The organism is Micromonospora sp. NPDC023814, assembly GCF_040639595.1.
Classification (GTDB): domain Bacteria; phylum Actinomycetota; class Actinomycetes; order Mycobacteriales; family Micromonosporaceae; genus Micromonospora.
The window spans coordinates 1-45,930 of sequence record NZ_JBFAAF010000061.1 but is presented as its reverse complement, the minus strand read 5'-3'; the positions used below and the strand labels follow the sequence as shown (position 1 = coordinate 45,930).

Below are 45,930 nucleotides of genomic sequence, written 5' to 3'. Positions count from 1 at the left end.
CGATGGCGCCGCCGGTGAAGGCGAGGCCGGCAGCGGTCAGGGCGGCCTTACGGATCAGATCGGTACGCATGATGAAGCACCTTTCGATCGGGGGTGTGCGGCGCGCACGGGGGGACGGCGTGCCGCGAGAGGGGGATGTCAGAACGGATCGCTCCGGCGGCGGGGCCTGCTCGGGCGTCCGGGGTGTCTCAACGACCCGGGCCGGCAGTGCATTCCACCGGTCGTTCGGGCCGTCGCGGCGCGGGGGAGTGCCGCGGGTATGCCATGTTCAACGACCCCGTCCGGCCGACGATTCCGCCGCCGGGGTGGCGCCGGCCACGGGACGGGCCGCACGCGATGGCGACATCCGGGGCATATCGGGCGGCATGAACCGGACATGCGGCACACGTGGCGCAGGTCGTCGGCGTCGCCGAATGGTCGTCGACAGCCGCCCGACAGGACGCGGGGCGCAGTCGGGGCCGCCGCCCGTCAGGACATCGGGGCGCAGCCGGGGCCGCCGCGCCGGCGGGCCCGCCACCATTGCGGTTGGCGGGCCCGCCGGGGGGGTGCGACGTCAGGCGGACGGGGCGGGCGCCCCTTCGGGGCCGGGCTGGGCGGGGATCACCGCCGGAGACGCGGCCGGAGCCGGCTGCTCCGCCGGCCAGGGCACCTCCGGGTCGGGGTGGAAGGCGATGCCGGCGGTGGACCAGCGCGGGCCGTGCCCGGCCAGCCGGTCGCGGAACCCGGCCCAGTCGTGCGCCGTCCGCGGGGACCAGCCCAGCTCGGCGATCGCGGGCAGCCTGGGGAAGAACATGAACTCGACCTCGGCCCGCGAGGTGACCGACTCGGTCCACAGCGGCGCCTCCACCCCGAGCACCGCGTCGGCGGGGACGCCGGCCACGTGGGCGGCGGGGTCCCAGTCGTACGCCCGGCGGACGTCGATCAGGCCCGCCCAGTCGTGCCCGATGGGGGTGTCGGGGGCGTACTTCATGTCGAGGTAGGCGTGGTTGCCGGGGGAGAGGATCAGCCGGGCGCCCCGGCGGACGGCGTCCGCGGTGACCGGGTCCTCGCCCGTCGTCCCCCACCACTGGAGCACCCGCCCGTCGGCGTGCCCGGCGGGCGCGATCTGGTGCCAGCCGACCACCGTCTTGCCGGTGTCGGCGACGATCCGCTGGACGCGCTCGACGAAGGCGGCGTACGCGTCGGGGAGTACCTTGAACGCCTCGTCGCCGCCGATGTGCAGCCACGGCCCGGGGGTGAGCGCGGCGATCTCGCCGAGCACGTCGGTGACGAACTCGTACGTCCGCTCGCTGGCCGGGTCGACGTAGCTGAAGCCGACCTCGGTGCCGGTGTACGGCGGCGGCGCGACCCGGTCCGGCGCCAGTTCCCCGTACGCGGTCAGCGCCGCGTGGGTGTGCCCCGGCAGGTCGATCTCCGGCACCACGGTGATGTGCCGCTGCGCCGCGTAGGCCACGATCCGGCGGTAGTCGTCGCGCGTGTAGTGCCCGCCGGGGCCGTCGCCCACCTCGAACGCCCCGCCGACCGTCGCCAGCCGGGGCCACGAGTCGACCGCGATCCGCCAGCCCTGGTCGTCGGTGAGGTGCAGGTGCAGGTGGTTGAGCTTGTAGCGGGCCAGGTGGTCGATCACCCGGAGCACGTCCGGCACGCCGAAGAAGTGCCGGGCCACGTCGAGCATCGCCCCCCGGTAGGCGAACCGGGGGCGGTCGGTGATCGAACCGCCCGGCAGCGCCCAGCGCTCGGCGACCGGCGTGGGGCTCTCGATCGCCGCCGGCAGGAGCTGCCGCAGCGTCTGCGCGCCGAAGAAGAGCCCGGCCGGGGTGGCGGCCTCGATGCGTACCCCGTCGGGGGTCACGTCGAGCCGGTAGCCCTCCGCGCCGAGGTCGGCGGCGTCGACCAGCGTCAGCGCGATGCCGCCGGCCGGCTCCGGCCGGGTGGCGTCGGCGACCGGCAGCGGGTAGCCGGTGGCCGGCCGGAGCAGGGCGGCGAGCTGCTCGCCGACGGCCCGGACGGCGTCGTCGGCGCTCACCCGGACGGCCGATTCGGCGGTGAGGACGAAGTCGGCGGCCGGGTCGGGCGCGACCAGCTCGGGGGCGGGCACCACGTCGCCCAGCCGGACCGGGGTGGGCGGGGCGAGCAGGTCGCCGGCGGCCCGGGCCGCCGCCCGGGCCAGCTCGGCGGCGGCGGGCGCGTGGGCCGGCAGGTCGAGGTGCCCGGGCGCCCGGTCGTCCGGCCCGATGGCGGACGGGTCGAGCGGCTCCGAGGCGGTGGGAACGGATGGCACGGCGATGGCTCCCGGGGGTGTATTCGCGGCTGTTATGGCAAAGGTGAGGTTCACCGAAATGCGTGCCGTCAAGAGTACGAGGGGGAGGCCGAAGTTGCGTGATCGTGCGCATGGAAGCGTTCCCAAAAACCGGTACGAACGCGGATAGTCGTGATGGCTGTGCCTATTGTCACCGAACGGCCCCGGGCCACGCGATGTTCGCTTAGCCTTCGCCCACCAGCCGGCATGGCATCGGGATTACCGGTGGTCCGCCCCGGGGTATGGAGCAACTGAACCTTCGTTAAGTGTCGGACCGGCGCGCGTGGGAGGCTCTGGTGGCAGCGCAAGAGACGGTGGAACACAAGTACGTCTACGACTTCGCCGAGGGCAACAAGGACCTGAAGGACCTGCTCGGCGGCAAGGGGGCCAACCTGGCCGAGATGACCAACCTCGGCCTGCCGGTCCCGCCGGGCTTCACCATCACCACCGAGGCCTGCAAGGCGTACCTCGCCACCGGTGAGGAGCCCGACGGGCTGGCCGACCAGATCGCCGCGCACCTGGCGTCGCTGGAGCAGGCGATGGGCAAGCGCCTCGGCGACCCGCGGGACCCGCTGCTCGTCTCCGTCCGCTCCGGGGCCAAGTTCTCCATGCCGGGCATGATGGAGACCGTCCTCAACGTCGGCCTCAACGACCGCAGCGTGGTCGGGCTGAGCGCCCAGGCGGACGGGAACGACCGCTTCGCCTGGGACTCGTACCGACGCCTGATCCAGATGTTCGGCAAGACCGTCTGCGAGGTGCCGGGCGAGGAGTTCGAGCACGCGCTGGACGACGCCAAGCGTGCCAAGGGCACCCAGAACGACCTCGACCTCGACGCGGACGACCTGCGCGGGCTGGTCGACGCGTACAAGAGGATCTTCCTCAAGCACACCGGCCGGGAGTTCCCGCAGGAGCCGCGCGAGCAGCTCGACCTGGCCATCCGCGCGGTCTTCGAGTCGTGGAACGCCGAGCGCGCGGTGGTCTACCGGCGGCAGGAGCGGATCCCGGCCGACCTCGGCACCGCGGTCAACGTGGTGGCCATGGTCTTCGGCAACCTCGGCTCGGACTCCGGCACCGGCGTCGCGTTCACCCGCGACCCCGCCAGCGGCGCGCAGGGCATCTACGGCGACTACCTGGCCAACGCCCAGGGCGAGGACGTGGTCGCCGGCATCCGCAACACCGTGCCGTTGCAGGAGCTGGAGAAGCTCGACAAGAAGTCCTACGACGAGCTGCTCAGCTACATGGCCCGGCTGGAGGGCCACTACAAGGACCTCTGCGACATCGAGTTCACCATCGAGCGCGGCAAGCTCTGGATGCTCCAGACCCGGGTCGGCAAGCGCACCGCCGCGGCTGCCTTCGTCATCGCCGGACAACTGGTCGACGAGGGCCTGATCGACCTCGACGAGGCGCTGCACCGGGTCAACGGCGCGCAGCTCGCCCAGCTGATGTTCCCGCGCTTCCAGCTCGACCACGAGTTCCAGCCGGTCGCCAAGGGCATCGGCGCCTCCCCGGGCGCGGCGGTGGGCAAGGTCGTCTTCACCTCCGCCCGCGCGGTCGAGTTGGCCGCCGAGGGAGCGGACGTGATCCTGGTCCGCCGGGAGACCAACCCGGACGACCTGAACGGCATGATCGCCGCCAAGGGCATCCTCACCTCGCGGGGCGGCAAGACCAGCCACGCCGCCGTGGTGGCCCGGGGCATGGGCAAGACCTGCGTCTCCGGCGCGGACGAGCTGGACATCAACATCCCGCAGCGGAAGTTCACGGTCGCCGGGCAGACCGTCACCGAGGGCGACGTCGTCTCCATCGACGGCACCACCGGCAAGGTCTACCTCGGCGAGGTGCCGGTCATGCCGTCGGAGGTCGTGCAGTACTTCGAGGGCAGCCTCGACCCGGAGCACATCGACAACGCCCTGGTCCGGGCCGTACACCGGATCATGTCGCACGCCGACGCCAAGCGGCGGCTGACCGTCCGCACGAACGCCGACACCGGCGCGGACGCCGCCCGGGCCCGGCGGTTCGGCGCGGAGGGCATCGGCCTCTGCCGGACCGAGCACATGTTCCTCGGCGACCGTCGTGAGCTGGTCGAGCGGCTGATCCTGGCCCGCACCGACGACGAGCGGGACGAGGCGCTCGCCGCGCTGCTGCCGTTGCAGCGGGACGACTTCGTGGAGATCTTCCGGGAGATGGACGGACTGCCGGTCACCGTCCGGCTGATCGACCCGCCGCTGCACGAGTTCCTGCCGCCGCTGGAACAGCTCGCGGTCAACGTCGCGGTCGCCCAGGAGCGCGGCGAGGACGTGGCCAAGGAGGAAGCGCTGCTCGCCGCCGTCCGGCGGATGCACGAGGAGAACCCGATGCTGGGCCTGCGTGGGGTCCGCCTCGGCCTGGTCATCCCCGGACTCTTCGCGATGCAGGTCCGGGCGATCGTCGAGGCGGCGGTCGCGTGTGCCCAGCGTGGCGGCGACCCCCGGCCGGAGATCATGGTCCCGCTGGTCGGCGCGGTGCAGGAGCTGGAGACGGTACGCGCCGAGGCGGAGAAGATCATCGAGGAGGTGACCCGGGAGAAGGCGGTCGACGTGCTGATCGGCACCATGATCGAGGTGCCGCGGGCGGCGCTGACCGCCGGGCAGATCGCCGAGGCGGCGCAGTTCTTCTCCTTCGGCACCAACGACCTGACCCAGATGGCGTGGGGCTTCTCCCGGGACGACGTGGAGGGCGCGTTCTTCTGGCGCTACCTGGAGCTGGGCATCTTCGGTATCTCCCCGTTCGAGTCGATCGACCGGGACGGCGTGGGCCGGCTGGTCCGGATCGCGGCGGAGGAGGGCCGGGCGGCCCGGCCGGAGCTGAAGCTCGGCGTCTGCGGCGAGCACGGCGGCGACCCCGACTCGGTGCACTTCTTCCACGAGGTGGGCCTGGACTATGTGTCCTGCTCGCCCTTCCGGGTGCCCGTCGCCCGGCTCGAGGCCGGCCGCGCCGCGGTGGAGACGGACGGCTCCGACAGCCGCTGAGGTCGGGAGTTCGGCAGATCGGCGGCGGGCCCGGGGGAGCGGGTCCGCCGCCGCTGCCGGGCGGGTGCGACCGCATCGTCGGTCGACTCCCGCGTGGCTCAGATCGGTGGGCGGCGCCAGGTGTGGTGGACGGCGCGCCGGGGCAGGGCACCCCCGGAGGTGCGGGGCGCGAGCGGGGCGTGCGCCTCCGGCACCGGCGTCACCCCGACCGGCCGGCGGGTGTCCAGCACCGAGCCGGTGCGCCGGGCCACCGCCCGGGCGTCGGCGTGCAGCGCCTCCAGGTCGGCGGCACCGTCGGCGACCAGCGTCAGCAGGGCGTTGCGCCCGGCCGGGTAGGTGACCACCGCGCCGGACGCGGTGCGGAGCACCGATTCCCGGAACTCCCCCTGCCGCACGGTGTCGGCCACCCGGTGGCCGAGGCCGAAACTCGCCGCCGCGAGCGCCGCCAGGTGTGTGGCGTCCGTCGCCGGCAGGTCGCTGGAGATCAGCAGGCCGTCGGTGCCGGCCAGCACCGTGCCCGCCACCTCGGGGCGGCGTCGGCGCAGCCCCTGCAACTCCGTTCCCATCATCGTGTCCGCGTCCACGGGTGTCACTCCCACCGTCGGGCCCTCAGTCTGGTCACGTTCCGCTCCGGGAACGCTACCGCCGGCCATGCCGGACCGAGGTCCCGTAACGGTCGGCGATCGGCCGACAACTCTCGTCTGAACGGAGGTTGCGGGCCCGTCCGGCGCGCGCCAGCGGCGAGCCGTTCCGGCCGTCCGGGCGTAACCTGATCGGCATGAGCAGCGCCTGGGAGAGCCTGACCGTCGACGCCCGGGACCCGGCCCGGCTCGCCCGCTGGTGGGCCGAGGCACTGGGCTACCAGGTGGTGGCCGAGCAGCCGGACGGGGTGGAGATCCGCCGGTCCGCCGACCGGCTGCCGGGCATCACCTTCGTGCCCGTCGCCAACGACAAGGAGACCAAGAACCGGCTGCACATCGACCTGCGCCCCGACGACCAGGAGGCCGAGGTCGAGCGGCTGGTCGACATGGGCGCCCGGCACGTCGACATCGGCCAGGGCGACGTCGAATGGACCGTGCTCGCCGACCCGGAGGGCAACGAGTTCTGCGTGCTGCGGCAGCGTGCGGACTGAGCGTCCGGGGCCGGACGACCCGGACACGGCCCGCTGGGTCGGCGAGCCGCCGAAGGACACCGGGTACGGGCGGTCGGCGTACGAGCGCGACCGGGCCCGGGTGCTGCACTCGGCGGCGTTCCGGCGGCTCGCCGCGAAGACCCAGGTGCACACGGCCGGCACCGACGACTTCCTGCGTACCCGGCTGACCCACTCGCTGGAGGTCGCGCAGATCGCCCGGGAGATGGGCGCCCGGCTGGGCTGCGACCCGGACGTGGTGGACACCGCCGGGCTCGCCCACGACCTGGGGCACCCGCCGTTCGGGCACAACGGCGAGGACGCGCTGGACGTGCTGGCCGCCGGCTGCGGCGGCTTCGAGGGCAACGCGCAGACGCTGCGGGTGCTGACCCGGCTGGAGGCGAAGGTGGTCGCCCCGGACGGCACGTCCGCCGGCCTGAACCTCACCCGCGCCTCGCTCGACGCGGTCAGCAAGTACCCGTGGCCGCGTCGCTCGGACCAGCGCAAGTTCGGTGTGTACGACGACGACCTGCCAGTATTCGCCTGGCTGCGTGCCGGCGGCCCGGGCGACGACCGGCGCTGCCTGGAGGCGCAGGTGATGGACTGGGCCGACGACGTCGCGTACTCGGTGCACGACGTCGAGGACGGCATCCACGGCGGGTACGTGACGCTGCGCCCGCTGCTGGACGAGGCCGACGAGCGGGCCGCGCTCTGCGCCGACGTCGCGGCCACCTACTCCGGCGAGTCCCCGGCCGACCTCGACGAGGTGCTGCGGGAGCTGCTCGACGACCCGGTGCTCGCCCCGCTGGCCGGCTACGACGGCAGCCACCGCGCGCTGGCCGCGCTCAAGGCGACCACCAGCGTGCTGACCGGCCGGTTCGTCTCGACCGTCGTGGCGGCCACCGAGGAGCGGTACGGTCCCGGCCCCCACCGCCGGTACGCGGCCGATCTGGTGGTGCCCCGGCGGATCCGGGCGCGGTGCGCGCTGCTCAAGGGCATCGCCCTGCGGTACGTGATGCGCCGCCCCGGCGCCGAGGGCCGCTACCGGCGGCAGCGGGAGGTGCTGGCCGACCTGGTGCACGCCCTGGCCGGCCGGGCGCCGGACGCGCTGGACCCGGTCTTCGCGCCGCTCTGGCGGGCCGCGCCGGACGACGCCGCCCGGCTCCGGGTGGTGATCGACCAGGTGGCCTCGCTCACCGACCCGGCGGCGGTGGCCTGGCACGCGCGGCTGGTGCCCGGCTCCGGGCGCGCCCGGCCCGCAGCCGGTGGAGGGCCGGTAATGGGCGACCCGGATTACTTAGGTTAGCCTAACCAGCATGACGGAACGCCCGAAGAAGGTCACGTCCGCCCGGGTACTGCGCACCGAGCGGCCCACCCCCCACCTGATCCGGCTCGTGCTCGGCGGGGAGGAGTTGACCGGCCTGCCGGTGGGCGAGTTCACCGACCACTACATCAAGATCGTGTTCCCGGTGCCGGGGGTCGACCACCCGAGCCCGATGGACCTCGCCGCGATCCGCCGTGACCTGCCCCGGGAGCAGTGGCCCCGGCTGCGGGCGTACACGGTGCGGGCCTGGGACGCGCTGGCCGGGGAGCTGACCGTCGACGTCGTGCACCACGGCGACGAGGGGCTCGCCGGGCCGTGGGCGGCCGCGCTGCGCCCCGGCGACCCGGTGCACTTCGTCGGCCCCGGCGGCGCGTACGCCCCGAGCCCGGACGCCGACTGGCACCTGCTGGTCGGCGACGAGAGCGCGCTGCCGGCGATCGCCGCCGCCCTGGAGCGGCTGCCGGCAGGCGCCCCGGCCGTCGCGTTCGTCGAGGTCGCCGACCCGGCCGAGGAGCAGCGGCTGGCCAGCCCGGGCGCGGTGCGCCTGACCTGGCTGCACCGGGGCGGGCGCCCGGTCGGGGAGGCCCTGGTCGCGGCGGTCCGCGACCTGGAGTTCCCGCCCGGCGAGGTGCACGCCTTCGTCCACGGCGAGGCGACCTTCGTGAAGGAGCTGCGCCGCCTGCTCCGCGCGGAGCGTGGCGTCCCCCGCGACCGGCTCTCCATCTCCGGCTACTGGCGCCGGGGCATGGACGACGAGGGCTGGCGCGCCAGCAAGCCCGACTGGAACCGCCAGGTCGAGGCCGAGGAGTCCGCCGCCGTCCCCGCCTGAGTGGCCCTCCCGGGCACCCCGGGAGCGGGCGTTCGCCCGATATCGCCGTGTGTCGTCCCCGTGCCCAGCAGGATGGGCGGGGGGTGACCATGAGCGAGCAGGTGCGGGACCGGCCGCAGGCCGTGGGCCGGGTCGACCCGGTGGTGCTGGCGCTCAGCGTCGGCGGCGTGCTGGCCGTGGTGGCCTGGGGCGTGCTGGGCCGGAGGTCCCTGGCCGGCTTCGGCGAGTCCGGCCTGGGCTGGGCGATCAGCACCTTCGGCTGGTTCTTCGTGGTGGCCGCCGATGCCTTCCTGGTGCTCTCGGTGGTCATCGCCGCGACGAAGTTCGGCCGGATCCGGCTCGGCGCCGACGAGGACGAACCGGAGTTCAGCACCCTCGCCTGGGTCTCGATGATGTTCAGCACCGGCATGGGGATCGGCCTGGTCTTCTACGCCGTCGCCGAGCCGATCGAGCACTACGCCGCGCCGCCCCCGGCCAGCGGCGTCGCGCCGAACACCGGGGCGGCCGGGGCGGTGGCGATGCAGTACACGCTCTTCCACTGGACGCTGCACCCGTGGGCGATCTACGCGGTGGTGGCGCTCGCGCTGGCGTACTCGACGTTCCGCAAGGGGCGGGAGAACCGCATCTCGGCGGCCTTCCAGCCGCTGCTCGGCGCGCGGGTGGACGGCCCGGTGGGCCGGGCGATCGACCTGCTGGCCGTCTTCGCCACCGTCTTCGGCTCGGCCACCAGCCTCGGCCTCGGCGCCCTCCAGGTCGCCGCCGGGCTGGACCTGGTCACCCCCGTGCCGGACAGCACGGCCGTCGAGCTGGTGGTGATCGCCGCTCTCACCCTGGCCTTCGTCGTCTCCGCCTTCTCCGGCCTGCACAAGGGCATCAAGTGGCTGTCCACCACCAACGTGGTGCTCGCCGTCGCGCTGATGGTCTTCGTGTTCGTGGCCGGCCCGACCATCTACGCGCTGGAGGTGCTGCCCGCGTCGGTCGGCGACTACCTCAGCAACCTGATCACCATGTCCACCCGTACCGGCGCGTTCTCCGACCCGGCCTGGCTGGGCTCCTGGACGATCTTCTACTGGGCGTGGTGGATCTCCTGGGCCCCGTTCGTCGGCATCTTCATCGCCCGGATCTCCCGGGGCCGCACCGTCCGGCAGTTCGTCGTCGGCGTGCTGCTGGTGCCCAGCGGGGCCAGCGTGGTCTGGTTCGCGGTGATGGGCGGCAGCGCCCTGCGGGTGCAGGCCACCGGCACCCGGGACCTGGTCGCCGACGTCGGCGCGGGCACCGAGCGGGCGCTCTTCGGCCTGCTCGAGGCCCTGCCCCTGGCGGGCCTGACCACCCTGCTGGCGATGGTGCTGGTCGCGCTCTTCTTCGTCACCGGCGCCGACTCCGCCGCGCTGGTGCTCGGCTCGCTGACCTCCCGGGGCGCGCTGCGCCCGCACCGCGCGCTGGTCGTGGTCTGGGGCGTGCTGATCGGCGCGGTGGCCGCGGTGCTGCTGCTGGTCGGCGGGCTGGACGCGCTGCAACAGGCGACCATCCTGGTCGCGCTGCCGTTCGTGGTGGTCATGCTCGGCCTGGCCGTCGCGCTGGTCCGGGACATGGCCGGAGACCCGGCGGTCAACCCGCCGCCCCGGGCCCGCCGCTACGGCCTGGCCGCGGCGATCCGCGCCGCCCGGTCGTACGAGGAGGAGGACCCGCCGCCGGTGCGGCGCTACCTGCGGCGCCGGCCGCGGTGACCGGCGCGGCCCGCCCGGGGTGAGCGGTCGCGCCGGCGGAACCGCCGAGGTGGCGGCGTTGGTCGCCACACCCGGTGTCCCCCGCCGGCGCGACGCCGGTCGGGCAGGGCAGGATGTACGGCGAGGGGGTGGCGGACATGGCTGGGCGGATCCGGGACGAGGACATCGCGCTGGTCCGGGAGCGCAGCTCGATCGCCGACGTCATCTCGGAGACGGTGACCCTGAAGTCGGCCGGCGGCGGCAACCTCAAGGGGCTGTGCCCGTTCCACGACGAGAAGAGCCCCTCGTTCAACGTCTCGCCCGCCCGCAACGTCTGGTACTGCTTCGGCTGCGGCGCCGGCGGCGACGCGATCAAGTTCCTGATGGACGCCGAGCACCTCAGCTTCGTCGAGTCGGTGGAGCGGCTCGCCGCCCGGGCCGGGATCCAGCTGCGCTACGTCGAGGGCGACTCCGCCGCGCCGCGGCCGCGCCCGCAGCAGGGGCAGCGGCAGCGCCTCGTCGCCGCGCACGCCGCCGCCGTGGAGTTCTACCGCGCCCAGCTCACCACGGCCGGCGCGCGCCCGGCCCGGGAGTTCCTGGCCCGGCGCGGCTTCGACCGGGCCGCCGCCGAGCGCTACGGCTGCGGGTTCGCCCCGGACGCCTGGGACCTGCTCACCAAGCACCTGCGCCAGCAGGGCTTCACCCACGACGAACTGGTCACCGGCGGGCTGTCCCGGCCGTCGCGCTCCGGCACGCTGATCGACCGGTTCCGGCGGCGGCTGATGTGGCCGATCCGCGACATCACCGGCGACGTCATCGGCTTCGGCGCCCGGAAGCTCTTCGAGGACGACGACGGCCCGAAGTACCTCAACACCCCCGAGACGCCGATCTACAAGAAGTCGCACGTCCTCTACGGCATCGACCAGGCCAAGCGGGAGATCGCCAAGCAGGGCAAGGTGGTCGTGGTCGAGGGCTACACCGACGTGATGGCCTGTCACCTGGCGGACGTCCCGACGGCGGTGGCGACCTGCGGCACGGCGTTCGGCGCGGACCACATCGGCGTGCTGCGCCGGGTGCTCTTCGACAGCGACGAGCGAGCCGGCGAGGTCATCTTCACCTTCGACGGGGACGCCGCCGGCCAGAAGGCCGCGCTGCGGGCCTTCGAGGACGACCAGCGTTTCGTCGGGCGCACCTTCATCGCGGTCAGCCCCGACAACATGGACCCGTGCGACCTGCGCCTGGCCAAGGGCGACATGGCGGTCCGCGACCTGGTCGCCCGCCGCGAGCCGCTGGTCGACTTCGCGCTGCGGCACGTCATCAGCCGGTACGACCTCGACACCGTCGACGGCCGGGTGGAGGCGATGCGCCGGGCCGCGCCGCTGGTGGCCAAGATCAAGGACCGGGAGAAGCGCCCGGAGTACGTCCGCAAGCTCGCCGGCGACCTCGGCATGGAGATCGAGCCGGTGCAGCGGGCCGTGCTGGCCGCCGCGTCCGCCCCGCCCGGTCGGGACACCCCGCCGCCGGCCCGCCCCGCCCCGGCCGAGCCGGTCGTCGACAACCCGCAGTCGATGGTCGAGCGGGAGGCGCTGAAGCTCGCGCTCCAGGAGCCGGTGCTGGCCGGGCCGATGTTCGACGCGGTCGAGGCGTCGGAGTACCGCCACCCCGTGCACGTGGCGGTGCGGGCGGCCGTCGCGGCCGTCGGCGGGGCCGCCACGGCGACCGGCGGCGCGGTCTGGATCGAGTCCGTCCGCGACGCCTGCGAGGACCTCGCGGCCCGGGCGCTCGTCGGCGAGCTGGCCGTGGAGCCGCTGCGCATCGACGGCGACCCCGACCCGCGCTACGTCTCGGTCACGATCGCCCGGTTGCAGTGGGGCTCGGTGACCGGCCGGATCAGGGACCTGAAGTCCCGGATCCAGCGGATCAACCCGGTCAACAACAAGGACGAGTACTTCGCCGCCTTCGGCGAGCTGCTCTCGCTTGAGCAGCACGCCCGGGCATTGCGCGAGCAGGCCGCGGGAGGACTGTAGATGGGACTGTTCCGCCGCAGGCCGAAGCTGCCGACGGCCGCCCGGCCGCCGCTGGCCCCCGACGAGCGGGTGCTCGCCTGGGCCGCGGCCGGCAACGGCGAGGGCGACGGCGTGGTGGTGGCCAGCAACCTCGGGCTCTGGCTGCCCGGCCGGGCGCACCGACTGGGCTGGCACGACATCCTCAAGGCGGTCTGGTCCGGCCGGGAACTCACCGTCACGCCGGCCGAGCGGGTCGCCGAACGCGACGGCTACCTGGTGGTGGCGGACTGCCCCGCCGAGACCTACCTGCTGCTCGACCCGGGTGAGCTGCCGCACCAGGTGCGGGAGCGGGTCACCCGCTCGGTGGCGTACACCCGGCACCACCCGGTGCCCGGCGGCGCGGGCCGGGTCGCCGCGCGGCGGGCGCCGGGCGTGGACGGCCTCACCTGGACGGTCCGCCTCGACCCCGGCACCCCGGCGGACGACCCCGACGTGCTCGCCGAGACCGACCGCCTCGTCGCCGCCGCCCGCGCCGCCACCACCCCGGCGGACGCCTGACGCGCCCGGCCATGCCCGGCCGGCCGGCGTCGGTCAGCCGGCCCGGTAGAAGCGGGCCGCCCCGGGGTGCAGCGGGATCGGGTCGGTGCCGGCGGCGCTCTGCCGGGTGAAGTTGCCGCCCTCCGGGTGCACGCCGACCAGGTCGGCCTGGTAGGTGAAGAGCAGCCGGGTCAGGTCGTACGCCAACTGGTCGGGCATGTCGGCGCCGACCAGGATCACGTTCGCCACCGTGACGGTCGGCGTGGCGCTCGTCGTGCCGTAGACCTCCTTCGGCAGCTCGGCGGTGGTGTAGACCGAGCCGTGCCGGGCGCCGAGCGGCTCGATGAGGTCGGCGATCGGCAGCAGCGCGAACGTCCCCGGGGCGCTGGAGAGCAGGTCGGCGATGCCCGGCGTGGGCAGGCCGCCGGAGAAGAACATCGCGTCGAGCGTGCCGGCCCGCATCCGCTTGACCGTCTCCGGCAGGGACAGCGCGGCCCGGCGGACGTCCCGGTCCGGGTCGAGGCCGGCCGCCGCCAGCAGGCGCCCGGCGATGATGTCGGTGCCGGACTTCGGGGAGCCGGTGGACACCCGCTTGCCGCGCAGCCCCGACAGGGCGGTGATCTTCGCGTCGGCCCGGACGATCACGTGGGTGTAGTTGCTGTAGACCCGGGCCAGCGCCCGGACGGGCTGGGGCTGGCCCTCGAAGGCCCCACGCCCCTGCACCGCGTCCGCGGCCGTGTCGGCGAGGCTGAACGCGATCTCCATGTCGCCGCTGGCCAGCCGGTTGATGTTCTCCACCGACGCCCCGGTCGGCTCGGCCCGGGCCTCGTAGCCGGGCAGGTGGCGGCTGATCACGTCGGCGTAGCCGCCGCCGAGCTGGTAGTAGACGCCGGTGGTGTTGCCGGTGGCGAGGAAGATGCGACCGCCGTGCCAGGGCTGCGGCCCGGCCTCGGACGTGCCGCAGCCGGCGGCGAGCAGGGCCGCCAGCAGGGCCGCCAGCAGCCGTCGGGGCCGTCCGGTCACGCCCGGACCGCCGGCTCCAGCGCCTCCGCCACCCGCTGGACCAGCATGGCGGTCTCGTAGCCGATCTGGCCCAGGTCGCAGCCGGGCGCGGCCAGCACCCCGACGAGCGCGCGCTCGCCCACCGCCATCACCAGCAACACCCCGCCGTCCATGTCGACGATCTGCTGGCGTACCCGGCCGGCGGACATCAGCCGCGCGGCGCCGACCGTCAGGCTGGCCAGGCCGCTGATCACGGCGGCGAGCTGGTCCACCTGGTCCGGCGCGAGATCGGGGGAGGCCGCCAGCCGCAGCCCGTCGCCGGAGACGGCGAGGGCGTGCGACACGTCCGGCACCTGCTCGGCGAAGTTGGCCAGCAGCCAGTCGAGGCCGGCGCTCGCGGATGGGGTCATGGGGTTCTCCTGGGGGGTGTCGTCTGCTGGGTACGTCGCGTCGCGGCGGCGACGCCCTCGGCGAGCGCGGACAGCCGGGAGCGCACCAGCTCGGGGTCGAGCAGGTCGTCCTTCGGCGGCGGCGCGGGGGCGTCGTGCAGCGCGGCCGGGAGTTGGCCGCCCCGGGTGCGGCGGGGCAGCCCGACCCCGGTGGTGGAGGCCGGCGCCGGGCCGGGCGGGGGCGGCGCGGGGACGGAGACCGGCGGGGGCGGCGCGGTGGCGGGGCCCGCCGGCCGCGCCTTGAGCACCGGGAGCGCGACCGTCGGCGCGCGGTGGATGCCGGCCATGTCGGGCAGGGCGGCCGGGTCGCCCGGCTCGCCCGGCCGGGCGCCGGTCGACACGGACGGGACGGCCTGGGTGGACGGTGGTCGGAACCAGGGGGCCGCGGCGGCGGGCTCCGGCGTACGCCGTTGCGGGGCGGGCCGCGGGGCGACCGACTCGACCCGGGTCAGCGCCGACTCCGGGATGTCCACCTGCGCGACGGTGCCCGCGCCGGTGGCGTACAGGTGCACCCGCACGCCGTGCCGGGCCGCCAGGTGGGACACCACGTGCAGGCCCATGCTGCCGGCGGCGGCGCTGGAGAGCATCGCGGGGACGCGCAGCCGCTCGTTGATCGCGGCGAGCCGGCCGTCGCTGATCCCGATGCCCTGGTCGTGCACGCGCAGCGTGAGCCCGTCGACGGTGCGCCGGCCGTCGACGTGCACCGGCGCGTCCGGCGGCGAGTAGACGGTGGCGTTCTCCAGCAGCTCGGCGAGGAGGTGGACCAGGTTGCCGACGGCGTCGCCGTGCACCGCGGCGGTGGGCACGTCGACCTCCACCCGGGGATACTCCTCGATCTCCGAGGCGGCCGCCCGGATCACGTCGGCCAGCAGGTGGGCGCCCTCGTGCGCGCGGCCGGGCTCGCCGCCGGCGAGGACCAGCAGGTTCTCCCCGTTGCGCCGCATCCGGGCGGCGAGGTGGTCCAGCGCGAAGAGCCGGGCCAGGGCGTCGGGGTCGGTCTCCTCGCGTTCGAACTCGTCGAGCAGGCGCAGCTGCCGGGTGATCAGGGTACGGATCCGCCGGGCCAGCGCCTCGGCCATCCGGGTCACGTCCATCCGCAGCTCGGCCTGCTCGCCGGCGAGCCGCAGCGCGGCCCGGTTCACCGTGTCGAACGCCTGGGCCACCTGGGCGACCTCGTCCCGGCCCTGCCGGATGCCGGCCGTGAGCCGGGTGGCCGCCCCCTCGGTCTGCGTACCGTCGCCGGCCGCGATCGCGGTGATCCGCTCCGGCAGCTCGCGGTGGGCCATGGTGAGCGCCGCGACCCGCAGCCGGCGCAGCCGGCGGCTGGTGCGTACGGCGAGCAGCGCGGCGGCGGTCAGCGACGCCAGCGCGACGGCGGTGGTCGCGCCGCCGGTGACCAGGGCCCGCCGCCGGGCGTCCCGGGCCAGGCCGGCGGCCTGGCGGTCGAGTTCCTCGGACAGCTCCCGGCCGAGCAGGTTGTACCGGCGGATGGCGCCGCTCTGGGCCACGTACCAGGCGTCGCCGTCGGTCCGCAGCCCGCCCGGTTCGGTCTCCGCGTTGAGCGCGCTGTCCCGCATCCGCCGCGCCGTGGAGACGTCGGTGCCGGTCACCAGCCGGGCGTACGCGTCCGCCGACCGCCCGCCGGCGATCCGGGAGAACTCGGCCTGGCGCTGCTCCTGCGCGCCGCGCAACTGGCCGAGGCGGACCAGTTCCCCGTCCGCCAGCGCGCCCCGCACGAAGACGGTGCGGAGCAGGTCGCGTTCCAGCGCGGCGAGGTGTTCCTGGGCGGCCACCGCCGCCACCTCCCGGGCCCCGTTGGCCAGGTCCCGGTCGCGGACCTGGGCCGGCAGCGCGTCGGCGACGGCGAGCAGCGACTCGACCAGCGCCAGGTAGGTCGGGTCGGCGGTGGTGGCGTTGAGCGCGGCCTGGCGGGCCGGGGCGAGCTGGCCGAGCTGCGCGTCGGCGCCGTCGAGCACCTGGCCGAGGTCCGGGGCGGCCCGGCGGGCGTCCCGGCTGGCGCCGCGGTAACGCTCCACGGAGGTGTCGACCCGCCGCCGCTGCGCCTCGACGAGGGGACGGCCGGTCGAGCCGCCCCGCTGGCGCAGGGCCGCCGTCTCGCCGAGTTCCCGCTCCAGCTCGTGCACCAGGCGCACGGTGGCCGTCGCGGTGCCGGCGAGCACCCGGGCGCGGTCCGCGTCGGCGGAGGCGTCCAGCGCGGTGGCGGTCTGGGTGGCCCCCAGCACCACCAGACCGACCGTGGCCACCAGGATCGGCGCGAGCAGCTGGGTGCGTACCGACCACAGCCGGTCGGTGTGGTCGGTGGGCCGGTGCCGGCGCACACCGGCGGGGTCGGGAAGCGACACTCGGGCCTTCCGGGGTGGGTCGGGGGGTACCGGGCCCGGGCGGGACGCCCGGACCCGGCACCGACGGGTCAGCTCGCGCCGAGGTCCTGCAACGCCTTGGCCGCGCCGCGGTGCAGCGGCACGGGGTCGGTCTTGCGGGCGGTGTCGAGGCTGATGCCCTTGGCCGCCGGGTTGGCCTGGGCCAGCGCGTCCTTCCTGTCGAACACCGTCCGGGTGATCGCGCAGGCCACGTTCGCGTTGAGGTCCTTGCGGACCAGCAGCACGTTCGGCACCACGATGGTCGGGGTGTCCGCCGACGTCTTGTAGACGTCCGCCTTGATGGTCCCCGCCTGGTACGCCGGGTTGAGTTCGGCCATCTTGGGCAGCAGCGGGCTGATGTCGAGGAACTTCACCTTGTCGCCGGCCGTGGTGAACAGGTCGGTCACGCCGCCCGTGGGCACCCCGCCCGACCAGAAGAAGCCGTCGATGCTGCCGTCCTTGACGCCCTCGACGGTCTTGGTCAGGTCGAGCCGCTGCGCCTGGATGTCCTTGGCCGGGTCGAGGCCGGCGGCCTCCAGCAGGCGGTTGGCGATGACCTCGGTGCCGGACTTGGGGGAGCCCGTCGAGATCTTCTTGCCCTTCATGTCGGCGACGGAGGCGATCCCCGCGTCGGCCCGGACGACGACCTGCGTGTAGTTGTCGTAGATCCGGGCGAGCGCCTCGACCGGCTGCGGGGCGGTGAAGCTGCCCTTGCCCTGCACCGCGTTGACCGCCGTGTCGAACAGCGAGAAGGCGACGTCGTACTGGCCGCCGACGAGCTGCTCGACGTTCTGCACCGACGCGCCGGTCTCGGCGGCGGTGCCGCTCAGCTTGCCGTCGGTCGCCCCGGAGAGCTGGCCGGCGAGGGCGTTGCCGACCACGTAGTAGACGCCGGTGGCGTTGCCGGTGGCGATGCCGACGCGGGTGCTCTCGGTGACCTTGCAGGTGATCTCGCTGGCGGCGTCGTCCTTGGTGGCGCCGTCCTGACGCCCCCCGCAACCGGCGGCGCCCGCCGCGACGAGCGCCAGCGTGCCCACCCCCGCGGCGATCCGCACGTTGATCCGTCTCACTGTTTCTCCTCCCCATGGGTGACCGTTGCACCTGCTGACGGCACGCCGGTCGGGCCGGCGGTGCCGCGTCTGACGAGCACACCCGCCACCATGACGGCAGCCAGGGCGGCGCCGACGGCGACGGGTACGGGTTCGAGCCAGAGCAGCGTCAGCCCGGCGAGCGCGCCGAGGATCCGCTCCGGCGTGCCGGCCGGGCCGACGCCGGGCAGCCAGCCGCCCGCCGCCACCGCCAGCACGGCGACGCTGAGGGCGGCCACCGCCCCCGCCACGGCGATCCGCTGCGCGCCCCCGATGCCGAGCAGCCCGAGGCCCGTCGGCGTGACCACGAAGGCGAGCGGGATGAGGTAGGCCGGCAGGGCGTACCGCAGGGTCTGCCACATGGTCGGCACCAGCCGGCCGCCGGTCACGGCGGCGGCGGCCACGGCGGCGAGCGCGGTCGGCGGGGAGGCCTCGGACAGGACCGCGAAGTAGAAGACGAACATCGCCGCGGCCGGCGCGGTGACGCCCAGGTCCAGCAGGGCCGGACCGATGATCACCCAGCCGATCACGAAGGACGCGGTGACCGGCACGGCCAGCCCGAGCAGGGTGAGGGCGACGGCGGCGAGCAGCGCGGTGAGCGCCAGCACCACGGCCGGATCCGAGCTGACGGCCTTGGCCCCGCTGACCAGCAGCGCCGCGGCCTGCGGACCGAGGCCGGTCTTGGTGGTGGTGGCGGTGATGATGCCCGCCGCGGCGCAGACCGCGCTCACCGCGAGCACCCCGCGCACGCCGGCGCTCAGCGCGGCCAGCAGCCGGGCCGGGGTGAGCCGGTGCCGCCGGTCCAGGAAGGACAGCACCGCGGCCAGGACGGTGGCCACCACGACGGCCCGGGTCGCGGAGAAGCCGACGGCCAGCAGCACGACGATCGCGAGCAGCGACAGGAAGTGGTAGCCGAACCGGCCCAGCAGCCGCCACGGGGAGGCGGTGTCGAGCACCACCGGGCGCACCCCCGAGCGCCGGGCGTCGATCTCGACCGCGAGCAGGATGCCGAGGTAGTACAGCACCGTCGGGACGGTGGCCCAGCCGAGCACCTGGAGGTACGACACGCCCAGGTACTCGGCGATGATGAAGGCCGCCGCGCCGAGGGTGGGCGGGGACAGGATCGCCCCGACGCCGGCCGCGGCGAGCATGCCGCCCGCGCGCTCCGGCGGGTAGCCGGCCCGGCGCAGGACGGGCCAGGTGACCGCGCCGATGCTGACCGTCGTCGCCGCGCCCGAGCCGGAGACGGTGCCGAGCAGGAAGCCCGAGGCGACGGCCGTGCGGCCGGCCGCCGTCCGGGAGCGCCGGAAGGCGGCGGCGGACAGCTCCACGAAGAACCGCCCGGCTCCGGAGAGGTCCAGCACCGCCCCGTAGATGGTGAACAACACGATGTACGTCGCCGCGACGTCGAGCGGGGTGCCGTAGAAGCCGCTGTCGGAGTTGTAGAAGGCGTCGACGAGCTGCCCGAAGTCGAGGCCGGCGTGGGCCACCGGCCAGGACTGGGGCAGCAGCCCGCCGTAGTAGCCGTAGCCGAGGAAGACCAGGCAGACGGCCGGCAGGATCCACCCGGTGGTGCGCCGGCACGCCTCCAGCAGCAGGAGCAGCAGCGTGGTGCCCATGGCCACGTCGACCCCGACCAGCAGGCCCTGCCGGTCGAGGAAGGCGTCGTATCCGCCGCCGCCGTCGCCGAGGGGGACCGGCAGCACCGGGTAGAGGCAGCTCACCAGCGCCGCGGCGGCCAGCACCCAGTCGACCACGGTCGGGCCCCCGCCCTCGTCGCGGTCGTCGGTGCCGGGCCGGCTCTCCCCGCCCGCTCGTCGGGCCCCGCGCCGCAGCCGCTCGGGCAGCCGCAGGTTCGCCGGGTACGCCAGGAAGACGACCGGCAGGACTCCGGCCAGGAAGATGACGAGGTAGAACTTGCTGCCCTGCGAAAGCGGGCTGAACACCTGCCAGAGGGCGAGCAGCGCGATCGCGAGCGTGGTGCCGGTGACCAGGACGCCGACCGGCCCGGAGAGGACCCGTCCGGGCTTCTCGTCCTCGAACTGGGCGGCGAGGTCGCGCGGATCGGCGCCGGCGGAATCCGTCTTGTCGGGCGGTTCCGGCGGCAGCGGCATCGGGTCCTCGTCCACGGTGGATCCCGGGCCCACGGAAGGTGGCTGTGGGGCGGGATCGCCGGAAGAACGTACTGGTGACACGAGGGGGCACGATACGCGAATTGCGTACCTTAGGGAATATTGCCGATCATGATTGCGGTCGGTAATGGCGGCGAGTGAACAATTACGCAGAGATGCTGCGGTTGTGGTCGTCTTTTGATCGGAATGTGAACCGAAGCTGGCGACAATGCGGAATGTCCGGCGGCGATTGAATCCATCTTGTCCACTATGGTCCCGACAACGCCCTCCGGTTCCTCCGCCCCGTCCACCAGCCGGCGCGGGCACGCCCGCCCCGGCGGCACCGCGACGGAGAGTAGTGTCGTCGCTCTCCGTGCGCCCGGTCGGCCGATCAGGCCGCCGACGGGTCCCCTACCTGGCCACCGCCCCTGTCGGGCCGACCGGGGCGGCGGGGACGCGCCCCGGTCGGCCCACGGCGCGTCCCGGTGGTGGGGTCGGGCTCCCGCCCCGACAAACCGGTGGGACGTTGTCGGACCGGGCGGTTAGGGTCGGGCGGTGACCACGCCTCAGCCACTCATCCGGGCGCGGGGGCTGGTGAAGCGGTTCGGCGACTTCACCGCCGTCGACGGCATCGACGTCGAGGTGCGCGCCGGTGAGGCCTTCGGCTTCCTCGGGCCCAACGGCGCCGGCAAGTCCTCCACCATGCGGATGATCGGGTGCATCTCCCCGCCCAGCGGCGGCGAGCTGCGCATCCTCGACATGGATCCCGTCCGCGACGGCCCGGCCATCCGGGCCCGGCTCGGCGTCTGCCCCCAGCTCGACAACCTCGACCCGGAGCTGACCGTCCGGGAAAACCTCACGACCTACGCGCGCTACTTCGGCATCCCCCGCCGGGTGGCCCGGGCGCGCTCCGCCGAGCTGCTCGACTTCGTCCAGCTCACCGAGCGGGCCGACAGCAAGGTCGAGCCGCTCTCCGGGGGCATGAAGCGGCGGTTGACCATCGCCCGCGCGCTGGTCAACGAGCCCGAGATCGTGCTGCTGGACGAGCCGACGACCGGCCTCGACCCGCAGGCCCGGCACCTGGTGTGGGAGCGGCTGTTCCGGCTCAAGCAGCAGGGCGTCACGCTGGTGCTCACCACGCACTACATGGACGAGGCGGAGCAGCTCTGCGACCGCCTGGTCGTGATGGACGGCGGCCGGATCGTCGCCGAGGGCTCGCCCCGCGCGCTGATCGAGCGGCACTCCACCCGGGAGGTGGTGGAGCTGCGGTTCGCCGCCGAGTCGCAGGAGGCGTTCGCCGGCAAGCTCGACGGCCTGGGGGAGCGGGTCGAGGTGCTGCCCGACCGGATCCTGCTCTACGTCCCCGACGGCGACGCGGCCGTGGCCGAGGTCGGCGCGCTGGGCCTGCACCCCGCCAACGTGCTGGTCCGGCGCAGCAGCCTGGAAGACGTCTTCCTCCACCTCACCGGCCGGACCCTGGTCGACTGAGTCGCGCACGTCCACCGGCTGCGCGGGGCCGTCAGCGTCCTGCGACTCGTTCCGTAGCATCGGCGGGCCGGCGGCACGCTGCCCGCCGGAGACGAGCACGGGGGTCACATGTCGAGGTTGGAGTTCCAGTCCCGCCACCAGGCCGGGCTGGGCGCGCTCTACCTGGGGGTCTTCGCCACCATCTGGTTCAGCGTGCCGGCCGCCGACCAACCGTTGCGGACCCTGCTCGTCGTCGCCAGCGGCGCGGCGCTGCTCACCGCGGTGGCCGGAGCGGTCGTGGTGGCCCGGAGCCGGAGGGCGGCCGCCGCCGCCCGGGACCGCGCCGCCGACCGCCGTTACCTGCTGATCGTCGTCGCCGAGTTCGCCGCCGCCGGGCTGGGCGCCGCCGTACTCGGTCTCGCCGGCTGGTCGGAGTTCATTCCGGTGCTGGTCTGCGCCGTGGTGGGGTTGCACTTCTTCCCCCTCGTGCCGGTGCTGCGCGACCCGCTGCTGCGGCCCCTCGGCGTCGCCATGTGCGCCGTCGCGCTGGCCGGGCTGGTCACCGCGCTCACCTCGGGGGTGGCGGCGGGCCTGGTCGTCGGCACCGGCGCCGGGCTGCTGCTGCTCGGCTCCGCGGTGCTGTCGCTGCTGCGGGCGGTCCGCGGCTGAGCGGCCCGCGCCCGGCCTTGCGGTGCCACCCGAGCTGAGCCGATCGGCCGTGCTGGTCATCGCGCCCTCGCCCAGCTCAGGAAGCGGTCGGCCAGCCCGTCCGGCACGGCCTGCCCGTTCAGGTCGGCCAGGTCGCCCGTGGCCTCGCACATCAGCGTGCCGAGGTAGATCAGCAGGCCCGTCCGGTTCTCGCGGTACTCGCCGAGCAGCGCCAGCCGGGCCGGGGAGCAGGGCCACGCGGCGCCGCACACCCGGCAGCGCCAGGACGGGCGCGCCGCGACGTGCGGGCGGTAGCGCGGCATCAGCGCGGGCCCTCCTCGGCCCGGCGCGGCGACGGTAGCCAGTGGCCGCCGTTCGCCCGCCATTCCTGCGCCCGGGTCAGCCGCCCCGGGCGTCCCGGGCCATCGGTCGGGAAGACCTCCGTCGGCGCGGTCGCCCACGCCGGTCGCGTGTTGGGCGTACGCCGAGGGAGCGTGGCGGGTGGCGTCGAGCGCCGGCAGCGCCAGAACCTGAGTCGCATGCGGTGAGCCTCCGTCGAGGTGGGAAGGGGGCGCCCTGGACCTCGTTGTCTCCGGGCGCCCCCGGCCTGGTTCCGCCCGCCGTCCGATCCCGTGAGCGGTTCCGCTGTGTGACAGTCTGGTGAGGAACCGACTACGGTGGGAGGTCCCGCGCGCCGACGACCAGGGCGTACGGCGACCGTTCCCTGGCGGTACGAGGATGTACGGAGGCTGTCCGTGGAACGCTCGTCCATGCTGGACCACTTCGCGGAGGAGTTGCGGCTCGCCCGGGCCACCAGTGGCATGTCCCAGACCGCGCTGGCCGAGGCGCTGAGCTATTCGGGCGCCCTGGTCGCCAAGGTGGAGACGTGCGAGCGCCGGCCGAGCCTCGACTTCGCCCGCCGCTGCGACACCGTGTTCGAGGCGGACGGGCGCTTCGAGCGCATCCAGCGACGGATCAGCCGGGAGACGGTGGTGCCCTGGTTCCGCGACTGGGCCGGCATCGAGCAGGAGGCCACGGCACTGCGCACGTTCGAGCCGTTGTGCGTGCCCGGTCTGTTGCAGACCGAGGGCTATGCCCGAGCGCTGCTGGCCGGCGGCGGGCTGTTCGCGCCGGACGAGATCGAGCAACAGGTGGCAACCCGGCTCGACCGCCAAGCGCTGCTCACCCGCGACCGGCCTCCGCTGCTCACTGCCGTCGTCGACGAGTACGTGCTGCGTCGCCGGGTCGGTGGGCCGGGAGTGATGCGCGAGCAAATGGAGCACCTGGTGAAGCTCGGCTCGGCGTTCCCTAGGGTCCGGATCCAGGTCGTGCCGATCCCGGCCGGTGCCTACGCTGGGCTCGGCGGACCCTTCGTGATCGCCACCTCGCCGCAGGGGGAGGACCTTGTCTACCTCGCCGGACAGCGCCACGGCCAGGTGATCGACCGCGCCGAGTACGTCCGACAGATGGTCGAGGTGTGGGAGTCGATCCGCGGTGAGGCACTATCGCACCAGCAGTCCCTCAACCTGATGACGGAAGTGGCGGAGACATGGACCTGAGCGGCGCCCGGTGGCGCAAGAGCACCCGCAGCGGCCCCGATGGCGGCAACTGCGTGGAGGTGGCCGACAACCTGCCCGGCGTGGTGGCCGTACGCGATTCCAAGGACCCGAGCGGTCCGGTGTTGGCCTTCGACCCCGCCGCCTGGCGGGCGTTCGTCTCGGGCATCGCCCGGCGGTAGCTCGCCCACCACGGCCACCTGCCGGTCCCCGCGTGGCCAGCCTGGACGTGTTCCCGCACGCCGCCGCGCTTACCCCGCACTCCAGGTGCCGGTCCGGGCGGCCGGCGGCGGAGCGGTCGCCGGTCAGCCGGCGATGAGCAGCCCGACGCCGGCCAGCAGGGTCGCGGTGAACACGGCGGCGAGAGTGGCGGCGCGACGGCGGGCGTGCGTGCCGCCGATCAGCTTCAGGGCGAGGGCGAGCGGGCCGATGGGCTGCATGGCTGAAGGTCCTTTCGGGCTGGTGGCGGCGATCCGGATGGCGGCGCCGAGGGTGCCCGCGGCGAGCCGCAGGGGGGACATGCCGAGTTCGGCGGCGCCGTACACGTCCGCCTGCCACTGTTCGAGATGACGGGCGCGGGAGGGGCCGGGGAGCACTGCCGCGGCGCAGCGCACGAGGACGAGCGCGGCCCGGACGGACGTCATCGTGCCTCCCGTAGTCGGGCCGGGCGGTGGTGCGCCGCCCGGGTGTCGGCCCGGGCGCAGACCCGCCGGGCGGCCACCGCTCCGTCGGCGGTGAGTTGGTACATCCGCCGCCGTGGGCCGCGGCGGTCGGTCTCGTCCTCCCAGTGCGAGGTCACCCAGCCGTTGCGCTCCAACCGTTCCAACAGCGGGTAGACGCTGCCGGACGGGCGCCCGGTGACCTTGATGATCTCCAGCCCCCAGCGTGGCCGGTCGCTGTCGACCAACACTCGCAGGACGTCGACCGTCGCCGCACCGATGCGTCCGAGTGGCTCCACGAGACCAAGGCTACCTATGTAGGTTAAGCCTGTCCAGGGAACGGAGGGACCCCGCTCGGAGCGGAAACTGCCACGACAGGTGCGTACGCCGGTCGTAGGGTGGCTGCGGCCTGTCGTACCCCTGGGGTAGGAAGGCCGTGGTGAAGGGGGTGGTCGCGTGAGCGTGGCGCAACAGGCGCGGGAGCGGGCGCGGCCGTCGCTGCCACGCGTGCCGGCGCTGGCGGTGCTGGCGCACTACCTGGTCGGCTACCGGCGCACCTGGCGGGCCGGCGTCTTCTCGTCGTTCCTGCTGCCGGTGCTGACCGTGCTGGGGTTCGGGGTCGGCGTCGGGGCGTACATCGACCAGGGCGTCGGCGGGGTGCGTTACCTCGAGTGGATCGTGCCCGGCCTGATCGCGTCGACCGCCCTGCAGACGGCGATCGGCGAGTCGACGTGGCCGGTGTTCAGCAACTTCCAGTGGATCAAGACCTACTTCGCGCAGAGCGCCGCGCCGCTGCGGGTGGGCGACATCCTCAGCGGGCACCTGGCGTTCGTGCTGTTCCGGGTGCTCACCACCAGCGCGGCGTTCCTGCTGGTGATGACGCTGTTCGGGGCGCTGCGCTCGCCGTGGGCGGTGGCCACGCTGCCGGTGGTGGCGCTGCTCGGCCTCGCCGTCGCCGCCCCGACCTTCGCGTACGCGTCGGTGGTGTCCACCGACAGTTGGCTGGCGATGCTGCTCCGCTTCGCGGTGATCCCGATGACGCTGTTCGCCGGGGTGTTCTTCCCCGTCGAGTCGCTGCCCACGGCGCTGCGCTGGCTGGCGTACGCGACGCCGCTGTGGCACGGCGTCGACCTGTGCCGGGCGGCGACGCTCGGCGTCGCTCCGCAGTGGTCGGTCGCCGGCCACCTGATCTACCTCGCGGCCTGGGCGGTCGCCGGCTGGTTGCTGGCCCGCCGCGCGTTCCGTCGCCGGCTCGTCGTCTAGGAGGGGTGCTGTGGTCAGTCTCGTCCTGCCCCGGCTGGTCGACGTCGCCGCCGCGACCCGCCGGTCGACCTCGGTGGCCGAGCGCAACGTCGCGGCCCTGAAGTCCGTCTACTGGCTGCTGCTCGTCTCCGGCTTCGTGGAGCCGCTGCTCTACCTGCTCTCCATCGGCGTCGGGGTGGGCGCGCTGGTCGGCGACCTCACGCTGCCCGGCGGCCAGGTCGTCACGTACGCGGCGTTCGTCGCGCCGGCCATGCTCGCCTCGTCGGCGATGACCGGAGCGCTGTCGGAGACGACGTTCAACTTCTTCGGCAAGATGAAGTACATGAAGCTGTACGACGGGGTGATCGCCACCCCGGTGCAGCCGTTCGAGATCGCCCTCGGCGAGTTGGGCTGGGCGATGCTGCGGGGCGGGTCCTACTCGGCCGCGTTCCTCGTGGTGATGGTGGGGATGGACCTGACCACCGTGGCCCGGGCCCTGGTTGCCTTCCCGGCGGCGGTGCTGGTCGGCTTCGCCTTCGGCGCGCTCGGCATGACGATCTCCACCTTCATGCGCAGTTGGCAGGACTTCGACCTGATGGGCTCGGCCCAGTTCACCCTCTTCCTCTTCTCCGGCACGTTCGTCCCCGCCGAGGCGTACCCGTCCCTGCTGCGCTGGGTGGTCGAGGTGACCCCGCTCTACCGCGCGGTGCACCTGATCCGCGGCGTCTCCGTGGGCACGGCCGGCTGGGCGTGGGTGCTCGACGTGCTCTACCTGCTCGCGGTGCTGGTTGTCGGCCTGCTGGTCGCTTCGCGCCGGATGGGCAGGTTGCTCTACCGCTAGGTGGTTAATCGTCGCCGCTGCCGGGGCATGTCGGGGGGACATGAGCCGACCAGAGGGAGGGGCGATGGCCTCCGACGAGTCTTCCGCCCGAGGCGGGCGCGACCGCGACGATTCCGGCGCCGTGGCCGCCGGCAGGGCGGGCGGTGACCGACGGACGGGCCGCGCCGACCACAGCCCGGATCCGGCGCGGCGGCACCGCTCCGGGCGCGACCCGGTCGGGCCCGACGAGGGCCCCGAGAGCCCGACGGCGCTGCCGGGCACCGGGTGGAAGGCGGCGCTGCGGCGCACGCTCCGGGAGTTCCAGGACGACAACCTCACCGACTGGGCGGCGGCCCTGACCTACTACGGGGTGCTCTCGATCTTCCCCGGCCTGCTGGTGCTGGTCTCGATCCTGGGCCTGCTCGGCCCGCGCGCGACGCAGGGCGTCAAGGACACCGTCAACCAGGCCGTCCCGCAGGAGAACATCCGGCAGATCGTAGAGGGAGCGATCAACCAGGCGCAGCAGAGCGGGGGCTTCGCCGGGCTCGCCGCGATCCTCGGTCTGCTGGCCGCCTTCTGGTCGGCCTCCGGCTACATCGCCGCCTTCATGCGCGCCTCCAACACGATCTACGACGTGCCGGAGGGGCGGCCGATCTGGAAGACGCTGCCGATCCGCGTCGGGGTGACCGCGGTGATCGGCGTGATGCTGCTGGCCAGCGCGGTGATCGTGGTCTTCACGGGCGGCCTCGCCGAGCAGGTCGGCGAGGCGATCGGGCTGGGCTCCACCGCGGTGACCGTGTGGAACATCGTGAAGTGGCCCGTGCTGCTGCTCCTGGTCAGCCTGATGTTCGCGATCCTCTACTGGGCCTCCCCGAACGCGCGGCACGGCGGGTTCCGCTGGGTGAGCCCGGGCGGCGTGCTGGCGGTGGTGATCTGGCTGGTGGTCTCCGGGCTGTTCGCCCTCTACGTCAGCAACTTCGGCTCGTACAACAAGACGTACGGGGCGCTCGCCGGGGTGATCATCTTCCTGATCTGGCTGTGGCTGAGCAACATCGCGATCCTCCTCGGCGCGGAGTTCGACGCCGAGCTGGAGCGCAGCCGCGCCATCGAGGCCGGGCACTCCCCGGACGAGGAGCCCTACGTCGAGCTGCGCGACGACCGCAAACTCAGGAAGAAGCGCAACGCCGCCAACCGCCGCTGACCCGCCCCCAGCCCAGCCCCACCACGCCCCGCCGCCCACCCGGGCGGCGGGGCGCCCCTCTGCCCCCCACGCCCCCGCGATCTTGCACTTTCGGCCCGGATCTCGCCCTGGTACGCCGCATTTGTCGGGGCACGAACTGCAAGATCGCCGAGGGTGTGCGGCGGGGGTGGGGCGTGCGGTGGTGCGGGGACTTTTGCTCGATCTGACAAAAGTTGGGGCCGGATCTGCTGAAGGTATGGACAGCTGGCGCAGAAGGCTCCTACTGTGTCGGACACAACACATCGGTGCTACGTCGATGTGAACGAGGCGCGGGAAGAGGTGAGTCCGGTGCGGACGGTCGACCCCCTGCACGTCCGGCTGCTGCGGTTGCTCCGCGACGAGGGGGCGGTGTCCCGGGCCGAACTGGGCGACCGGTTGCAGATGCCCCGCCCCCGGCTGCTGGCCGAGCTGGAACGGCTCGTCGGGCTCGGCTACGTCGCCGAGGCGGGGCTCGCCGCCTCCCGGGGCGGCCGGCGCTCCACCCTCGTCGAGCTGAGCCCCCACCTGCGGTTCGCCGCCGTGGACCTCGGCGCCAGCTCCATCGACGTCGAGGTGGTCAACGGCCGCCTGGAGCCGGTCGCCGCGTACGCCGAGCCGGCCGACATCCGCACCGGACCGAAGGTGACCCTCCAGCGGGTCAACGAGCTGCTGCACAAGGCCCGGGTGGACGGCGCCTACGAGCGGCTCGACGCCGTCGGCATCGGCGTGCCCGGCCCGGTCAGCTTCCGCGACGGCGTGCCGGTCTCCCCGCCGATCATGCCGGGGTGGGACCGGTTCCCGGTGCGCGAGCTGCTCACCCGCGAGCACGGCTGCCCGGCGGTGGTCGACAACGACGTCAACATCATGGCGATCGGGGAGCGGCACGGCGGGGTCGCCCACTCCGTGGACGACTTCCTCTTCGTGAAGATCGGCACCGGAATTGGGTGCGGGATCTACCTCAGCGGCGAGGTCTACCGGGGCACCGACGGCTGCGCCGGCGACATCGGCCACATCCAGGTCGACGCGCACGGCCCGATGTGCTCCTGCGGCAACCTCGGCTGCCTGGAGGCCCTGTTCAGCGGCGCCGCGCTGGCCAAGGACGCGACCGCCGCGGCGCGCGCCGGCACCTCGCCCGCGCTGGCCGAGCGGCTCACCGCGCGGGGCGCGGTGACGGCCCGGGACGTCGCGGAGGGCGCCGGCGAGGGCGACGTCACCTGCATCCAGCTCATCCGCGACGGGGGTCGGCGGGTCGGTGGGGTCCTGGCCGGGCTGGTCAGCTTCACCAACCCGTCGATGATCGTGATCGGCGGCGGGCTCGCCCAGCTCGGGCACATCCTGCTGGCCGAGATCCGCAGCGTGGTCTACCGCCGGTCGCTGCCACTGGCCACCGGCAATCTCCCGGTCGTCCTGTCCGAGCTGGGGCCCCGCGCCGGCGTGGCCGGCGCCGCCGTCCTGGCCAGCGACGTGGCCTTCGCGGAGGCGTCATGAACGAGCGCGAGGAGGAGAACGTGGCCCAGCCCGAGAAGACGGCCGCCGCCACGCCGGCGGATGTCGCCCCCGCCGACGCTCCGCTGGTCGAGGCGCCCGCCGACGCCGTCGCGGGCGAGGTGGTCCTGCGCCTCACCGACGTGGTCAAGACCTTCCCGGGCGTACGCGCGCTCGACGGGGTGCAGTTGGAGGTGCGCGCCGGCGAGGTGCACTGCCTGCTCGGGCAGAACGGCGCCGGCAAGTCCACCCTGATCAAGGTGCTGGCCGGGGTGCATCGCCCCGACTCGGGGTCGGTCGAGTGGCGCGGCGAGCCGGCGACCTTCGCCAACCCGCAGGCGGCCATGCGCGCCGGCATCGCGACCATCTACCAGGAGCTGGACCTGGTCGAGGACCTCTCGGTCGCGGAGAACGCGTTCCTCGGCCACGAGCCGCGCCGGTTCGGCTTCGTCCGCCGGGGACACATGGCCCGGCGTACGCGGCAGATCCTCGGGCGGCTGGGGCACGCCGAGATCCCGCCCGGACGGATGGTCCGCGCGCTGCCCGCCGCCGGCAAGCAGGTGGTCAGCATGGCCCGCGCGCTCTCCCACGAGGCCCGGCTGATCATCATGGACGAGCCGAGCGCCGTGCTGGCGCACGACGAGGTCGGCAACCTGTTCCGAATCATCCGGGAGCTGACCGCCCAGGGCATCGCCGTCATCTACATCTCGCACCGCCTCGAGGAGATCCGCGAGATCGGCGACCGGGTGACCGTACTCAAGGACGGCCGGACCACCGCGGCGAACCTGCCGGCCCGCGGCACCCCCACCCGCGACCTGGTCAGCCGGATGACCGGCCGCACCATCGAGTACGTCTTCCCGGACCGCCCGGCGGACCCGGCGGGCGGGGCGGACCTGCTCACGGTCGAGGGGCTGACCCGGGCCGGCGAGTTCGCCGACGTCTCGCTCGGCGTCCGGGCCGGCGAGATCGTCGGCATCGCCGGGCTGGTCGGTTCCGGCCGGTCGGAACTGCTGGAGACGATCTACGGCGCGCGCCGTCCCGACGCCGGCACCGTGCGGATGGCCGGCCGGCCGCTGCGCCCGGGCAGCGTCGGCGCGGCGGTGCGGGCCGGCATGGGGATGGCTCCCGAGGAGCGCAAGAGCCAGGCGCTGCTGCTGGGCGAGCCCGTCTACCGCAACGTCACCCTGGCCACCTTCGCCCGCTACGCCCGCGCCGGCTTCACCGACGCCGGGCGGGAGCGGGCCGAGGCGAACCGGATCGCCGAGAGCCTGGAGCTGCGCCCCCGCGACGTACGCCGGCCGGTGCGCACCCTCTCCGGCGGCAACCAGCAGAAGGTGGTGGTCGGGCGCTGGCTGCTCGGCGACACCCGGCTGCTGCTGCTCGACGAGCCCACCCGGGGCGTCGACGTCGGCGCCCGGGCCGAGCTCTACCAGGTCGTCCGGGGGCTGGCCGCCCGCGGCGTCGGGGTGCTGCTGGTCTCCAGCGAGGTCCCCGAGGTGCTCGGCCTGGCCGACCGGGTGCTGGTGATGCGGGAGGGGCGGGTCGTCCGCGAGGCCCCGGCCGGCGAACTCGACGAGAACACCGTGCTCGACCTCGTCATGGCGGGGTCCCTGATGGAAGGCGCACCGGCATGACCGAGGGTCCTACTTCCACCGAAGCGCCGGAGCGGGCGGCGCACCTGCCGGCGCAGTCCCCGCCGGTGGACCCGGCGGCCGTCGACAAGGTCTCCACCGCCGGGCGCCTCTCCTGGTGGCGGGGCGACGGCGGCGAGGGCGCCCGGCGCAACCTCGCCCTGCTCGGCGTGCTGGCGGTGCTCGTCGTCATCGGCGCCCTCACCCGATCCGACCTGTACTCGAATCCGGACTGGGTGTGGGACAACATCCTCAGCATCCTCAAGCTGGCCGCCGTGGTCGGCGTGGTCACCGTCGGGATGACCTTTGTGATCATCGGCGGCGGCATCGACCTCTCCGTCGGCGCGATCGTCGCGCTGGCCGGGGTGTGGTGCACGACGGTGGCGACCCAGAGCTACGGCGCCGGCGGCATGATCTTCAGCGCGCTCACCGTCGGGCTGGCGGTCGGCCTGGTCAATGGGCTGCTGATCTCGTACGGCCGGCTGGTGCCGTTCATCGCCACCCTGGCCATGCTGGTGGCCGCCCGGGGCCTGGCCGCCGAGATCTCCGACAAGCAGACGCAGGTCTCGGACAACGGCTTCATCAACGGCCTCGCCAGCAACGACCTGCTCGGCATCCCGCTGCTGGTCTACATCCTCGCCGCCGTGGTGGCCGCCGGCTGGGTGCTGCTCAACCGCACCACCTTCGGCCGGCGTACCGTCGCCGTCGGCGGCAACCCGGAGGCGGCCCGGCTCGCCGGCATCAACGTCAAGCGGCACACCCTGCTGCTCTACGCGCTCTCCGGCCTCTGCTGCGGCATCGCCGCCATCATGCTCACCGCCCAGGCGAACTCGGCTCAGGCGGCGATGGCGAACCTCTACGAGCTGGACGCGATCGCCGCCGCGATCATCGGCGGCACGCTGCTCAGCGGCGGGCGGGGGACCATCATCGGTTCCCTGCTCGGGGTGGTCATCTTCGCCACGATCACCAACCTCTTCGCGATCAACGGTCTCTCCACCGAGGCCCAGAACATGGTCAAGGGCGGCATCATCGTCGCCGCCGTCCTGGTCCAGCAGGTGCAGTTCCGCAGCCTCACCCAGTTCCTCGGCCGCAACCGGCTCACCACCACCTGACCCGTACCGCACCACCGGCAACCGCACCCGATCCGCGCAGCGTCCGGGCCACCCGAGCGACGGTGGCCGGACCCCGCACACCCTCGTCCCGTCCAGATCCGCGAGTTTCCTCCACCACCGCGAACCCAGGAGGTCGTCATGACCCAGCACAGTCGCGACGTGTCGCGCCGCCGGCTGCTCTTCGGCGGGGCCGCCGTCGGCGCCGGCGTGCTGCTCGCCGGCTGCACCAGCAACGAGACCCAGCCCACCGAGGCACAGACCAAGGCGGCGGGTGCCCCTGGCGGCAACAGCGAGCCCGGCAAGCGGGTGACGATCGGCTTCTCCGCGCCGGCCGCCGACCACGGCTGGATCGCCGCCATCACCAACAACGCCAAGGCGCAGGCCGGGGCGTACTCCGACGTGGAGTTCAAGGCAGTCGAGGCCGGCGCGGACGCGGCGGCCCAGCGGGCGGCGCTGTCCACCCTCATCTCGCAGAAGCCCGACGTGATCGTGCTGCTGCCGCACGACGGCAAGGAGCTCAACGCCTTCGGCCTGGAGGCGATGAAGGCCGGCATCCCGGTGGTCAACCTGGACCGCGCCTTCCCCGACGCGCGCGCCTACCGGCTCCAGATCAAGGGCGACAACTACGGCATGGGCGTGGCCGCCGCCACCTACATGGTCGAGCAGTTCAAGGCCAAGGGCATCAGCAACCCGGTCATCGGCGAGATCGCCGGCATGGACGAACTGGAGCTGACGCAGGAGCGGTCGAAGGGCTTCGTCGACACCCTGACGGCGAACGGCCTGAAGATCGCCAACCGGCGCGCGGCCCGCTTCACGGCCGACTCCGGGCAGCAGGAGGCGGCGCAGCTGCTCCAGGCCCTGCCGAAGATCGACGCCCTCTGGAACCACGACGACGACCAGGGCATCGGCGTGCTGGCCGCGATCAACCAGGCCAACCGCAAGGAGTTCTTCATGGTCGGCGGCGCCGGCTCGAAGAAGGCGATGGAGGACATCCAGGCCGACAACACGGTGCTCAAGGCGACGGTGACCTACAGCCCGTCGATGGCCTCCTCGGCGATCTCCCTGGCCCGGCTGATCGCCCAGGGCCGGGGCATGTCCGACCTGGTGGAACTCCAGGTGCCCAAGGAGATCGTCCTCGCCTCCGAGACGATCACCAAGGAGAACGCGGGCAACTACCTGAAGCTCGGGTTCTGACACACGGGGGGAGACCCACCTTGTCCACGACAGACAGGCAACTGCGGGTCGGCATGGTCGGCTACGCGTTCATGGGCGCCGCGCACTCGCAGGCGTGGCGCACCGTGAACCGGGTGTACGACCTGCCGACACGGGCCCGGATGGCGCTCATCTGCGGCCGGGACGCCGGAAAGGTGGCCGACGCCGCCGACCGGCTCGGCTGGGAGGCGTACACGACCGACTGGCGCGACCTCGTCGCCCGGGACGACATCGACGTGGTCGACGTCTGCACACCCGGGGACAGCCACGCCGAGATCGCCCTCGCCGCGCTGGCCGCCGGCAAGCACGTGCTGTGCGAGAAGCCGCTGGCCAACACGGTCGCCGAGGCCCGGGCGATGGCCGCCGCGGCGGCCACGGCGCGGGCGTCCGGCGTGCGGTCGATGTGCGGGTTCAACTACCGCCGGGTGCCCGCGGTCACGATGATGCGCCAGCTCGTCGCCGACGGGCGGCTCGGGGTGATCCGGCACGTCCGGGCGACGTACCTGCAGGACTGGATCGTGGACCCGCAGTTCCCCCTGGTCTGGCGGTTGCAGCGGGACCGGGCGGGCTCCGGCGCGCTCGGCGACATCGGCGCGCACATCATCGACCTGACCCAGTACGTCACCGGGCAGCGGATCAGCGGGGTCAGCGCCGTGACGGAGACCTTCGTCAAGGAGCGCCCGCTGCCGGGCGGGTCGAGCGGGCTGGCGGCCACGGTGGACGGTGGCGCCGTCGACGGCAACGCCGCAGACGGGCACCGCCCGGCCACCGGCACGGTCACCGTCGACGACGCGGCGGTCTTCGTGGCCCGGCTCGACGGCGGCGCGCTGGCCACGTACGAGGCGAGCCGGTTCGCCACCGGCCGCAAGAACGCGCTCCGGGTGGAGATCAACGGCTCTCTCGGGACCGTGGCCTTCGACCTGGAACGCCTCAACGAGCTGGAGTTCTTCGACGCGACGCGACCGGCCGCCGAGCAGGGCTTCAGCCGCATCCTGGTCACCGAGGGCGAGCACCCCTACATGTCGGCGTGGTGGCCGCCCGGCCACCTCATCGGCTACGAGCACTCCTTCACCCACCAGATGCGGGACTTCGTCGAGGCGGTCGCCACCGGCACCGACCCGGCCCCCTCCTTCGCCGACGGGCTCCAGGTCCAGCTCGTGCTGGACGCGGTCGCCCGGTCGGCGGAGCTGGGCTCCTCGTGGACGGAGGTGGAGCCCGCGCTGGCCTCGGTGGCCGTCTGAGCCACCTCCGGCGCCGACCGGCGAGGGACCGGCCGCGGTTGCGCCCCGCGGCCGGGACGAGGTCGGGACCGGAGGACGTGCAGCCGGGCCGCCACGGCCCGGTGGCGCACGAGCAGGACGGTCGTCCGGTGCGGCCGGACCGGGATTCCCCGGTCGCACCGGAGGACCGCCACCACCCCGGCGATCCCGCCGGGCTGCGTCACCCCACGACGTCCGGTCGGGGCGCGCCGTCGTCCCGGCCGGCGGATGCGGGGGAGGCAGGGGCGAGACGCCGACCGACCCTGCCTGCCAGCCCCGTCCGTCCGCGCCCGCACCGGGAGCCGGTCCGGCGTCGTCGCCGCCGACGTCGACACCGGGCCGGTCGGCTCCCCCGGTGCGGCCGGCGGACGGGGCCCATCCGCACAGATCCATATCTTTCCGAACAAACTTCTGATATCCATGTAAGCCAATGCACGGCTGGTTCCTCCTGACGGGAAGGAGCACCATGCGTACGGGTGTCTGGCTGGTGGGGGCGCGCGGCTCGGTCGCGACCACCAGCATCGTCGGGGCGCTCGCCCTGCGGGCCGGGCTCACCGACCCGACCGGCTGCGTCACCGAGCTGCCCGACCTGCGCGGGCCCGCCCTGCCGGCCTTCACCGACCTGGTCCTCGGCGGGCACGACGTCGCCACCGTCCCGCTGGCCAAACGCGCCGAGGCCCTCGCCGCCGCCGGCGTGCTGCCCGGCCGGCTGGTCGCCGCCCTTCCCGAGGAACTGGCCGCCGTCGAGCGTGAGCTGCGCGCGGCCCCCACCGCCGGCACCCAGGCGGACCGGGCCGCCGCGACCGTACGCGACCTCACCGACTTCCGGGGCCGGCACGAGCTGGACCGGGTGGTCGTGGTCAACGTCTCGGCCACCGAACCGGTCGCCCGACCGCACCCGGCGCACGCCGACCCGGACACGCTGCGGGCCGCGCTCGCCGGTCCCGAGGAGGTGCTGCCGCCCAGTTCGCTCTACGCGTACGCGGCGGTGCTGGCCGGCTGCCCGTACGTCGACTTCACGCCGTCCACCGGGCTGCGGCTGCCGGCCCTGGCCACGCTGGCGGCGCAACGCGGGATCCCGTACGCCGGGCACGACGGCAAGACGGGGGAGACCCTGGTCAAGTCGGTGCTCGCGCCGATGTTCGCGATGCGGCACCTGGCGGTGCGCTCCTGGTCCGGGGTGAACCTGCTCGGCGGCGGCGACGGCGCCACCCTCGCCGACCCGGCCGCCAACGCGGCCAAGGTGGAGAGCAAGCAACGGGTGCTCGGCGAGACGCTCGGTTACCTCCCGCAGGGCGGCACCAGGATCGAGTACGTCGAGGAGCTGGGCGACTTCAAGACCGCGTGGGACCTGGTCACCTTCGCCGGCTTCCTCGGCACCGGGATGCGGATGGAGTTCACCTGGCACGGCTGCGACTCCGCGCTGGCCGCGCCCCTGGTGCTCGACCTGGCCCGGCTCGTCGCCGCCGCGCACGCCGCCGGTCACACCGGCCCCCTGCACGACCTGGCCTTCTTCTTCAAGGACCCGCTCGGCGCGTCCACCCACTCGCTGGCCGACCAGTGGACCCGGCTGTGCGGCTTCGCCCGCCGGCTGCACGCGGGAGGTGCCGATGCCCCGCGCGGCTGACCTCGTCGAGCTGGTCCGGGCCCCGGCCGCGCTCTCGGTGCCCGGCGACGTCGTCGCCGGCGCGGCCGCGGCCGGTGCGCTCGACCGGCGTACGCCCGCCCTGGCCGCCGCGTCCGTGCTGCTCTACTGGGCGGGAATGGCCGCCAACGACTGGGCCGACCGGCGGCTGGACGCCGTCGAACGCCCGGAGCGGCCCATCCCCAGCGGCCGGGTCGCCCCCGGGACCGCGCTCGGCCTCGCCGCCGGGCTCACCGCCGCCGGGGTCGCGCTGGCCGCCGCCGCCGGGGGTCGGCGCGCCGCGAGCGTCGCCGTCCCGCTCGCCGCCGCCGTCTGGGGGTACGACCTGGCGGCGAAGTCGACCGCCGCCGGACCGGCCGTGATGGCCGCGTGCCGGGGGCTGGACGTGCTGCTCGGCGCGACGGGCGGCCGGGTGCTCAAGGCGGTGCCGGCGGCGGTCACCGTGGCCGCGCACACGTGGACGGTCACCGCGCTCTCCCGCCGGGAGGTCACCGGCGCCGACGCGGCGCTGCCGCTGCGTACCCTCGCCGGCACCGCCCTGGTCGTCGCCGCCGCCACCGTCCCGACGGGGCGTGCCCGGTCCGCCGGTCCCGCGATGCCCCGCCGGCGGCGCGGCTCGGCCGGCGTCGAGGTGCTGCCGGCCCTGCTGGCCGGCGCGTACGCGGCCCGCTACGGCGCGGCCCAGGCCCGGGTGGTGGCCGAGCCCTCCGCCGCCCGGGTGCGCGCGGCGGTGGGGGCCGGGATCACCGGGCTGCCCGCGTTGCAGGGCGCCCTGGCCGCGCGCGCCGGGGCCGGGCTGCTCGGGCTGGCGGTGGCGGCGGCCGCGCCCCTGGGCCGCCGGCTGGCCCGGAAGGTCTCCCCGACATGACCGCCCCGCGCCCCCGGCACGCGGCCCCGGAGCCCCGGAGTCCCGGGGCGGCCGGCCGGGACGGCGGCGGGCTGCGGTTCGGCTACGGGACCAACGGGTTCGCCAACCACCGGCTGGCCGACGCGCTGGCGGTCATCGCCGACCTGGGCTACCAGGGCGTCGCGCTCACCCTGGACCACGACCACCTCGACCCGTTCGCGCCCGCGCTGGCCCGGCGGGTCGCCGCCGTCGCCCGCCGGCTGGCGGCGCTCGGCCTCGCCGTGGTCGTCGAGACCGGCGCGCGGTACCTGCTCGACCCGTGGCACAAGCACGCCCCGACGTTGCTGCACGACGACCCGACGCGGCGCGTCGAGTTCCTGCGCCGGGCCGTGCGGATCGGCGCCGACCTGGGCGCGGAGGCCGTCTCCTTCTGGGCCGGCGTACGCCCCGACGCCGTCCCGCCGCCGACGGCCTGGGACCGGCTGGTCGCCGGCTGCGCGACGGTGGTGGACGCCGCCGACGTGGCCGGGGTGACCCTCGGCTTCGAACCGGAGCCGGGAATGCTCGTCGAGGACATCGCCGGCTGGCGCCGGCTGCGCGCCGCGCTCGGCGACCCGGCCCACTTCGGCATCACCCTCGACATCGGACACTGTCGCTGCCTGGAGCCGCAGCCGATCCCCGCGTGTGTGCACGAGGTGGCCGAGCGCCTGGTCAACGTGCAGATCGACGACATGCGCCGGGGCGTGCACGAGCACCTGGAGTTCGGTGCCGGCGAGATCGACTTCCCGCCGGTGCTGCGGGCCCTGGCCGACGCCGGCTACCGGGGGCTGGTCGCCGTGGAGCTGCCCCGGCACTCGCACGACGCCCCGGCCGTCGCCGCCCGCTCGCTCGACTTCCTGCGTACCGCCACGAAGGAAGCCGCGCAACGGCATCGGTGACGGGGGCCACGCGCAGGGCAGCACGAGAGAGGAGACGGGATGACACCGGATTCACTGCGGGCCGCGCTGCGGGGGGTGCCCGAGCCCGACTGGCTCGACGCGGCGTTGCGGCGGGTGGCGGCGGAACCGGCGGCGATCGGCGGGCTCTTCGCGGCTGCCGGCCGGCGCTGCGGCCGGGCCCCGCTGCCGGAGCCGGCCGGCTGGAGCGCCGACGAGGCGGCCCGGGCACTGCTGCTGACCGCGCTGCCCGCCGACCACGCCCCGCACGCCGAGTCGCTCTACCGCCACGGCGACGCCGCCGAGAAGCGGGCCGTGCTCAAGGCCCTGCCGCTGCTGCCGATCGGCGCGGCCGGGGTGCCGCTGCTGCACGACGCGATCCGCACCAACGACACCCGGCTGGTCGCCGCCGCCCTCGGCCCGTACGCCCGGCACCTCGACCCGGCCGCCTGGCGGCAGGCGGTGCTCAAGTGCGTGTTCACGGGCGTGCCGCTGGCCGTGGTGCACGACCTCGACGCCCGCGCCGACGCGGAACTCGCCGCGATGCTCGCCGGGCTGGCCGCCGAGCGGCAGGCCGCCGGCCGCACGATGCCCGCCGACGCCACCGCCCTGCTCGACCGGCTCACGACCGGCCCCGTCCCGATCACCGCCAGGGAGGCGTGATGCGCATCTTCGACCCGCACATCCACATGACCTCGCGGACCACCGACGACTACGAGCGGATGGCCGCAGCCGGCGTCCGGGCGGTGGTGGAGCCGGCGTTCTGGCTCGGCCAGCCCCGCACCAGCGCCGCCTCCTTCGCCGACTACTTCGACTCGCTGATCGGCTGGGAGCCGTTCCGGGCCGGGCAGTTCGGGGTCCGCCACCACGCCACGGTCGCGCTGAACCCGAAGGAGGCCAACGACCCGCGCTGCCGCCCGGTGCTCGACCTGCTGCCGCGCTACCTCGACAAGGACGGCGTGGTGGCGGTGGGCGAGATCGGCTACGACTCGATGACGCCGGAGGAGGACGACGCGTTCGCCGCCCAACTGGCCCTGGCCGTGGCGTACGACCTGCCGGCGCTGGTGCACACCCCGCACCGCGACAAGGCCCGGGGCGTGGAGCGCAGCCTCGCCGTCGTGGCCGAGTCCGGCATCGAGCCGGGCCGGGTGGTGCTCGACCACCTCAACGAGGTGACGGTGAAGCTGGTCCGGGACACCGGCTGCTGGCTGGGCTTCTCCATCTACCCCGACACCAAGATGTCGCCGCCGCGCATGGTGGAGCTGCTGCGGGCGTACGGGACCGAGCGGGTGCTGGTCAACTCGGCGGCCGACTGGGGGCGCTCGGACCCGCTGCTCACCCGGGCCACGGGGGAGGCGATGCTGCTGGCCGGCTTCACCGCCGACGACGTCGACCGGGTGCTGTGGCGCAACCCGGTCGAGTTCTACGGCCAGTCCGGGCGGCTCGACCTGGCCGACCTGGACCTGGCCGAGCTGGACCCGCCGACCGGCACCTTCGCCGGCAACTCGATCCTGCGCGGCGGCAGCTGATGCGGCTGCGGCACGCCGGCGGCGACACCGTCCACCTCGGCTACTGCACCAACGTGCACCCCGCCGAGGACCTCGCCGGCATCCTCCGCCAGTTGGACACCTACGCCGTGCCCGTCCGCGAGGCGGTCGGCGCGGACCTGCTCGGCCTCGGGCTGTGGCTGGCCGCCCCGGTCGCCGCCGAGCTGGCCGCCGACCCGGCGGCCCGTCGCCGGCTGCGTACCGAGCTGACCGTTCGGGGGCTGGAGGTGGTCACGCTCAACGGCTTCCCGTACGCGGCCTTCCAGGCGCCGGTGGTCAAGGGCGACGTCTACCACCCGGACTGGACGACGGGCGGGCGGCTCGCGTACACCCTGGACCTGGCCCGGGTGCTTGCCGACCTGTTGCCGGACGACGCGGCCCGGGGCTCGGTCTCCACCCTGCCGCTGGCCTGGCGACGGCCCTGGGACGCCGCCCGCACGGACGCCGCGCGCCGCCGGCTCGACCAGCTCGCGGCCGGTCTCGCGGTCGTCGAGCGGGACACCGGCCGACCGGTCCGGGTCGGCTTCGAGCCGGAGCCGGGCTGCGTGGTGGAGAGCACCGGACAGGCCGTCTCGGCACTGTCCGGTGTGGACACCGACCGCCTCGGCGTCTGCCTGGATCTCGCCCACCTCGCCTGCGCCTGGGAGGAGCCGGCCGACGCGCTGCGCCGGCTGCGGGCCGCCGGCCTGCCGGTGGTGAAGGTGCAGGTCTCGGCCGCCATCGAGGCGCCGGCCGAGGCGACGGCGGCGCTGCGCCGCTGGGTGGAGCCGCGCTTCCTGCACCAGACCCGCGCGGCGGGCTGCGCGGGGGCGGCGGATCCGGCGGACCCCGCCCACGCCGCCGACGACCTGGACGCCGCCCTGGCCGCGCGGCTGCCCGGGCCGTGGCGGGTGCACTACCACGTGCCGCTGCACGCCCCGCCCGAACCGCCGCTCGACTCCACCCTGCCGGTGCTGCGCGCCGCGCTGGCCGCCCTCTACGCCGGGCCCGAGGCGGGCTGCGACCACCTCGACGTCGAGACGTACACCTGGGGGGTGCTGCCGGCCGCGCGGCGGCCGGGCACCGACGCGGAGCTGGCCGCCGGGATCGCCGCCGAGCTGACCTTCGCCCACGCCGAGCTGGTCGCCCTCGGCCTGGCGCCGGCGGGCCGCCCGGCACCGGTGACGGCGGAGGTACGGCGATGAGCGAGCGTCAGCGAGTGAATCATCGACACTGCGCCGGGGTGCCTCATGGCGGCGCCGAGCGGAGCGAGGTGACGACATGAGCCGGCGGCTGGTGGTGCTGGACGTGGTGGGGCTGACCCCGCGCCTGCTGGCGCACATGCCCCGGCTGCGCGCGGTCGCCGACGCCGGCTTCCGCGCCGAGCTGGGCACGGTGCTGCCCGCGGTGACCTGCTCGGTGCAGTCGACCTTCCTCACCGGGGCGCTCCCGGCCGAGCACGGCATCGTCGGCAACGGCTGGTACTTCCGGGACCTCGGTGAGGTGCTGCTCTGGCGGCAGCACAACGCCCTGGTCGGCGGCGAGAAGCTCTGGCAGGCGGCCCGCCGGGCCGAGCCCGGCTACACCGTCGCCAACGTCTGCTGGTGGTACGCGATGGGCGCGGACGTGGACTGGACGGTCACCCCGCGCCCCGTCTATCACGCCGACGGGCGCAAGGAGCCGGACTGCTACACCGACCCGCCGGAGCTGCACGACGCGCTCACCGACCGGCTCGGCACCTTCCCACTGTTCAACTACTGGGGGCCGGGCGCGGGGCTGGCGTCGTCGGCGTGGATCTGCCAGGCCGCCGAGCGGATCCTCGCCGAGCAGTCCCCGGACCTGACCCTGGTGTACGTCCCGCACCTCGACTACGACCTGCAACGCTTCGGCCCGTCCTCCCCGCAGGCCGCCGCTGCGGCGGCCGAGCTGGACGGGGTGCTCGGGCCGCTGCTGGACGCCGCCCGGGCCCGGGACGCCACCGTGGTGGTGCTCTCCGAGTACGGCATCACCGACGCCTCCCGCCCGGTCGACGTCAACCGGCTGCTGCGCGCCGAGAAGCTGCTGCGGGTGCACACCCAGGCCGGCATGGAGTACCTCGACCCGTGGACCTCGCGGGCCTTCGCGGTCGCCGACCACCAGGTCGCGCACGTCTACGTCCGTGACCCGGCCGACGTGCCGGCGGTGGCGAAGCTCTGCGCCGCGCTGCCCGGGGTGGCCGAGGTGCTCGACGCCGACGGCAAGGTCGCGCACGGGCTGGACCATCCGCGCGCCGGAGAACTCGTCCTCGTCGCCGAGCCGGACGCCTGGTTCACGTACTACTACTGGCTCGACGACACCCGCGCGCCGGACTTCGCCCGCCTCGTGGAGATCCATCGCAAACCCGGCTACGACCCCGCGGAGCTGTTCTTCGACCCCGCCGCCCCCGGTGCCGCCAAGCGCCGCGCCGCCGTGGCGCTGGCCCGCAAGAAGCTCGGGCTGCGCTACCTGATGAGCGTGGTCGGGCTGGACGCCGGCGCCCGGGCGGTGCGCGGGTCGCACGGGCGGCTCCCCGCCGACCCGGCCGACGGGCCGGTGCTGCTCTGCTCCGACCCGTCCGCCGCCCGGGACCGGGTCGCCGCGACCGAGGTGAAGGCCCTGCTGCTGGAGCTGGCGGGGCTGGTCCCGCCGGCCGCGCCGCCGCCCCGGACCGCGCCGCCGCCCTCTGCGGCGGCCGGACGACCGGGGGAGGCGTCGTGACCGTCACCGTCGCACCCCCCGACACCGGCGAACTGCGGGCCCGTGTCGACGCCGAGCTGGCCGCGTTCCTCGACCGGCAGGGCCGGGACTGGCCGGACGGCGCGCCCCGGGGCGTCTTCACCGCGCTGCACCGGTTCGTGCTGGCCGGCGGGAAGCGGCTGCGCCCGCTCTTCTGCTACTGGGGCTGGCGGGGCGCCGGCGCCCCCGACGGCACCCCGATCGTGGTGGCCGCCGCCGCGCTGGAGCTGTTCCACGCGTTCGCGCTGATCCACGACGACATCCTCGACGGCAGCGACCGCCGTCGGGGCGAGCCGTCGGTGCACCGGCTCTTCGCCGACCTGCACGCCCGCTCGTCCTGGCGGGGCGACCCCGAGGCGTACGGGCGCAACACGGCCCTGCTCTGCGGCGACCTGTGCGCCGCCTGGTCGGACCAGATGTTCCACGAGTGCGGGCTGGAGGCCGCGCGGGTGCACCGGGGGTGCGCCGTCTTCGCGCTGATGCGCACCGAGGTGATCGCGGGCGAGTACCTGGACCTGGTCTCCGGGGTGGGCGACGGCTCGGTGGCCAGCGCGCTGACCGTGATCCGGATGAAGGCTGCCCGCTACACGGTCACCCGGCCGCTGCAGATCGGGGCGACGCTGGCGGGGGCGGGCCCGGGGCCGGTCGCCGAGCTGGCCGCGTTCGGCGACCCGCTGGGCGACGCGTTCCAGCTGCGCGACGACGTGCTGGGGGTCTTCGGCGATCCGGCCGTCACGGGCAAGTCGGTCCTGGACGACCTGCGGGAGGGCAAGCCGACGGTGATGATGGCGCTGGCCCGTGGCGCCGCCGACCGGGCACAGGCCGCCAGGCTGCGGGAGCTGTTCGGCAACCCGGCGCTGGACGCCGACGGGGCCGCCGAGCTGCGGGGGATCATCGAGCGTACCGGCGCGCGCGAGCGGATCGAGCGGATGATCCGGGTGCGCGCCGATGCCGCCCTGGCGGCCCTGGCGGAGGCTCCCGTGACCCCCGAGGCCCGTGCCGCCCTCGCCGCCCTGGCCGCCCAGGCCGTCGACCGTTCACTCTGAAGCTGCCGCCACCGGGTGCCTCCGGGACTTTTCGCGGGATCGACGAAAGTTCGCGCCCACCGGCCGGAACGTGTGGACACATAGACGTGCGTCGTTTAATGTCGGGCCATCGCGAAGATGTTTCGTCGAGGTGAACCGGCGGCGCGGGAACCCATCGACTGGTGACCTCCGAGCGGTGGCACCCCACCCCTCGCAGGTCACGGCCGGCCGGGAAACCACCCGGCGGCCGACCCCATCCCCGCTACGGCATCCGGCGCGACGGCGCGCGCCCGCCCTGGCAGTCACCGGTCAGGAAGGGACGGCACACCCATGTCCACGAAGGACGCCCCCACCCACGGAACCGGGCGACGGTCCGCCGCCGCCGGCACGGCGCTGCTACTGGCCGCCACCGCCACGGTCGCCCTCGGCGCCGGCCCCGCCGCGCTGGGCGGCCCCACCCCGGCCCGGGCCCACCCCGTCGTCGGCACCGACTTCCAGCAGGTCACCCTCGCCAAGGGCGTCGCCGAGGTCGGCGAGCCCATGACGATCGCGGTGCTGCCGGACCGGTCGGTCCTGCACACCGCCCGCAACGGCACCGTCCGGCGTACGGACTCCGCCGGCACCACCTCGGTGATCGGCACGCTGCCGGTCTACACCCACGACGAGGAGGGGTTGCAGGGCATCGGGGCGGACCCGGACTTCGCCGGCAACCGGCACATCTACCTCTACTACGCCCCGCCGCTGTCCACCCCCGCCGGCGACGCACCGGCGACCGGCACCGACTTCTCCGCCTGGCAGGGCGTCAACCGGCTCTCCCGGTTCACCCTCAACGCCGACTTCACCATCAACACCGGCAGCCGGGTCGACATCCTCGACGTGCCCGCCGACCGGGGCATGTGCTGCCACGTCGGCGGCGACATCGACTTCGACGCCGCCGGCAACCTCTACCTCTCCACCGGCGACGACACCAACCCGTTCGACTCGGCCGGGTACGCGCCGATCGACGAGCGCACCAACCGCAACCCCGCGTACGACGCGCAGCGCAGCGCGGCCAACACCAACGACCTGCGCGGCAAGATCCTGCGGATCAGGGTGAACGCCGACGGCACGTACGCGATCCCGGCCGGGAACATGTTCGTCGACTCGGACCCGAGGACGCGCCCCGAGATCTACGCGATGGGCTTCCGCAACCCGTTCCGGATGAGCGTCGACCGGGCCACCGGCATCGTTTACGTCGGCGACTACGGGCCGGACGCCGGCACCACCAGCGCCCGGGGCCCCAGCGGACAGGTCGAGTTCGACCGGGTCACCGGCCCCGGCAACTACGGCTGGCCGTACTGCACGGGCACCAACACCGCCGCCGAGACGTACGCCGAGTGGGACTTCGCCACCGGGACCGCCGGGGCCAAGTACAACTGCGCCGGCGGGCCGACCAACAACTCCTTCCGCAACACCGGCCTGCCCACCCTGCCCGGGGCGAAGCCCGCCTGGATCCGGTACGCCGGCGACACCGGCAGCCCGCCGGAGTTCGGCGGCGGCTCCGAGTCGCCGATGGCCGGCCCGGTCTACCGGTACGACGCCACGCTGGACTCCGCCACCAAGTTCCCGCAGTCCTTCGACGGGCAGTTCTTCGCCGGGGAACTCGGCCGGGGCTGGGTCAAGCCGATCCACCTCGACGCCGGCGGCGCGCCCGGCACCATCGACACGTTCCCGTGGAACGGCAAGCAGGTCATGGACATGGCGTTCGGGCCGGAGGGCGCGCTCTACGTGCTGGACTACGGCACCGGCTACTTCAACGGCGACGCCAACTCGGCGCTGTACCGCTACGACCACATCGCCGGCGGCAACCGCGCGCCGACCGCGGTCGCCGCGGCCGACAGGACCTCCGGCACGGCGCCGCTGACCGTGAACTTCTCCTCGGCCGGGTCGTCGGACCCGGAGGGCGGCGCGCTGACGTACTCCTGGAACTTCGGCGACGGCACCACGTCGACGACGGCCAACCCCAGCAAGACCTACACCGCCAACGGCACCTACCGGGTCACGCTGACCGTCCGTGACCCGCAGGGCGCCACCGGCACGGCGAACGTGCAGATCGGGGTCGGCAACACCGCGCCCACGGTCACCATCAGCAGCCCGGCCAACGGCCAACTGTTCAGCTACGGCGACACCGTGCCGTTCAGCATCACCGTGACCGACCCGGAGGACGGCGCGATCGACTGCACCAGGGTCAGGATGACCTACGTGCTCGGCCACGACAGCCACGGCCACCAGATCACCTTCAGGACCGGCTGCTCGGGCTCGATCACCATCCCCGTCGACGGCGAGCACGACGACGCGGCGAACATCTTCGCCATCTTCGACGCGGAGTACACCGACGCGGGCGGGCTGACCACGCACAAGCAGCACACCCTCCAGCCGCGCAAGCGCCAGGCGGAGCACTTCAGGACGTCCTCCGGCGTCAACACCTTCGACAAGGCCACGGCCGAGGGCGGCAAGACCGTCGGCGACATCCACAACGGCGACTGGGTCGCCTTCGAGCCGTACAAGCTCGACGACGCGACCTCGTTCAGCGCCCGGGTCTCCTCGGCCGGCTCCGGCGGCACCCTCCAGGTGCGGGCCGGCTCGGCCACCGGCACCGTGCTCGGCACCGCGACGGTCCCCGTCACCGGCGCCTGGGACACGTTCACCACGGTCAGCGGCAGCCTGTCGGGGGCGCCGGCCGGCACCACCACGCTCTACCTGACCTTCACCGGCGCCGGCACCGGCGCGCTCTACGACGTCGACTCGTTCACCTTCACCACCGGCGCGACGGTCCGCACCGGCCCGGTCGTCGGGCTCGGCGGCAAGTGCCTGGACGTGCGCAACGCCGCCACGGCCGACGGCACCCAGATCCAGGTCTACGGCTGCAACGGCACGGCGGCGCAGAGCTGGACGGTGACGCCGAACTCGACGGTGCGGGCGTTGGGCAAGTGTCTGGACGTCTCGGGTGGCGGTTCGGCGGACGGCACGAAGATCCAGCTCT

Annotated in this window: 38 protein-coding genes; 28 read left to right on the top strand and 10 right to left on the bottom strand. The window is 74.3% G+C overall.

The features are described from left to right. Nucleotides 1–553: 553 nt before the first annotated feature. Nucleotides 554–2,236 (bottom strand): beta-N-acetylhexosaminidase, encoded by a 1,683-nt coding sequence (locus AB0G14_RS26645; protein WP_357701872.1) that lies wholly within the window; start codon nt 2,234–2,236, stop codon nt 554–556. A 359-nt stretch (nt 2,237–2,595) separates the two neighbouring features. Between AB0G14_RS26645 and ppdK the strand changes: the two genes are divergently transcribed. Next, nucleotides 2,596–5,304: a pyruvate, phosphate dikinase gene (gene ppdK, locus AB0G14_RS26640; RefSeq protein WP_357701864.1), complete on the top strand. Its 2,709-nt coding sequence runs from the start codon at nt 2,596–2,598 to the stop codon at nt 5,302–5,304. 98 nt (nt 5,305–5,402) lie between these two features. Here ppdK and AB0G14_RS26635 read toward each other — a convergent pair whose 3' ends face one another. Further along, nucleotides 5,403–5,888: a roadblock/LC7 domain-containing protein gene (locus tag AB0G14_RS26635; RefSeq protein ID WP_357701862.1), complete on the bottom strand. Its 486-nt coding sequence runs from the start codon at nt 5,886–5,888 to the stop codon at nt 5,403–5,405. 194 nt (nt 5,889–6,082) lie between these two features. Here AB0G14_RS26635 and AB0G14_RS26630 point away from each other — a divergent pair, with 194 nt between their 5' ends. The 6 genes from AB0G14_RS26630 to AB0G14_RS26605 all read left to right on the top strand — a co-directional run bounded on the left by AB0G14_RS26630 (nt 6,083) and on the right by AB0G14_RS26605 (nt 12,856). Further along, on the top strand, nt 6,083–6,436 hold the full coding sequence (locus AB0G14_RS26630; RefSeq protein ID WP_357701860.1) for a VOC family protein: 354 nt from the start codon (nt 6,083–6,085) through the stop codon (nt 6,434–6,436). Continuing rightward, a complete protein-coding gene (locus tag AB0G14_RS26625) occupies nt 6,426–7,739 on the top strand; it encodes a deoxyguanosinetriphosphate triphosphohydrolase (RefSeq protein WP_357701858.1) in 1,314 nt (437 codons plus the stop codon). Before AB0G14_RS26630 ends, AB0G14_RS26625 begins: the two co-directional genes overlap by 11 nt. 10 nt (nt 7,740–7,749) lie before the next feature. Then, entirely contained in the window at nt 7,750–8,586 is an 837-nt protein-coding gene (locus tag AB0G14_RS26620; RefSeq protein WP_357701856.1) for a siderophore-interacting protein, read from the top strand. Between the two features lie 89 nt (nt 8,587–8,675). Then, complete coding sequence (locus tag AB0G14_RS26615; protein WP_357701852.1) at nt 8,676–10,313, top strand: BCCT family transporter; 1,638 nt, start codon at nt 8,676–8,678, stop codon at nt 10,311–10,313. Nucleotides 10,314–10,426: 113 nt separating this feature from the next. Beyond that, the gene (gene dnaG, locus AB0G14_RS26610) at nt 10,427–12,319 is read left to right on the top strand and encodes a DNA primase (protein ID WP_357701850.1); all 1,893 of its coding nucleotides are present in this window, start codon (nt 10,427–10,429) and stop codon (nt 12,317–12,319) included. Then, the gene (locus AB0G14_RS26605) at nt 12,320–12,856 is read left to right on the top strand and encodes a hypothetical protein (protein ID WP_357450691.1); all 537 of its coding nucleotides are present in this window, start codon (nt 12,320–12,322) and stop codon (nt 12,854–12,856) included. Between the two features lie 33 nt (nt 12,857–12,889). Here the strand turns inward: AB0G14_RS26605 and AB0G14_RS26600 are convergent, their stop codons facing one another. From AB0G14_RS26600 to AB0G14_RS26580, 5 genes are all read right to left on the bottom strand, one after another. After that, nucleotides 12,890–13,858: a TAXI family TRAP transporter solute-binding subunit gene (locus tag AB0G14_RS26600; RefSeq protein WP_357701848.1), complete on the bottom strand. Its 969-nt coding sequence runs from the start codon at nt 13,856–13,858 to the stop codon at nt 12,890–12,892. Beyond that, complete coding sequence (locus AB0G14_RS26595) at nt 13,855–14,247, bottom strand: roadblock/LC7 domain-containing protein (RefSeq protein WP_357701845.1); 393 nt, start codon at nt 14,245–14,247, stop codon at nt 13,855–13,857. The genes AB0G14_RS26600 and AB0G14_RS26595 overlap by 4 nt, the downstream gene beginning before the upstream one ends. Next, nucleotides 14,244–16,649: a nitrate- and nitrite sensing domain-containing protein gene (locus AB0G14_RS26590; protein ID WP_357701842.1), complete on the bottom strand. Its 2,406-nt coding sequence runs from the start codon at nt 16,647–16,649 to the stop codon at nt 14,244–14,246. The genes AB0G14_RS26595 and AB0G14_RS26590 overlap by 4 nt, the downstream gene beginning before the upstream one ends. 68 nt (nt 16,650–16,717) lie before the next feature. Further along, nucleotides 16,718–17,737 (bottom strand): TAXI family TRAP transporter solute-binding subunit, encoded by a 1,020-nt coding sequence (locus AB0G14_RS26585; RefSeq protein WP_357701840.1) that lies wholly within the window; start codon nt 17,735–17,737, stop codon nt 16,718–16,720. Then, nucleotides 17,734–19,869 (bottom strand): TRAP transporter fused permease subunit, encoded by a 2,136-nt coding sequence (locus AB0G14_RS26580; protein ID WP_357701869.1) that lies wholly within the window; start codon nt 19,867–19,869, stop codon nt 17,734–17,736. The genes AB0G14_RS26585 and AB0G14_RS26580 overlap by 4 nt, the downstream gene beginning before the upstream one ends. Nucleotides 19,870–20,421: 552 nt before the next feature. On the opposite strand from AB0G14_RS26580, the gene AB0G14_RS26575 reads away from it, so the two are divergent. Next, on the top strand, nt 20,422–21,354 hold the full coding sequence (locus AB0G14_RS26575; RefSeq protein ID WP_357450704.1) for an ABC transporter ATP-binding protein: 933 nt from the start codon (nt 20,422–20,424) through the stop codon (nt 21,352–21,354). Between the two features lie 108 nt (nt 21,355–21,462). Then, entirely contained in the window at nt 21,463–22,002 is a 540-nt protein-coding gene (locus tag AB0G14_RS26570) for a hypothetical protein (RefSeq protein WP_357701837.1), read from the top strand. 56 nt (nt 22,003–22,058) lie between these two features. Here the strand turns inward: AB0G14_RS26570 and AB0G14_RS26565 are convergent, their stop codons facing one another. Further along, on the bottom strand, nt 22,059–22,304 hold the full coding sequence (locus tag AB0G14_RS26565) for a flavin reductase (protein WP_357701835.1): 246 nt from the start codon (nt 22,302–22,304) through the stop codon (nt 22,059–22,061). Nucleotides 22,305–22,736: 432 nt separating this feature from the next. Between AB0G14_RS26565 and AB0G14_RS26560 the strand changes: the two genes are divergently transcribed. Together AB0G14_RS26560 and AB0G14_RS26555 are read left to right on the top strand one after the other, a co-directional pair. Beyond that, nucleotides 22,737–23,540 carry a helix-turn-helix transcriptional regulator gene (locus AB0G14_RS26560; RefSeq protein ID WP_357701833.1) on the top strand — a complete coding sequence of 268 codons (804 nt, stop codon included), beginning with the start codon at nt 22,737–22,739 and terminating at the stop codon, nt 23,538–23,540. After that, the gene (locus AB0G14_RS26555) at nt 23,531–23,719 is read left to right on the top strand and encodes a DUF397 domain-containing protein (RefSeq protein WP_357701831.1); all 189 of its coding nucleotides are present in this window, start codon (nt 23,531–23,533) and stop codon (nt 23,717–23,719) included. The genes AB0G14_RS26560 and AB0G14_RS26555 overlap by 10 nt, the downstream gene beginning before the upstream one ends. Nucleotides 23,720–23,842: 123 nt before the next feature. Here the strand turns inward: AB0G14_RS26555 and AB0G14_RS26550 are convergent, their stop codons facing one another. Together AB0G14_RS26550 and AB0G14_RS26545 are read right to left on the bottom strand one after the other, a co-directional pair. After that, the gene (locus AB0G14_RS26550; protein ID WP_357701829.1) at nt 23,843–24,181 is read right to left on the bottom strand and encodes a hypothetical protein; all 339 of its coding nucleotides are present in this window, start codon (nt 24,179–24,181) and stop codon (nt 23,843–23,845) included. Then, complete coding sequence (locus tag AB0G14_RS26545; RefSeq protein ID WP_357701826.1) at nt 24,178–24,495, bottom strand: PadR family transcriptional regulator; 318 nt, start codon at nt 24,493–24,495, stop codon at nt 24,178–24,180. Before AB0G14_RS26545 ends, AB0G14_RS26550 begins: the two co-directional genes overlap by 4 nt. A gap of 163 nt (nt 24,496–24,658) precedes the next feature. Between AB0G14_RS26545 and AB0G14_RS26540 the strand changes: the two genes are divergently transcribed. From AB0G14_RS26540 to AB0G14_RS26460, 17 genes are all read left to right on the top strand, one after another. Continuing rightward, nucleotides 24,659–25,459 carry an ABC transporter permease gene (locus tag AB0G14_RS26540; protein ID WP_357701867.1) on the top strand — a complete coding sequence of 267 codons (801 nt, stop codon included), beginning with the start codon at nt 24,659–24,661 and terminating at the stop codon, nt 25,457–25,459. Nucleotides 25,460–25,469: 10 nt separating this feature from the next. Next, nucleotides 25,470–26,279, top strand: a complete 810-nt coding sequence (locus tag AB0G14_RS26535) for an ABC transporter permease (RefSeq protein WP_357701823.1) — start codon at nt 25,470–25,472, stop codon at nt 26,277–26,279. A gap of 64 nt (nt 26,280–26,343) precedes the next feature. After that, a complete protein-coding gene (locus tag AB0G14_RS26530; protein ID WP_357701820.1) occupies nt 26,344–27,459 on the top strand; it encodes a YihY/virulence factor BrkB family protein in 1,116 nt (371 codons plus the stop codon). Between the two features lie 327 nt (nt 27,460–27,786). Further along, nucleotides 27,787–28,965, top strand: a complete 1,179-nt coding sequence (locus AB0G14_RS26525) for an ROK family protein (protein ID WP_357701818.1) — start codon at nt 27,787–27,789, stop codon at nt 28,963–28,965. Further along, the gene (locus tag AB0G14_RS26520) at nt 28,962–30,596 is read left to right on the top strand and encodes a sugar ABC transporter ATP-binding protein (protein WP_357701816.1); all 1,635 of its coding nucleotides are present in this window, start codon (nt 28,962–28,964) and stop codon (nt 30,594–30,596) included. Before AB0G14_RS26525 ends, AB0G14_RS26520 begins: the two co-directional genes overlap by 4 nt. Further along, nucleotides 30,593–31,705 carry an ABC transporter permease gene (locus AB0G14_RS26515; protein WP_357701814.1) on the top strand — a complete coding sequence of 371 codons (1,113 nt, stop codon included), beginning with the start codon at nt 30,593–30,595 and terminating at the stop codon, nt 31,703–31,705. Before AB0G14_RS26520 ends, AB0G14_RS26515 begins: the two co-directional genes overlap by 4 nt. 138 nt (nt 31,706–31,843) lie before the next feature. Continuing rightward, nucleotides 31,844–32,899 (top strand): substrate-binding domain-containing protein, encoded by a 1,056-nt coding sequence (locus tag AB0G14_RS26510; protein WP_357701812.1) that lies wholly within the window; start codon nt 31,844–31,846, stop codon nt 32,897–32,899. 20 nt (nt 32,900–32,919) lie between these two features. Beyond that, a complete protein-coding gene (locus AB0G14_RS26505) occupies nt 32,920–34,158 on the top strand; it encodes a Gfo/Idh/MocA family oxidoreductase (RefSeq protein ID WP_357701810.1) in 1,239 nt (412 codons plus the stop codon). Between the two features lie 484 nt (nt 34,159–34,642). After that, nucleotides 34,643–35,803 (top strand): inositol-3-phosphate synthase, encoded by a 1,161-nt coding sequence (locus AB0G14_RS26500; protein ID WP_357701808.1) that lies wholly within the window; start codon nt 34,643–34,645, stop codon nt 35,801–35,803. Beyond that, nucleotides 35,787–36,689: an SCO3242 family prenyltransferase gene (locus AB0G14_RS26495; RefSeq protein ID WP_357701806.1), complete on the top strand. Its 903-nt coding sequence runs from the start codon at nt 35,787–35,789 to the stop codon at nt 36,687–36,689. The genes AB0G14_RS26500 and AB0G14_RS26495 overlap by 17 nt, the downstream gene beginning before the upstream one ends. Next, the gene (locus tag AB0G14_RS26490) at nt 36,686–37,606 is read left to right on the top strand and encodes a sugar phosphate isomerase/epimerase family protein (RefSeq protein WP_357701804.1); all 921 of its coding nucleotides are present in this window, start codon (nt 36,686–36,688) and stop codon (nt 37,604–37,606) included. The genes AB0G14_RS26495 and AB0G14_RS26490 overlap by 4 nt, the downstream gene beginning before the upstream one ends. Before the next feature lie 39 nt (nt 37,607–37,645). Then, nucleotides 37,646–38,266, top strand: coding sequence for an EboA domain-containing protein (locus AB0G14_RS26485; protein WP_357701802.1), 621 nt, complete (start codon nt 37,646–37,648; stop codon nt 38,264–38,266). Further along, a complete protein-coding gene (locus AB0G14_RS26480) occupies nt 38,266–39,132 on the top strand; it encodes a TatD family hydrolase (protein ID WP_357701800.1) in 867 nt (288 codons plus the stop codon). Before AB0G14_RS26485 ends, AB0G14_RS26480 begins: the two co-directional genes overlap by 1 nt. Next, a complete protein-coding gene (gene eboE, locus AB0G14_RS26475; protein WP_357701798.1) occupies nt 39,132–40,334 on the top strand; it encodes a metabolite traffic protein EboE in 1,203 nt (400 codons plus the stop codon). Before AB0G14_RS26480 ends, eboE begins: the two co-directional genes overlap by 1 nt. Nucleotides 40,335–40,410: 76 nt before the next feature. Beyond that, nucleotides 40,411–41,865, top strand: a complete 1,455-nt coding sequence (locus AB0G14_RS26470; RefSeq protein WP_357701797.1) for a nucleotide pyrophosphatase/phosphodiesterase family protein — start codon at nt 40,411–40,413, stop codon at nt 41,863–41,865. After that, nucleotides 41,862–42,929 carry a polyprenyl synthetase family protein gene (locus tag AB0G14_RS26465; protein WP_357701795.1) on the top strand — a complete coding sequence of 356 codons (1,068 nt, stop codon included), beginning with the start codon at nt 41,862–41,864 and terminating at the stop codon, nt 42,927–42,929. Before AB0G14_RS26470 ends, AB0G14_RS26465 begins: the two co-directional genes overlap by 4 nt. Nucleotides 42,930–43,238: 309 nt before the next feature. After that, nucleotides 43,239–45,930: PQQ-dependent sugar dehydrogenase (locus AB0G14_RS26460; RefSeq protein ID WP_357701793.1), on the top strand; the 2,692-nt coding region annotated here is incomplete at its 3' end.

What these genes read in the sequence shown, in the direction of transcription:
- AB0G14_RS26630 (WP_357701860.1), top strand. Translation starts at nt 6,083, where the DNA reads ATGAGCAGCGCCTGGGAGAGCCTGACCGTCGACGCCCGGGACCCGGCC.
- AB0G14_RS26620 (WP_357701856.1), top strand. Translation starts at nt 7,750, where the DNA reads ATGACGGAACGCCCGAAGAAGGTCACGTCCGCCCGGGTACTGCGCACC.
- AB0G14_RS26615 (WP_357701852.1), top strand. Translation starts at nt 8,676, where the DNA reads ATGAGCGAGCAGGTGCGGGACCGGCCGCAGGCCGTGGGCCGGGTCGAC.
- dnaG (WP_357701850.1), top strand. Translation starts at nt 10,427, where the DNA reads ATGTACGGCGAGGGGGTGGCGGACATGGCTGGGCGGATCCGGGACGAG.
- AB0G14_RS26605 (WP_357450691.1), top strand. Translation starts at nt 12,320, where the DNA reads ATGGGACTGTTCCGCCGCAGGCCGAAGCTGCCGACGGCCGCCCGGCCG.
- AB0G14_RS26595 (WP_357701845.1), bottom strand. Translation starts at nt 14,247, where the DNA reads ATGACCCCATCCGCGAGCGCCGGCCTCGACTGGCTGCTGGCCAACTTC.
- AB0G14_RS26580 (WP_357701869.1), bottom strand. Translation starts at nt 19,869, where the DNA reads ATGCCGCTGCCGCCGGAACCGCCCGACAAGACGGATTCCGCCGGCGCC.
- AB0G14_RS26570 (WP_357701837.1), top strand. Translation starts at nt 21,463, where the DNA reads ATGTCGAGGTTGGAGTTCCAGTCCCGCCACCAGGCCGGGCTGGGCGCG.
- AB0G14_RS26565 (WP_357701835.1), bottom strand. Translation starts at nt 22,304, where the DNA reads ATGCCGCGCTACCGCCCGCACGTCGCGGCGCGCCCGTCCTGGCGCTGC.
- AB0G14_RS26555 (WP_357701831.1), top strand. Translation starts at nt 23,531, where the DNA reads ATGGACCTGAGCGGCGCCCGGTGGCGCAAGAGCACCCGCAGCGGCCCC.
- AB0G14_RS26550 (WP_357701829.1), bottom strand. Translation starts at nt 24,181, where the DNA reads ATGACGTCCGTCCGGGCCGCGCTCGTCCTCGTGCGCTGCGCCGCGGCA.
- AB0G14_RS26530 (WP_357701820.1), top strand. Translation starts at nt 26,344, where the DNA reads ATGGCCTCCGACGAGTCTTCCGCCCGAGGCGGGCGCGACCGCGACGAT.
- AB0G14_RS26520 (WP_357701816.1), top strand. Translation starts at nt 28,962, where the DNA reads ATGAACGAGCGCGAGGAGGAGAACGTGGCCCAGCCCGAGAAGACGGCC.
- AB0G14_RS26515 (WP_357701814.1), top strand. Translation starts at nt 30,593, where the DNA reads ATGACCGAGGGTCCTACTTCCACCGAAGCGCCGGAGCGGGCGGCGCAC.
- AB0G14_RS26510 (WP_357701812.1), top strand. Translation starts at nt 31,844, where the DNA reads ATGACCCAGCACAGTCGCGACGTGTCGCGCCGCCGGCTGCTCTTCGGC.
- AB0G14_RS26500 (WP_357701808.1), top strand. Translation starts at nt 34,643, where the DNA reads ATGCGTACGGGTGTCTGGCTGGTGGGGGCGCGCGGCTCGGTCGCGACC.
- AB0G14_RS26495 (WP_357701806.1), top strand. Translation starts at nt 35,787, where the DNA reads ATGCCCCGCGCGGCTGACCTCGTCGAGCTGGTCCGGGCCCCGGCCGCG.
- AB0G14_RS26490 (WP_357701804.1), top strand. Translation starts at nt 36,686, where the DNA reads ATGACCGCCCCGCGCCCCCGGCACGCGGCCCCGGAGCCCCGGAGTCCC.
- AB0G14_RS26485 (WP_357701802.1), top strand. Translation starts at nt 37,646, where the DNA reads ATGACACCGGATTCACTGCGGGCCGCGCTGCGGGGGGTGCCCGAGCCC.
- AB0G14_RS26480 (WP_357701800.1), top strand. Translation starts at nt 38,266, where the DNA reads ATGCGCATCTTCGACCCGCACATCCACATGACCTCGCGGACCACCGAC.
- eboE (WP_357701798.1), top strand. Translation starts at nt 39,132, where the DNA reads ATGCGGCTGCGGCACGCCGGCGGCGACACCGTCCACCTCGGCTACTGC.
- AB0G14_RS26470 (WP_357701797.1), top strand. Translation starts at nt 40,411, where the DNA reads ATGAGCCGGCGGCTGGTGGTGCTGGACGTGGTGGGGCTGACCCCGCGC.